At 46.5% G+C, this 48,757-nt stretch carries 52 protein-coding genes and 1 tRNA gene; 18 read left to right on the top strand and 35 right to left on the bottom strand.

The annotated features are described in order from the left end of the window. Positions 1-458: 458 nt before the first annotated feature. From FHP88_RS12105 to FHP88_RS12155, 11 genes are all read right to left on the bottom strand, one after another. Positions 459-797, bottom strand: coding sequence for an AmpG family muropeptide MFS transporter (locus FHP88_RS12105; protein ID WP_144359343.1), 339 nt, complete (start codon positions 795-797; stop codon positions 459-461). A gap of 99 nt (positions 798-896) precedes the next feature. Continuing rightward, entirely contained in the window at positions 897-1,316 is a 420-nt protein-coding gene (locus FHP88_RS12110; RefSeq protein WP_260843278.1) for a c-type cytochrome, read from the bottom strand. 69 nt (positions 1,317-1,385) lie between these two features. Next, positions 1,386-2,093, bottom strand: a complete 708-nt coding sequence (locus tag FHP88_RS12115; RefSeq protein ID WP_260843279.1) for a TVP38/TMEM64 family protein — start codon at positions 2,091-2,093, stop codon at positions 1,386-1,388. Beyond that, positions 2,093-2,446, bottom strand: coding sequence for a heavy-metal-associated domain-containing protein (locus FHP88_RS12120; RefSeq protein ID WP_144359345.1), 354 nt, complete (start codon positions 2,444-2,446; stop codon positions 2,093-2,095). The genes FHP88_RS12115 and FHP88_RS12120 overlap by 1 nt, the downstream gene beginning before the upstream one ends. 15 nt (positions 2,447-2,461) lie before the next feature. Next, on the bottom strand, positions 2,462-2,683 hold the full coding sequence (locus FHP88_RS12125) for an SHOCT domain-containing protein (RefSeq protein ID WP_144359346.1): 222 nt from the start codon (positions 2,681-2,683) through the stop codon (positions 2,462-2,464). Between the two features lie 13 nt (positions 2,684-2,696). Further along, positions 2,697-5,186: a heavy metal translocating P-type ATPase gene (locus FHP88_RS12130; RefSeq protein WP_144359347.1), complete on the bottom strand. Its 2,490-nt coding sequence runs from the start codon at positions 5,184-5,186 to the stop codon at positions 2,697-2,699. A gap of 33 nt (positions 5,187-5,219) precedes the next feature. Beyond that, complete coding sequence (locus FHP88_RS12135; RefSeq protein ID WP_144359348.1) at positions 5,220-5,636, bottom strand: MerR family DNA-binding protein; 417 nt, start codon at positions 5,634-5,636, stop codon at positions 5,220-5,222. Positions 5,637-5,663: 27 nt separating this feature from the next. Next, positions 5,664-5,978 carry a hypothetical protein gene (locus FHP88_RS12140; protein ID WP_144359349.1) on the bottom strand — a complete coding sequence of 105 codons (315 nt, stop codon included), beginning with the start codon at positions 5,976-5,978 and terminating at the stop codon, positions 5,664-5,666. A 167-nt stretch (positions 5,979-6,145) separates the two neighbouring features. Continuing rightward, positions 6,146-6,844, bottom strand: coding sequence for a copper resistance protein B (locus tag FHP88_RS12145; RefSeq protein ID WP_144359350.1), 699 nt, complete (start codon positions 6,842-6,844; stop codon positions 6,146-6,148). A gap of 12 nt (positions 6,845-6,856) precedes the next feature. Further along, positions 6,857-8,845: a copper resistance system multicopper oxidase gene (locus FHP88_RS12150; protein ID WP_144359351.1), complete on the bottom strand. Its 1,989-nt coding sequence runs from the start codon at positions 8,843-8,845 to the stop codon at positions 6,857-6,859. Between the two features lie 589 nt (positions 8,846-9,434). Then, the gene (locus FHP88_RS12155) at positions 9,435-10,505 is read right to left on the bottom strand and encodes a YncE family protein (protein ID WP_144359352.1); all 1,071 of its coding nucleotides are present in this window, start codon (positions 10,503-10,505) and stop codon (positions 9,435-9,437) included. Positions 10,506-11,015: 510 nt separating this feature from the next. On the opposite strand from FHP88_RS12155, the gene FHP88_RS12160 reads away from it, so the two are divergent. Continuing rightward, on the top strand, positions 11,016-11,396 hold the full coding sequence (locus FHP88_RS12160; protein ID WP_144359353.1) for a sel1 repeat family protein: 381 nt from the start codon (positions 11,016-11,018) through the stop codon (positions 11,394-11,396). A gap of 306 nt (positions 11,397-11,702) precedes the next feature. Here FHP88_RS12160 and FHP88_RS12165 read toward each other — a convergent pair whose 3' ends face one another. The 6 genes from FHP88_RS12165 to FHP88_RS12190 all read right to left on the bottom strand — a co-directional run bounded on the left by FHP88_RS12165 (position 11,703) and on the right by FHP88_RS12190 (position 16,125). Next, entirely contained in the window at positions 11,703-13,163 is a 1,461-nt protein-coding gene (locus tag FHP88_RS12165) for a metal ABC transporter solute-binding protein, Zn/Mn family (RefSeq protein WP_144359354.1), read from the bottom strand. A gap of 24 nt (positions 13,164-13,187) precedes the next feature. Continuing rightward, complete coding sequence (locus FHP88_RS12170; RefSeq protein WP_144359355.1) at positions 13,188-13,538, bottom strand: hypothetical protein; 351 nt, start codon at positions 13,536-13,538, stop codon at positions 13,188-13,190. Between the two features lie 117 nt (positions 13,539-13,655). Beyond that, positions 13,656-14,306: a DsbA family protein gene (locus FHP88_RS12175; protein WP_186297704.1), complete on the bottom strand. Its 651-nt coding sequence runs from the start codon at positions 14,304-14,306 to the stop codon at positions 13,656-13,658. Further along, positions 14,296-14,751, bottom strand: a complete 456-nt coding sequence (locus FHP88_RS19550) for a disulfide bond formation protein B (protein ID WP_144359357.1) — start codon at positions 14,749-14,751, stop codon at positions 14,296-14,298. Before FHP88_RS19550 ends, FHP88_RS12175 begins: the two co-directional genes overlap by 11 nt. Before the next feature lie 34 nt (positions 14,752-14,785). Continuing rightward, positions 14,786-15,454: a class I SAM-dependent methyltransferase gene (locus FHP88_RS12185; protein ID WP_144359358.1), complete on the bottom strand. Its 669-nt coding sequence runs from the start codon at positions 15,452-15,454 to the stop codon at positions 14,786-14,788. A gap of 14 nt (positions 15,455-15,468) precedes the next feature. Next, complete coding sequence (locus FHP88_RS12190) at positions 15,469-16,125, bottom strand: cation transporter (RefSeq protein ID WP_144359359.1); 657 nt, start codon at positions 16,123-16,125, stop codon at positions 15,469-15,471. An 84-nt stretch (positions 16,126-16,209) separates the two neighbouring features. Here FHP88_RS12190 and FHP88_RS12195 point away from each other — a divergent pair, with 84 nt between their 5' ends. The 5 genes from FHP88_RS12195 to FHP88_RS12215 all read left to right on the top strand — a co-directional run bounded on the left by FHP88_RS12195 (position 16,210) and on the right by FHP88_RS12215 (position 22,977). Beyond that, positions 16,210-16,644 carry a MerR family transcriptional regulator gene (locus FHP88_RS12195; RefSeq protein WP_260843280.1) on the top strand — a complete coding sequence of 145 codons (435 nt, stop codon included), beginning with the start codon at positions 16,210-16,212 and terminating at the stop codon, positions 16,642-16,644. A 416-nt stretch (positions 16,645-17,060) separates the two neighbouring features. Further along, positions 17,061-17,288, top strand: a complete 228-nt coding sequence (locus FHP88_RS12200; protein ID WP_144359360.1) for a hypothetical protein — start codon at positions 17,061-17,063, stop codon at positions 17,286-17,288. A gap of 64 nt (positions 17,289-17,352) precedes the next feature. Beyond that, a complete protein-coding gene (locus tag FHP88_RS12205; protein WP_260843281.1) occupies positions 17,353-18,615 on the top strand; it encodes a TolC family protein in 1,263 nt (420 codons plus the stop codon). A 3-nt stretch (positions 18,616-18,618) separates the two neighbouring features. After that, the gene (locus FHP88_RS12210; protein WP_260843282.1) at positions 18,619-19,773 is read left to right on the top strand and encodes an efflux RND transporter periplasmic adaptor subunit; all 1,155 of its coding nucleotides are present in this window, start codon (positions 18,619-18,621) and stop codon (positions 19,771-19,773) included. Positions 19,774-19,782: 9 nt separating this feature from the next. Continuing rightward, complete coding sequence (locus FHP88_RS12215) at positions 19,783-22,977, top strand: efflux RND transporter permease subunit (RefSeq protein ID WP_144359361.1); 3,195 nt, start codon at positions 19,783-19,785, stop codon at positions 22,975-22,977. A 1,157-nt stretch (positions 22,978-24,134) separates the two neighbouring features. Here the strand turns inward: FHP88_RS12215 and FHP88_RS12220 are convergent. After that, the gene (locus FHP88_RS12220) at positions 24,135-25,523 is read right to left on the bottom strand and encodes a sensor histidine kinase (RefSeq protein ID WP_144359362.1); all 1,389 of its coding nucleotides are present in this window, start codon (positions 25,521-25,523) and stop codon (positions 24,135-24,137) included. A 116-nt stretch (positions 25,524-25,639) separates the two neighbouring features. On the opposite strand from FHP88_RS12220, the gene FHP88_RS12225 reads away from it, so the two are divergent. Further along, on the top strand, positions 25,640-26,998 hold the full coding sequence (locus tag FHP88_RS12225; protein ID WP_144359363.1) for a sigma-54-dependent transcriptional regulator: 1,359 nt from the start codon (positions 25,640-25,642) through the stop codon (positions 26,996-26,998). A 105-nt stretch (positions 26,999-27,103) separates the two neighbouring features. On the opposite strand, the gene FHP88_RS12230 is transcribed toward FHP88_RS12225, so the two are convergent. The 12 genes from FHP88_RS12230 to FHP88_RS19470 all read right to left on the bottom strand — a co-directional run bounded on the left by FHP88_RS12230 (position 27,104) and on the right by FHP88_RS19470 (position 35,457). Continuing rightward, on the bottom strand, positions 27,104-27,439 hold the full coding sequence (locus tag FHP88_RS12230; RefSeq protein ID WP_144359364.1) for a hypothetical protein: 336 nt from the start codon (positions 27,437-27,439) through the stop codon (positions 27,104-27,106). 239 nt (positions 27,440-27,678) lie between these two features. Continuing rightward, positions 27,679-28,530: a prolipoprotein diacylglyceryl transferase gene (lgt, locus tag FHP88_RS12235; protein WP_144359365.1), complete on the bottom strand. Its 852-nt coding sequence runs from the start codon at positions 28,528-28,530 to the stop codon at positions 27,679-27,681. A gap of 242 nt (positions 28,531-28,772) precedes the next feature. Next, positions 28,773-29,522: a YHS domain-containing protein gene (locus tag FHP88_RS12240; RefSeq protein ID WP_144359366.1), complete on the bottom strand. Its 750-nt coding sequence runs from the start codon at positions 29,520-29,522 to the stop codon at positions 28,773-28,775. Further along, the gene (locus tag FHP88_RS12245; protein WP_144359367.1) at positions 29,519-30,136 is read right to left on the bottom strand and encodes a hypothetical protein; all 618 of its coding nucleotides are present in this window, start codon (positions 30,134-30,136) and stop codon (positions 29,519-29,521) included. Before FHP88_RS12245 ends, FHP88_RS12240 begins: the two co-directional genes overlap by 4 nt. Positions 30,137-30,192: 56 nt before the next feature. Next, the gene (locus FHP88_RS12250; protein ID WP_144359368.1) at positions 30,193-30,462 is read right to left on the bottom strand and encodes a DUF5676 family membrane protein; all 270 of its coding nucleotides are present in this window, start codon (positions 30,460-30,462) and stop codon (positions 30,193-30,195) included. Then, a complete protein-coding gene (locus tag FHP88_RS12255) occupies positions 30,459-30,749 on the bottom strand; it encodes a YHS domain-containing protein (protein ID WP_144359369.1) in 291 nt (96 codons plus the stop codon). Before FHP88_RS12255 ends, FHP88_RS12250 begins: the two co-directional genes overlap by 4 nt. 39 nt (positions 30,750-30,788) lie before the next feature. After that, positions 30,789-31,469 (bottom strand): methyltransferase family protein, encoded by a 681-nt coding sequence (locus FHP88_RS12260; RefSeq protein ID WP_144359370.1) that lies wholly within the window; start codon positions 31,467-31,469, stop codon positions 30,789-30,791. Positions 31,470-31,733: 264 nt separating this feature from the next. After that, positions 31,734-32,897 (bottom strand): cation:proton antiporter, encoded by a 1,164-nt coding sequence (locus FHP88_RS12265; protein WP_144359371.1) that lies wholly within the window; start codon positions 32,895-32,897, stop codon positions 31,734-31,736. A 12-nt stretch (positions 32,898-32,909) separates the two neighbouring features. Continuing rightward, positions 32,910-33,044: a YHS domain-containing protein gene (locus FHP88_RS19555; protein WP_144359372.1), complete on the bottom strand. Its 135-nt coding sequence runs from the start codon at positions 33,042-33,044 to the stop codon at positions 32,910-32,912. A gap of 443 nt (positions 33,045-33,487) precedes the next feature. Beyond that, positions 33,488-33,970 (bottom strand): cytochrome c-type biogenesis protein, encoded by a 483-nt coding sequence (locus FHP88_RS12275; protein ID WP_144359373.1) that lies wholly within the window; start codon positions 33,968-33,970, stop codon positions 33,488-33,490. Further along, positions 33,970-34,500 carry a DsbE family thiol:disulfide interchange protein gene (locus FHP88_RS12280; RefSeq protein WP_144359374.1) on the bottom strand — a complete coding sequence of 177 codons (531 nt, stop codon included), beginning with the start codon at positions 34,498-34,500 and terminating at the stop codon, positions 33,970-33,972. The genes FHP88_RS12275 and FHP88_RS12280 overlap by 1 nt, the downstream gene beginning before the upstream one ends. A gap of 300 nt (positions 34,501-34,800) precedes the next feature. Next, entirely contained in the window at positions 34,801-35,457 is a 657-nt protein-coding gene (locus FHP88_RS19470) for a Spy/CpxP family protein refolding chaperone (protein WP_144359375.1), read from the bottom strand. Between the two features lie 207 nt (positions 35,458-35,664). Here FHP88_RS19470 and FHP88_RS12290 point away from each other — a divergent pair, with 207 nt between their 5' ends. Together FHP88_RS12290 and FHP88_RS12295 are read left to right on the top strand one after the other, a co-directional pair. Beyond that, a complete protein-coding gene (locus tag FHP88_RS12290; RefSeq protein WP_144359376.1) occupies positions 35,665-36,381 on the top strand; it encodes a response regulator in 717 nt (238 codons plus the stop codon). After that, a complete protein-coding gene (locus FHP88_RS12295) occupies positions 36,378-37,799 on the top strand; it encodes an ATP-binding protein (RefSeq protein ID WP_144359377.1) in 1,422 nt (473 codons plus the stop codon). Before FHP88_RS12290 ends, FHP88_RS12295 begins: the two co-directional genes overlap by 4 nt. A gap of 218 nt (positions 37,800-38,017) precedes the next feature. Here the strand turns inward: FHP88_RS12295 and FHP88_RS19165 are convergent, their stop codons facing one another. Beyond that, the gene (locus FHP88_RS19165; protein WP_186297705.1) at positions 38,018-38,179 is read right to left on the bottom strand and encodes a hypothetical protein; all 162 of its coding nucleotides are present in this window, start codon (positions 38,177-38,179) and stop codon (positions 38,018-38,020) included. Between the two features lie 379 nt (positions 38,180-38,558). Here FHP88_RS19165 and FHP88_RS12300 point away from each other — a divergent pair, with 379 nt between their 5' ends. From FHP88_RS12300 to FHP88_RS12335, 8 genes are all read left to right on the top strand, one after another. After that, positions 38,559-39,044, top strand: a complete 486-nt coding sequence (locus FHP88_RS12300) for a c-type cytochrome (protein WP_144359378.1) — start codon at positions 38,559-38,561, stop codon at positions 39,042-39,044. 11 nt (positions 39,045-39,055) lie between these two features. Then, complete coding sequence (locus tag FHP88_RS12305) at positions 39,056-39,925, top strand: c-type cytochrome (protein WP_144359379.1); 870 nt, start codon at positions 39,056-39,058, stop codon at positions 39,923-39,925. 77 nt (positions 39,926-40,002) lie between these two features. Further along, positions 40,003-40,416 (top strand): c-type cytochrome, encoded by a 414-nt coding sequence (locus FHP88_RS12310; protein WP_144359380.1) that lies wholly within the window; start codon positions 40,003-40,005, stop codon positions 40,414-40,416. A gap of 65 nt (positions 40,417-40,481) precedes the next feature. After that, the gene (locus FHP88_RS12315) at positions 40,482-41,345 is read left to right on the top strand and encodes a DsbA family protein (protein ID WP_260843284.1); all 864 of its coding nucleotides are present in this window, start codon (positions 40,482-40,484) and stop codon (positions 41,343-41,345) included. 5 nt (positions 41,346-41,350) lie between these two features. Beyond that, positions 41,351-41,740 carry a c-type cytochrome gene (locus FHP88_RS12320; protein WP_144359381.1) on the top strand — a complete coding sequence of 130 codons (390 nt, stop codon included), beginning with the start codon at positions 41,351-41,353 and terminating at the stop codon, positions 41,738-41,740. Between the two features lie 80 nt (positions 41,741-41,820). Beyond that, entirely contained in the window at positions 41,821-42,564 is a 744-nt protein-coding gene (locus FHP88_RS12325) for a cytochrome c biogenesis CcdA family protein (RefSeq protein WP_144359382.1), read from the top strand. Between the two features lie 155 nt (positions 42,565-42,719). Beyond that, a complete protein-coding gene (locus FHP88_RS12330; RefSeq protein ID WP_260843285.1) occupies positions 42,720-43,088 on the top strand; it encodes a c-type cytochrome in 369 nt (122 codons plus the stop codon). Between the two features lie 1,524 nt (positions 43,089-44,612). Then, complete coding sequence (locus FHP88_RS12335; protein WP_144359384.1) at positions 44,613-45,317, top strand: hypothetical protein; 705 nt, start codon at positions 44,613-44,615, stop codon at positions 45,315-45,317. A gap of 103 nt (positions 45,318-45,420) precedes the next feature. Here FHP88_RS12335 and FHP88_RS12340 read toward each other — a convergent pair whose 3' ends face one another. Beyond that, positions 45,421-45,954, bottom strand: coding sequence for an HD domain-containing protein (locus FHP88_RS12340; protein ID WP_335341569.1), 534 nt, complete (start codon positions 45,952-45,954; stop codon positions 45,421-45,423). 63 nt (positions 45,955-46,017) lie between these two features. Beyond that, on the bottom strand, positions 46,018-46,443 hold the full coding sequence (locus FHP88_RS12345) for a hypothetical protein (protein ID WP_144359385.1): 426 nt from the start codon (positions 46,441-46,443) through the stop codon (positions 46,018-46,020). Between the two features lie 61 nt (positions 46,444-46,504). Here FHP88_RS12345 and FHP88_RS12350 point away from each other — a divergent pair, with 61 nt between their 5' ends. Next, entirely contained in the window at positions 46,505-46,747 is a 243-nt protein-coding gene (locus FHP88_RS12350) for a helix-turn-helix domain-containing protein (protein WP_144359386.1), read from the top strand. Between the two features lie 72 nt (positions 46,748-46,819). Here the strand turns inward: FHP88_RS12350 and FHP88_RS12355 are convergent, their stop codons facing one another. Next, positions 46,820-48,469 carry a site-specific integrase gene (locus tag FHP88_RS12355; protein WP_186297706.1) on the bottom strand — a complete coding sequence of 550 codons (1,650 nt, stop codon included), beginning with the start codon at positions 48,467-48,469 and terminating at the stop codon, positions 46,820-46,822. Positions 48,470-48,589: 120 nt separating this feature from the next. Then, positions 48,590-48,680 (bottom strand) — tRNA-Ser (locus tag FHP88_RS12360). Positions 48,681-48,757: the final 77 nt, after the last annotated feature.

Genomic DNA, 48,757 nt, shown 5'->3' on the forward strand with positions numbered 1-48,757 from the left:
CGTTACTATTGATCATGAGGGTTACCTCTTTGTGTTTCGATTGAAAGTTCGCACTTCCATCAAAACTGGTAACCCTCTCTTTTTCAAGCGAAGTGTCAGATCAAGTCTGAACTACTACATATCACTAATGTTGAAAAGCAAAAACTCTATGTATTTCTAACCGAAAGTGGCAGTTTCATAGCCGTTAACTACACAGGCAAATGAGCCTGAGCTATCAAGCATTGGGTAGCATTAAATATCTTCGATTAACCCGATGGTGGTTATGATATCTTTATCGGCCATTCAGTAATTGCACACCATCGAATCTACCTTTTAGCATTACTTGCCATGCAATTTACGATGACCTGATTATTCCCTGCAATTATTCGAAATTACCGATCTTGTTTTACCGCCATTTGACGCTTACTACAAAACCAAACTGGATTGTGTATTTGGTTAACCATAAAGCCAGGTGAAGCTTATGCCTTTAAGGTACCGGTTTGTTGAATGGGTATCGGTTGATCTTCCGCTTCTTTGTCAGATGCTTCCTCATTCTTAGCTTTCGTACTACAACAAGAACGATTGCTCTCTTCAGCTTTATTGTCCCGGTTCATCATATACATCATCCCCACCATACCTATCGGACATATAACAGCAATTAGTGTTTCAAGTGATGGAGAGCTGATACCTAAAAAACCTATTGCAACAAAACCAATAATGGGTAGTGCACAACAGGCAACCATCATCCACATGTGATTAGAATGGGCATGTCCACCCCGTTTTTTATTATCAGTCTCTTGTTTATTGGAATTCATCATATAGGCTCATATATTTTTTGTGTTAGATTTCTATATTGCTACGAGCATGTGAATGTCAAGGTATTACTCACACACCTGAGGCCGTCATTTATTACACGTTCAATAAATTCCATTCTCTTTCTGTAACCAACGAATGAACGGAATTATTTTATCGACATCTTTTCTAGTTGCGCCTTCTACTTTCGGCATATCGCCAAACGTCCAATGATGCGCCCTGACGCCTTCGCGTGCCGCCCGGTAAAAGGCATCATCAGAATGATGGGTGGGTATATAGAAAGCGTGCAATAATGGGGGACCTTGCTCTGTCCCATCGCCCCATTTTCCATGACACCCTGAACACAAGGAACGAAATTTATTCATCCCTAAACCGTATTTAAAGGGCACACGAGGCGTCTTTAAATTAAGCTTCTCCTTGCTATTGCCCATCTGATGCCCCGCCATTCCGGCATTTTGTTGGGCATTTGCAGTAAAAGATAAAGCGAGCAATGACAAGATAAGAGTAAATAATAAGTTCCGCATCGATATTCTCATAATTATTTAGTTTCAATGTAATGTGGCGTTGTGTGTAATAGGTGTAAAAACCTTTAGTTAGGTGCGCTTTAAATAAGTCATAATGGCTATGGGGAGAATAGTAACGCTCCCCACAATCAACAAAACTATCATCGCATCATTCAGATTGGCAGCAGCCATTTCCCCACCAAAATGCGTGAGCAGAAAACTTGCTGGAACAAGACCCATAACTGTCGCCAGTATAAAGCGCCATGTCTTAATTCGAGTCAATCCTGCGCCATAGCTGACTAAATCAAAGGATAAAAAGGGTATCAATCGAGAAACAAAAACCAATCCCATCAGAATGTTTTGTGAGCCTAGCCAACCCAACATGATCTTTTTTCCAAATACCCTGATGAGTAATTCCTGGCCCACTGATCGGGCGATCAAGAATGCGCCTACCGCCCCAATAGTAGCGCCAGCTACAACATAAAGCGTACCCCAGCTGTGGCCATATACAGCACCTGCTGCTAAGGCAATTGGCGCACTGGGAATAGGATTGATAATAACCGCAATGGCCATTATGGCTATAATTATCACTGGGCCAACATACCCCAGATCATTTACCCATGACTTTAGTTTGTCCGCATCTGTAATAAGCGAAAGTACTCCGCGTTCTTGTAGAAAATAATAGATTGCTACGAGTGCCAGCACAAACAGCATCAGCAAGCCAATTCGTATAGGCAAGGCGTTACTGTGGGAATTCAGCTTATCCAAACGAGCATTTATAATAGATTTATCAGTCACTATTTTGGCGACTTATTGCAACAGGCCGGAGGTGGTGCCTTAGCGTTCTCACGTGCATTGGTATCGGAATATTGGTAGATACCACCTTTAAATCGCGTCCACCAGTTATCTGCCGGCGGAAAACCCATTGCAGTTAATACCTCAACTATCTCCTGATAGTTCACCTGGCTGGCATCGTACAGAACCCATAGTTTCTGAGCATTGACTTCTACTGCAATTTCATTAACACCGGGCAACTCATTAATCACCTTTTCTACTTCGTAGTTATTCTTGATACTGCTTAGTGCGGGAACCCTAATGCGCCGAAGAACCTCCCAAGTGCCAGTAGGCTTCAATGTATGTTTAAGTTTCATCGTATCTTCCTTACGCTAGCTATTTAAATCTTTGCGCATCCGCTCAAATTCTTCTCGATCAATCTCTCCTTTTGCATAACGCTCCTTCAGAATCTCCTCTGCGGATTTCGGTTCTTTATCCTGACTACTGCTATTGCCCAGAAATGTTTTAACCATAAAAACAATGGCTATAATGACGACAACCCAAAATAACCACATAAAGCCCCATCCAAAACCAAACATGTGTCCATCGTACATTTCAGCCTCCACATTAAACACGGATTCGTTTAAGTCTTAATGCATTACTGATCACCGACACTGAGCTAAAGCTCATGGCCGCCGCCGCAATCATTGGCGAGAGTAACAACCCAAATACGGGGTACAAAACACCCGCTGCAACCGGCACACCCAATGCATTGTAGATAAAGGCAAAGAATAGGTTCTGGCGAATATTGCGCATTGTTCCCCTACTTAACCGCCTGGCCTGCACAATACCGCGAAGGTCACCCTTTACCAGGGTTATTCCTGCACTCTCCATCGCCACATCCGTACCCGTACCCATTGCAATACCGACATGCGATTGCGCTAAAGCAGGTGCATCATTAATACCATCACCGGCCATCGCCACAATGTGTCCCTCTGCCTGTAGCTTTTTAACAATTTCTGCTTTTTGATCAGGTAAAACTTCTGCCTCAACTTGATCAATTCCAAGTTTCCCAGCTACTGCCATCGCGGTAGTCCGATTGTCACCGGTTAGCATGACTACCCTTACACCCTCGTCATGCAAATCCTGAATAGCTTGAGCAGTGGATGCCTTGATAGGATCGGCTACACCAATGATTCCAGCAGCCTTGTCGTCAATGGCCACAAACATAACCGTCTGCCCATTGCCACGACCGATTTCCGCCATGTCGGGTAAATTTCCCGGATCAATTGATAGCTCGTCAAACAACTTAATATTCCCAAGCGCTACCTTGTGCCCTTTTATTGAGCCGGTCACACCTTTTCCAGTGATGGAGGCAAATTGATCGGTCGAGGACAATAGAATCCCCTGCTCTTCTGCACCACGGACAATGGCCTCCGCCAGTGGGTGTTCACTGGCCCTCTCCAGGCTGGCAGCAAAGCGCAGGACGTCACCTTCCCTAAAACCCGGTGCAGTCTGTACTGAGATCAACTTTGGCCTTCCCTCGGTCAGGGTGCCCGTCTTGTCAACAACCAGTGTGTCGACCTTCTCCATGATCTCCAGTGCTTCGGCATTCTTAATCAGCACACCCAGAGTCGCCCCCTTACCAGTACCCACCATGATGGACACCGGGGTTGCAAGACCCAGTGCGCAGGGACAAGCAATAATGAGTACAGCAACGGCATTTATAATGGCGTGTGCCAGGCGTGGTTCCGGTCCATAGAAGCCCCATACGATCAGCGTGATTACAGCAATTATTACGACGACGGGCACAAAATAACCGGCGACAATGTCCGCCAGTTTTTGAATAGGTGCCCGCGAACGCTGCGCTTCGCTGACCATGCGCACGATCTGGGCAAGCAAGGTATCGCTACCCACTTTTTCTGCACGCATCAGCAAGCTACCTGTCCCGTTTACCGTTGCGCCGATCAGAGATTCGCCTTTCATTTTTTCAATTGGAATCGGCTCACCGGTGACCATTGACTCATCCACCGCACTGTTGCCATCAATGACCACACCATCCACGGGTACCTTATCCCCAGGCCGTACGCGCAAGATGTCACCCGGCATTATGGATTCCATGGGCACATCCATCTCCGTGCCGTCTGGATAAACGATGCGCGCGGTATTGGGTGCCAAACCCAGGAGTAATTTTATCGCCTCATTGGTACGACTACGTGCTCTGAGTTCCAACACCTGACCGAGTAACACCAGGGCCGTAATCACCGCTGCGGCCTCAAAGTAGACTGGCACTGTCCCACCTTCGTGGAGCATGTTGGGTGGAAAGAGACCAGGAAACAATAAAGCAATGACGCTGTAAATCCAGGCCACAGCCACACCCAACCCTATCAGGGTAAACATGTTCAGATTCCAACTCACCACTGATTGCCATCCGCGCACGAAAAATGGCCAACCACCCCACAGCACGACCGGTGTTGCGAGTAAAAACTCAATCCACTGAACGGTTTTCATGGAAAGGCCATCCGGCAGCCAAGCAGGTATAAGATCTGCCACCATAGCCAACAGAAAGACTGGAAAGGCCAGTACAGCGCTCACCCAGAAGCGCCAGCTCATATAGTCCAGTTCTTCGTTGCGTTCTTCCACGTCGATAGTGCGAGGGTCCAAAGCCATGCCGCATTTAGGGCAACTGCCTGGATGATCCTGAATGATCTCCGGGTGCATCGGGCAGGTATATTCAGTGCGTGTTGCGGCCACGGGTTCACCCATAGGTTCAAGTGCCATGCCGCACTTTGGACATGGCCCCGGCTTGTCAGACTGAACTTCAGGATGCATTGGACAGGTATAGGTAGCGCCGCTTATAGGCTGTTTAACGCTGTCATTAGCGGCATGCTTGCCATGACATTTTTCACCCTGTTGATGCTCTTCCTCTATATGCGATTCACTGTCACTTAAATAGTGAGCAGGATCAGCGGTAAATTTCTTTAAGCAGTGTTCACTGCAGAAGTAATAATCCGCACCTTCATGATGGGTTTGATGGTCACTTTTTTCCGAAACCGTCATGCCGCAGACCAGATCGATATCTGCTGGTGAACCAGGATGCTTTGTGGGATGTGTCATCATAGTCTCCTGGCGATCTCTTTTAAGTGTAGATCAAGTGTCATCAGTTTCGATTGTTTCAATGAGATGGCAGATACTCGAACCTGTAGGCTCGCCATTGGGCATCAGTTTCCATAGCTCTAATGCCTCCTCCATACGGGCTTGCAGCTTCAGCATCTCTTCAATCTTGATGCGATTTTCCATAATCCGATGTTGGATAATCTCTCTTACATCATCACAAGGTGATTCACCCACAGCTGCATGTTGTAAAATCTGCTTGATCTCGTTTAAGGTAAACCCAAGATGTTTAGCCATGCGTATAAATCGAATGTGGATTACTTCTTGCGCAGCAAAAAGACGATAGCCATTATCTTGCTGATCGGCAGGTAAGATCAGACCAATGCGTATGTAATAACGCACCACGTGGGGAGGTGTATCACTCTGGATTGCCAGTTCATTAACGGTCAGCATCGCTCTGTCCTCCTGCCGATCTATCGGTTATTTCTTCTGCAATTCAACCAACTGCTGCAATAACTTTTCCATGTTGGCCATATGCGCCTCCATCTTTGTCATATGGGCTTGCATCATGGCATGCCGCTCTTCCATCATTTTCATCATAGGCATGTCTTTCATGTTGCCACCCATCATGGGCATTTGCCCATTGGCCATTGGCATTTGTCCATTTGCCATTGGCATGGAGGACGACGATGCTTTTGCCTCCGCCTCTTCAGGATGATGCCCAGAGTCAGCCATTACTGGAACTGAAACTGTTGCAACTAAAAGCGCCATGGACAAAGTTTTCGTCATATTCATTTTCACTACCTCGTTAACAATAGAGTATTGTTGAAATCTGTTTCTCTGCTTTAAATGTACAACCTATGTGTTACGCATAGGTCAAGTATTATTCTTTCTTGGTTTGTCGGTAATAGTTCCTCCATTTAGAGTCCAGCGCACAAAAGTGAAATGTCCTCAATGAAATATCAGAACCAGATTCGAATACCGGCAACAAGCTGTACATCACTGGCATCTTCACCTTCAGCTTTAGCATAATCAGCTGTCTGGCCAAATTTCCTCGTCCAGTTCACACCGATATACGGTGCAATCTCTCGTCGAATCTCATAACGTAATCGCAGACCTAACTCCATATCAGAAAGGCCCGAGCCAATACCTACTTCTGCATCATTTTGGCTATAGAGATTCACCGCTACTTCGGGTGATAAAATGAGCTTTTGCGTAAGCATATATTCATATTCCGCATCCACCCGAGCATTTACTTGCCCTGATTCACCAATAAACAATCCTGCATCAACCTCAAATTGATACGGGGCCAGACCTTTGAATCCAAGTGCCAGGTAGTCACGTGTTGGCTTGGGTTTAATATCGTGCCGCCATCCGACTTGGAAGTCCCAAAAAGGAGCAACGGCACGGCTATAGAGAAATTGCAGTTCTGCTTCTTCTGTATTTCCGTTGACTCGCTCCACATCCGTTTTAATCCAGAGTTTGTTGAGGTCATAGCCAATCCAGGCATCTGCCTCCAGAACCAGTGCATTGGGACCATTAGCGTTTCTGAGTTCCAATTTGTCGACCATCACTTTGTAAAGCAGCGGGTCATCTTCCCCACCGGCTAACGCCGCTGAAGAGAGACCGGCAAACATCATTACAGCTACTATGCTTTTCATTTTATTGATTCCTCAACTTACGATGACGGTGCGGAACATGCCCAACATGTGATAAAGAAGATGGCAGTGATATGCCCAGCCACCTTCCGCATCGACGGTCACGCGATAACTGATACGCGAGCCAGGTTGCACAATCACCGTATGTTTACGGGGCAAGTAATTATTGTCTCCGGTCTCCAGATCGCTCCACATACCATGAAGATGCATCGGATGATTCATCATAGTGTCATTCACAAATGTGATGCGTAGGCGTTCTCCAAGTTTCCAGCGCAACGGTTCGGCATCACTGTGCTTTACCCCATTGATAGACCACATATAGCGGCCCATATTTCCCGTCAGGTGAAGTTCCAGCTCGCGATCAGGTTCACGATGATCATAAGTGGTGCGCAAGTTGCGTAGATCGGAATAAGTTAAAACACGCCGCCCGTTATTTCGTAGACCGACGCCGGGATCATCAAGACGGTACTGTGGTCCTTCTGACCGCATATCGACATGGGGGCCATATTCAGTCGAGGCATGACTCACAGGCCCCGCAGCAAAATCAGAGAGGTTGGGTTTAAGTGGCTGTGTTCCCATCTGACCACCCCCCGTCATCTGATGCTGACCTTGCCCCATACCAGGCATCATGCTGCCGTCGGGCATCTGGTGTTGACTGTGATCCATCCCGGTCATCATCCCAGCAGCCGGCATCTGCTGCTCTTCGTGTTTCATCCCAGGCATCATTTGCCCACTGCCCATCTGATGTTGGCTGTGATCCATGCCGGGCATCATTGTTCCCGCAGGCATTTGATGCTGAGTGCCGTTCATGCTTGCCATATCATGCTCAGCACCCATCATGTTCATATTCATACCCATGTCACCATGTCCCAGGTTGGGTACGGGGTCTATCTCAGGAACATCAGCTGTCAGTGAGGTATCTGGCGTCAGGGTTCCCCGGGCAAATCCCGAACGGGCAATATCCTGAGCAAAGATGGTGTAGGCCCTATCATCCTTCGGTTCGACAATCACGTCATAGGTTTCAGCCACGCCCATACGAAATTCATCAACTGAGACCGGTTCGATATTTTGACCATCTGCCGCGACCACCGTCATTTTCAAGCCGGGAATACGGACATCAAAAAAGGTCATGGCCGACCCGTTAATAAAGCGAAGACGCACTTTTTCGCCTTTATTAAACAGTCCGATCCAGCCATCAGTCGGCGTCTGTCCATTGGTCAGAAAGGTATAGGTATGCCCCGTCACATCAGAAAGATCACGTTGGCTCATGCGCATCTGGTTCCACATCTTTCGATCGCTCCAGGTGGCAGCCAGACCCTTCTCATTAAGGTCTTTCATCAACTCTTTGTGTGTACGCTCATTAAAGTTGTAATAGTGACTAAGCTTCTTCAGTTTGGCGTATACCGCGTTTGGATCTTCATCCGTCCAGTCAGAAAGCAGCACCACATAGTCACGATCATAGGTGAAAGGATCGGGTACTTTTGGATCAATGATGATAGAGCCATATAGGCCTGTCTGTTCCTGAAAACCGGAGTGGCTGTGGTACCAGTAGGTGCCACTTTGTGTGACGGGAAATTGATAGGTGAAGGTCTCACCTGGTTTTATTCCAGTAAAGCCATTTGCAATACCGGGAACACCATCCATAGCACTCGGTAAAATAATGCCATGCCAATGGATGGAGCTGGTCTCTGGTAACAGATTGGTCACTCGCAATGTAACCCTATCGCCTTCACGCCAACGCAAGATTGGTGCTGGCAAAGAACCATTGACGGTTGTGCCAATTCTAGGTGTACCGGTAAAGTTGATGGCCTGTTGGCCAATGGTCAAATTGAAATCTGTGCCACGTAGAGTTTGTGGCCCTTGCTGTTTCAGCGCGGTAGCCAGCACAGTACTGGAACCCAATCCCAGGCCTGCGAAGGCACCTCCCATAGCCAATCCTTGTACAAATCGGCGGCGCGTCAGCGTGACGCCCCCCTTATATTGGGGGTCATTATTATCAAACATGAAGCATACTTCCTCTGCAAATCGGCGACATAGGTAAAACCGCCAACAACTATTGAACGAGTGAGTCTCGTCAGATAATTCCTGAGTATTCAGGAGTTACGATAGAGGAATCAGGATTTGGGCGGCCGAAAAAGAGAGGCCGTAGGCTGGCTTATAAAGCTTCGGCCCACTTGAAGCAGTAAGGGTTTTGATATGTAGTTTGTAGAAAAGATTGATGTCTGAGTTATTACCAGTGCGCAAGACGCACAATGTCCCGATGAGCAATTATGATTTGTGCTGCTAGTGTCAGTACTATATTCGCCAGAATTTTGGGTTAGCTGGCCATCCTCAATACCCTTATCACTCTGCAAATCCACTAACTGATGCGCATGCCCCATTGATTGGGACGACGAGGACATTTCCTCCACAGCACCTAGCACTGGGGATAGACTCAGAAGCAGTGTCAACAGAATCGCTAGAAGCTTTTTAGATAGAAAGCACATACAGGACTACAGTACGGTTCATAATTCTTACTCAATGGTGTCTGTTTGGTCGCATCTTAGTGAAATAGTTCAACTTCCACATGAACATTCACCAAGACTTAGATATTTTACCGGCTAACAACACCCATTTCGTGCCCTTCTCCACGTATCGTGATTTCACCCAGTACAGTTAGGGTTTGCTGATCAAGCACCCAAATCTTGGGGGATTTTCGACTTGAGACATAGACCTTTCCAGTACCCCGGACTGTTGTGATGTGATATGGCGCTGGGGATAATGTAAGCGACTTCATCTCACCACTCGCCAAATTGTAGGCAACCACCTTGTCATCTTTCTTACTAGACGCATAAAGCAGTCGGCCGTCATCCGACAGGTCTACCCCATGGGGGTCAGCTCCAACGGTAAAAAGAGTTTTTACCGCTGCACTATCAATATCAACTTGAGACACAGTACCACTTGATGGGTTGGCGGCGTATAGCAGGCGCTCATCTGGAGAAAGCACTAAATGCTCTGGCGTTTTTCCCGCAGGCAAATTCCGAAGTACGGTCCAGCTCTGGGTGTCTATTTCACTTATATTTCCATCACCTGCATTGCTTACGTAAATACGACTACCATCCCGCTTAGATACAATATAATTCGGTGTAACCCCGGTAGGTAATTCCTTGAGCAATTGTTTGCCTGGAATATCGACTACACTAATACTTCCTCGCCCTGGGTGAGTAAATATCGCAAAGCGACCATCAGGAGTAATCAAAGCATGATGTATGGCTCCTGGTACATCGATTTGGCGTAACAGTTGTTGAGTTTTTACATCTATTAGATAGGCAGTGCCTACCATTTCAGCTTGGCTACTCTTCTCTGGGCCCGGTTTACTTTGGTTACTGTGGTGGGCGGCATGATCCTCTTCTGACATTTCCTGCGGTTTAGGTGGAGCAGCCCCTTTGGGGCGTTCCAGTAAACTCCCAGCTAGTAGTAATTCTCCATCCATTGATACAGCTAACCCGTGACTGGCATTAATACCAGGTATCTCTGATATGACCTTATTGGTATCGGCATTGATCACGGCAATTGCATTAGCGCTACCTAGGGGAACATAGACTTCGGTGCCAGCGAAAAGGGTCAAAGGTAATAGCGTCAATAAGCCTAGGCAATAGACTTTTACACATTTTTTGTTATGCATTAACAATCTCCAGTAAAATAGTATTGGTTTTTCATCCAGTGTCGATCCATGTATAGGAGCGAAGGTAAAAACAGGAGGCTCAATCATCGTCTAAGCAACGTTATGACAAATCCAACGAGTGCAATTGCCACAATGACCCAGACGATTAAGCCAGCCCAGCTTGCCCCAGGATGGAACGGAATCCAGCCAGCTGAATAAAACCCTTCGTGCATCATCGCACTGCCCTCATTAAGATCTTGGTTTGCTATGTGCAAGTGCCGAGCCAAAAATACGAAATCGTATTATGTGATTGATTTCATTGGGATAGCTAATAGAGCAGAGGAAGCGGCAGCGGGAGTGTTCAGTTTCAATGATCAAAACATTAGATTATTTAACGAAACGTTAAACTAATGATACGTGAAGTTCGATATTATTATTAGCGAATGTTATTCAAATACAAGATTCTTTGCTTCTATACAAAACCCCATAATGCTGAAATAATAGCGCCTAATATTCAGAAGGTCGGTATATATGCGAGTACAAAACACATTACTATTGTTATTAGTTTCTTCACTTTCAAACCCATCATTCGCTGGATTTGACGAAGGAATTAAAGCCTATGACCAAGGTAACAAGCCACTTGCTTTTCAAGAATATAAAGGTGCTGCTAGAGAAGGAGATGTGCGCGCTTATGGAAAGATTGCAGGCATGTATCTTTACGGTGCTGGCGTAGAGAGAGATTACTTAGAAGCCTATGTTTGGTTTGGCCTAGCTTCACTGACTGGAGATAATAACGCTGAACGCTTTCAGAAAGCGGCTTCGTCCGCTATGACACTTGGGCAAGTAGAAAGGGCAGAGGCCATACTGAAAGAGCGTGCAAACGAACTAGGACTGCTCAATAAGATGGAGTAGTTCAGGCGGGCTGTTGAAAAACTGCCCGCTTTTCTCTGACTAGCAAATCATCTAATGCGCTTACCGCTCAGCTACCTTTGAAGGGAATTCAAAGCAACACTTGTAATTCTAATTTCCAATATAAGCGGATAAATCCTCAACGCTACTACCCACTTAAAGTTTTGCGTCAATGCCGTCAGATGGAATTGGATTGTCGAATTCGACATTTATCGATTGATGATGATACATCAATATTAATGACAACAGATCACTCGCTGGGGTGCAAGGTGTCTTAAAGTATTCCGAACCACAGTAATTCGGTGCTCACTATTTCTGTGGCAAATATTTCCTGATACCTTCTACCATCTGCTGTGCAGAGATTCCATGTGCGAACTTGGTGATAAACTCCCCATCAGGTGCCATCAGAAAAACACTAGAAGAGTGATCCATGGTGTAAAGATTAGGATCACCTCCTTCAGGCAATACTTTCTCATACTTGACTTTGAATTGCTCCGCCACACGCCCAATCATAGCTACCGTACCCGTTAGGCCAACAAGATCCTTGTTAAAGTACTCCACATAATTGCTCATGACTTTTGCATTGTCGCGTTCTGGATCTATGGTGATAAAATACGGTTTGAGGAAGGTCGCTTTATCGCCTAGCATATCCAAGGCTAAAGACATTACCTGCAATGATGTTGGACAGATGTCTGGGCAAAAGGTATAGCCAAAATAAATCAGCTGATATTTTCCTTGCAAATCTTTTTCAGTGACCAAGTTACCTTTGTGGTCAATGAGCATGAATTTACCACCAATACTAAGTGCTGCCGGTATATCTTGATTCTTAGTAATGATTTTTTCAGATTTCCCACTATATTGAAGACATTGTTTTATTGTATCCGTATTATCTTTCATTAATTCAAAATAAAGGTCAGGCCCAGGATTTAACTTTGTTCCGAAACTATCGAGTTGGCCGATATTTATACTAATACCTTCCGTTAATAATGGCAGCTCTGGCATGGGCATCCCATACTCTGTTAGCAGGCAAGTATAATATCCCTCTTTGAGCTTAACCCGGCTTAGCAGTAACTTGCTGGCCTGAATAGGGGTTTCTGGTGACTGAGTCATCACTTCCCTAATTTTAAGTGCATAAGCCTGCTCAAAATATTGGAGTGTATCATAGTAGGTCATTCCAATTCCGCTTTTCAGTCCCCGGTATCCATACTCAAGCTGCCTATCCAGTTCAGCTACTCTGGCGAGTACTTTTCCGCGGTTTCTACGATAAAGATGAGCTCTTCCTGCATCGACTTCCATTAGTATTTTGGCGAGTTCATCAACCAAAATTAGGGTATTACGGCTATCCATCCATATGTAAGGATCACGCGATAATGCTTTCTCATCCTTGGTCCAACGTGAAGGTAAAACCTTTATCTGAATATTATCAAGTAAAGTGAAAACCTGAACACCCGCCTTCCTTGCAACTTCTACAGGTTCTATCATAAATCGTTCCAGCTCTGGTCCAATCCAGATAATCACATCGGCTGCTGAAATATCAGCATTTTGCTTTTCACTTAGGAAATATCCGAATGGTATAGCATCACTATTAACAAGTAGTTCAGGCCCCTCTGTTCCGTCCATCAGTCCGGCAAGAATCGAATGGATCGGCTTGATGGTAGTAATTACTCGAAATGAGTTTTCCGCATAGATAAGAGGACTATTCAGCATGAAGATCATGCTTGCCAGTACGGCAAGATAATGAAGTGGGAAATAACTAATTCTCGTATTCAAGCCATCAAACCTTATGTTACATTTTTATTTTTGTTGGTACTTGAAAGCCCTATCCAGGGCAATGATAGCTTGATCAACGTCTATGCTAAGCCGATCTTCAGCAGGACAACTAGACTTCTGCTCGATGAATTTGAGAAATGCAGTATTTGTCTCCGTATCAAATGCCTCACCAAACTGGCGGATTTTTGGAAGCGCTGCTACCAGCGCCTTTTTCATTCGCTGAGTCTCGTTCAGATAGCGACAATTTAGTGCAATGCCATTTAGATCACCCATTTTTTTTATCACGCTGTACTGCTGCTCTGTGATCGATTCTGCATTCACTGTAAAAGTAAAAAGTAATGCCAGCAAACATGATTTATGCCATTTATATCGCATTCCGTGATTATCCTCATGAAATATAATATTATAAATAGGGTTGAAAGTATTAATTAGTCATAAGACAAAGAAAATGTTCTGAATCAAAGAAATGGTTATTGGCCGCATCTATGCTGATCAATAATTTCTACGGATCTCAGATTCAACCAGTTCTTGGAGTTGCTTATAACCAAACTTCACAAGCGGCTTGCCGTTAACAAAAAAACCCGGTGTTTTACTGACTTGGAGATTCTTGGCATCTTCAAGATCCTGCTGCACACGCTCAATAATAATACTATTTGCCATATCCTCTTTTACTTGCGCAATATTGAGTCCAACCTTGCCAATCCGCATCCATAATCTTTCAGGCTGCGGATCTCCATGTGCCGCCCATACGGGTTGTGCTGCATATGTCGCATTAAGAGTTTCCCAGAATTTACCCTGCATTTTAGCCGACTCAAGGATCTTCACAACATAATCAGATCCTTGATGTAATGGCAAATAGCGCATCACCAGCTTAATCTTACCTGGATTGGAATCCATCAGATTCTTGACAAATGGATGAAACGCTTTACAAGTCTCACAAGCAGGATCGAAAAACTCTACAATAGTAACTTTTGCTTCTGCATTGCCAATTGTTGGTGAATAATCTCGAACAAGCAAGGAAGCATTATCCAACGCCTTTTCTGCCAACTCATTATATACGTTATTATTATAGATAAAAGCTGCGACAACAAAAGTTGCAGTCAATATCCCCCCAGCCATTAGTACAACGTATTTATTTTTCATCAACGAACCTTTTTTTAAAAACATAGAGCAGCACGACGATAGCCGTGTATGAAAGTATGGAAAGCATTGGTATGGTAATGAAGCCAAGCAATTCCAAATTAGTATCAGAACAAGATACTCCCTGGCTGCAAGGCTGGAGATCTTCAGGTATATAGCCTAAATAAAGAAGATAATGGTATACCGCAAAACACCACCCAATTACTGCCAATGGAAGAGCGTACTGTATGACCTTTTTGTCGAGCGGAAAAAGTCCAATGAGGAAAATAACAACCAGTGGATACATAAATATTCGCTGATACCAACACAACACGCAAGGCGGAAACCCCATGATCTCACTAAAAAACAAACTACCGAGGGTGGCAACTGATGCTATTAGCCAGCAGAAAAATATCAGACCCCAACCGGTCTGACCCAATGAGGTATTATCTGTTGATGATGCTACCATTATTTATATGGGTACTATCAATCTGAATATATCATTAGTTTACACCTACCTTGCTAGCAAGGTCCTGTTTGGTCGCAGTATCTTCAGTAGATTTTATTGCCGTAACCGTTCTAAATTCCCCATTGAGCATGGCCGGCTTATCTTTCACAATGCGTAGACCTGCAGATTCAATCAAAGGTTCCAAGTGTCGTGTAATATCGGTAAAAAAAGCATTCGTAAACAAATTTAATAACTTTCTTGCTAAAGTAATATCCTCGCCATCGGGAACGAATTTATCAAAAATAGATATCCGCCCATTTGGCTTGAGTACCCGCGCAGCCTCTTTAATACATGCTATAGGATCAGGAGTGACAGCCAGTATGAGATGTAATACTGCCACATCAAACAGCTCTGATTCCAGATCTAAATATTCCGCATTCATTACACGTGCATCAACAGATAGTCCAAGCAAGCGGCCTCTCTGTGCGGCTCTAGTTACCATCGCGCGTGAAATATCTATAGCCACCACATCAATCCCTTTTGAAAAGTACTCAAGATCCATGCCTGTACCACATCCAATCAGAATGATGCGCTCACCTGGTATGGGTGCAATTTGAGTTATGGCCTGCTTTCTAGCTTTTCTAAGTATTTTTTCACTCAAATCGCTAAAAGGCGCATACAATGAATAGCGTAAGCGATTCCATGCAACGGTATTTACGGGCATAAATTCACCTTTTTTCAGGGTTCAGGCTTACTAGTTCCTGGATCATGGGCGTCTCCCTGTTCTATGCGTAATTCACTCAGGGCCTGTCGAATAATTAACGTAGCTGAATGTAGGAAAAGGAACGCCATCAAGAATGCAACAACCAGATCGGGCCACTGGGTCTGGGTCATGTACACGATGCCTGCTGCGACCATGACGGCTAGATTGCCAATGGCATCATTGCGACTACAAAGCCACACAGAACGTACATTGGAATCCCCATTGCGATATTTAAGCAAGAGCAGTGCACTGATGACATTAGCAGCGAAAGCCAGCAAGGCGATAGCTCCCATGATGAATTCGTTTGGTACCCCAAGTATAAATACACGGTATATGGTGGATCCCAGCACCCACAGTCCCATTACAGACAGCGTCAGCCCTTTAAACAATGCTGCTGAGGCTCGCCAATGAAGCGTGTGACCGATAGCCAGTAAAGTAAGGCTGTAGGTTAAGCTGTCACCTAAAAAATCGAGTGCATCAGCTTGTAAAGCCATTGATTGCGCGGTAATACTTGCACCTGATTCCACTAGGAACATGAATGCATTAATGGCAATAATTACCCACAAAACAATTTTATAAGATCTTGATATACCGTCGAATTTCAGATTATTACCGCACTCACATCCAGTCATATTCATCACCTAGAGTTAACATTACTCTCATTATTAGGTAAGTTTACAACCTACAATGACTGTAGGTTCAAGAGGGGCTTGTAAGTGAGTCAACAATATTCCATTGGCAAAATGGCTAAAGCAGGAAACTGTAGGGTTCAGACCATACGTTATTATGAGCAAATTGGCCTATTAGCTTTGCCAGAAAGAACAGAAGGCAATCAGCGCATCTATTATCAGGAGCATATGGATAAACTCCGCTTTATCCGCCACAGCCGTGAGTTAGGATTTTCACTGGATCAAATTAAGGAAATATTAACTTTAAGTGAGGATCCCTTTCATTCTTGCGAGGAAGTTGATCAGATCGCACATTCCCATCTGCAAGATGTGGAATCAAAAATTAAAAGACTCCAAAGTATGCGAAAAGAGCTTAAACGCATGATTACTCAATGCGCAGGTAAACAAGTTGCTGATTGCCGAATTATTGAAGTTTTGTCGAATCATACTCTTTGTATATCACAACAACATCCGAAGCCTTGAGGAACAACAATAGAGTTGGTGTTATAGATAAATTAGGCAAATAATGCACTATCCTATTGAATAGGATTATTACACTTATCTCGAGCCAAATTGGATGCAACTCTTTACTGTCGTAGTCATACAAAAGCATCTACATTATATGGACACCGTGAGTATAAAATACTGATCATATTTGATTATTAAGATATAAGCTTGCCGTGCCGACCATTGTGAATAGTAAGCATCAATATATAACTCTTGCCATTTAATTACATCCATACTAGACTCCCGCCCGGTTGTTTTTTGTTTGCAGGCGCCCCATAATTATTGGGTCAAAGTGTAGTATGTATTACCGTCTTTTTATCGTGCTTCTGATTCTATCTATCCTTGGATATGGGATGGTGCTGTCTGCTGGTACGCATAATGAGATCATTCAAATGGATCAAAGCACTCAGATAATGCCGGATGACCACTTTCCGACAAATCCCTCAGATCATCTGGTAGACGGCGGACATGGTTGTCACGGTATTTCACACATTCTTGGACTTTTCTGCCATGAAATAAAACTGCCTGTAGTCAACAACCTACTCTTTTTTGATAGCTATACTGAACGTTTCGAATTCCCCACTTATCAACCCGCTTTTCGCCCGCCAATAGCCATCTAATCTCTGTCATGCATGCTGCCTTTAATATGGCGGCACATTGTTGTAGACCGACGGAATTTAAAACATGAATATACTTTCTTACCTGCGCATAGGTATGCTTGCCTATGCGTCGACAGTGGCGCTGTGGCAGTCACCAAGCGTAGCTATGGGGCAGCCAAACACCTCAAACACAGATCAACTAATAACTATTCTTGGGCAAGCTATGATATCTAATCCCGATATCCTAGCCGCTGAAGCCGCCATAAAGATAACTCAGGCACAGCTTGAAGGTGCACGCCTACCTTTAAATAATCCTGAGTTAGAGTTCGAGACCGAACGTGCGGAGGGAAATAGCTATACCATTGGCGTTAAGCAAACGCTGGATTGGCACGACAAGCAAGGTTCGTATCTGGAAGTTGCTCAGACTAGACTGAATGCCGCACAGCAAGCTCTGATGGCGTTAAAACTTCGCAAAGCAAGCGAATTACTGGATGCCATTGGTAACATCAGCACCCAGAAGCGTATCAATGAGTTGGCTAAACGCCGTAGTGAAACATTGTCACGTTTTGTACTGTTGGCCGAAAAACGTCATTCGGTCGGGGATATTTCGATTGCTGAACTGGAATTGGCACGTCTTTCCAGAGCTGAGGCAATCATGCAGCAAGTTAAAAGTGGCGTTGATCTGATAAAAGCTAATAGTGCTTTCTTTGCTTTAAGTGGCGTGCAGCTTCCCGGTAATATTAGTTTGCCAGCTCGCCTTGAACTCAAGCAACAGCGAGCCATAGATGATGAAACCACCATCCGAAATCATCCAAACGTTCAAGCGGCTCACAATATGGCGCAAGTTGTCAGACAGAAAATTCGTCTTGTCGATCAAGAACGAAAGGCCGACCCGACTTTTGGACTGTCAACGGGGCGCACAGGAAACGAAAACTTAGTCTCCCTATCCGTCTCCATACCTTTACAGATACGCAACAATTTCCAAAACGATGTAGACGCAGCTAGAGCTGAATCACTACAGAGTGATCATGAAGCACAGGTAATGTATAGAAATAGCTTTGCCAGACTGCAGGCAGCACGGGCACGATACAAGCTGATAGACGGAACGTGGATGATGTGGATGTCCCTAGGTGAAGCCAGCCTCCAACAAAGCCTTATACTGCTAGAAAAACAATGGCAAGCCGGTGAAACAAATACGACGGATTACCTACTGCAGATGAAGCAATCCCTGGAAACAAGCATTGCAGGCGCTGAACTGCAGGGTGAGCGCTGGAGCGCATGGATCGAATGGCTAAGTGCTTCTGCATACCTCAATGACTGGCTATATGGCGCCACGAAGGAACAATAGATCATGATAAAATCACATACCCCTATTCTTTTACTTCTATGTCTTTTACTGACCAATCCTTTGCAAGCCAAAGATGGGCATGAGAAGTTAGAAGATACAAGCGTGAAGGAAGATGCCAGTGAACATGCAAGCGAGGAAGAAAGCGGCATTCGATTAAACGCCGAGCAGCGTCGTATTGCCGGTATTATAGTGGAAGAAATCACCGCAGAACCAATCGTTGTTGAAATTGAGGCACCAGGCGAAATTCTTCTTAATAGCTATGCTACTCATCAACTTACTCCACGAATTGAAGCGCAAGTAATCGAGCGCCATGCACGCCTTGGCGACAAGGTAAATAAAGGCCAGCTACTGGTCACACTATCTAGCGTCACCATGTCGGAGGCGCAAGGTCAGCTACTGGTTGCAGAAAATGAGTGGCAACGTGTCCGTAAGCTTGGCCGTGAGGTAGTATCCGCACGGCGTTACCAAGATGCACGGATTGCTGCTCAACAAGCACGAGCCAGCCTATCTGCCTACGGAATGACGCAGTCCCAAATCGACCAACTTGCCAGCAGCGATACAATTGAAAATGCCAATGGACGTTTTGGCCTGTTTGCACCACTTAGTGGCACAGTGATTCGTGATGATTTCATCACGGGCCAAATGGCACAGGTGGGTAGTCTATTGTTTGAGATTAGTGACGAAACAACCCTGTGGGTTGAGGCCAAATTAGCCCCAGGTTCGGCTAACAGTATACAAGTAGGTAATCCTGCCCAAATAATGATAGATGGCAACTGGATGCCCGGAAAGGTTATCCAGGTGCACCATACGCTCGACGAAACTACTCGAACCCTTGCCGTACGTTTGGAAGTTTCAAATCCGAACGACCGCCTTCATACCGGCCAATTTGTTACTGCAAGAATTCAGAATGGAAGATCAGAGGAAAGAGGAATGGTTTTACCGCTGAATGCTTTACTGCGTAGTGCTGATGGTGATTGGCAAGTATTCGTGGAGCATGAACCAGGAGAATTTGAGCCCAAAGAGGTAGAGATTGTTCGCCATATGGGAGGGAGGGTGCAAATTGAGGGCCTTGAGTCAGGCAGCCGCGTAGTCACCCAAGGTGCCTTCTTTGTTCAGTCCGAACTGGCTAAGTCCGGTTTTGCCGTACATAACCACTAGGAGACAGCCATGATAAATCGATTGATCGATTGGTCGGTAACCAACCGGCTATTAGTGGTGCTTGGTCTTGTAGTTCTGTTAGGCGCTGCCACTACGCTTATTCCCAAGCTAAATATGGATGCATTTCCAGATGTAACTAACGTACAAGTGCAAATCAATACCGAGGCCCAGGGCCTAGCCGCTGAAGAGGTGGAGCAACTTATAACCTATCCCATTGAGGCAGTGATGTATGCCCTACCCGATGTTCAGGAGGTGCGTTCTATCTCTAAAACTGGGTTGTCCGTCATTACCGTAGTGTTCAAAGAGGGCACGGATATATATTTTGCCAGACAGCTTGCATTTGAGCGGCTACAGGATGCTAGAGAACAGATTCCTGTCGGTGTTGGAACCCCTGAAATGGGACCAAATACCTCAGGATTGGGACAAGTATATCAGTACATCCTGAGGTCAGCCGACTCAGAAAAGTACGATGCCATTAGTCTGCGCAGCCTTAATGACTGGGTTGTAAAGTTGTTACTTCTACCTGTGGACGGCATTACAGATGTGCTCTCCTATGGCGGTGAAGTGAGGCAGTATCAAGTACAGGTAGATCCCAACAAGTTACTGGCATATGGAATCACCTTAGACGAAACAAGGGAAGCCATTGAGAACAATAACCGTAATGCAGGTGGCTGGTATCTGGATCGCGGTGCTGAACAACTGGTAATCCGCGGAGTTGGTTGGGTTCGCGCAGGTACAGATGGTTTACATGATATCGCCAACATCCCACTTAAGGATAATGATGGCACAATCGTGCGTGTAGAAAACATAGCGCAGATTAATTTTGGTGGAGAAATTCGCCAAGGCGCAGTGACTATGACTCGGCGTAATAGCGAAGGAGAACCTGAGCAACTAGGAGAAGTGGTAGCTGGCATTGTACTAAAAAGATTAGGTGCAAACACGAAAAGCACAATAGACGCAGTGAAAGACCGGCTACCAGCTATCCAGCAGGCCTTACCTAACGGGGTGACAATTGAACCATTTTACGATCAGGGTGGATTGGTCGAGCAAGCAGTGGAAACAGTTAGCCGGGCACTAATAGAAGCATTCGTGTTAATTGTGGTGGTATTGCTTCTTTTCTTACTCAATATCCGCGCAGCACTGCTGGTGTTGATCTCTGTACCTCTATCAATTGGCCTAGCGCTAACAGCAATGAGTTACTGGGGGCTCTCTGCAAATTTGATGTCCCTCGGCGGCTTGGCAATAGCCATCGGCATGATGGTAGATGGCTCAGTTGTGATGATGGAAAATATCTTTAAACATCTTTCCCATCCCGACCCCAGTCATGAAGCACATGCCAAACAAGAACTGGCACCAGGTGATGACGACCCTTACGACTCCAGTCATGATGATCATGGCATACGGCTTCGTATACAAATGGCTGCAAAAGAGGTTGGCAGGCCTGTTTTCTATGCTGTCATTATCATTGTGGTTGTATTCACGCCACTATTTGCTTTAGAAGGAGTTGAAGGTAAGCTCTTCCAGCCTATGGCAATATCCATTGTCCTTGCCATGTTAACTTCGTTACTTGTCGCCTTGGTGGTAATGCCTGCGCTTGCCAGTTATGTCTTTCGACGTGGTATTAAACATATCAATAGCCCGGTCTTTCTTCCTCTCGAATGGCTTTATCGTCACTTACTAAAAGCAGCCATGAAAGCAAAGTGGATTGTAGTGTTGATTTCCCTTGGCTTGTTTGTTGGATCATTAATGCTAGTACCACAGCTGGGCACAGAGTTTGTACCTGAGTTAGAAGAGGGAACAATCAATATCCGTACTACATTGGCACCCACTGCCAGCTTAGAGACTGCGCTGAAAGTTGCTAGTAAATTGGAACGACAATTGATGCAGTTTCCGGAAGTACTCTATGCCTCAAGCCGTGTAGGACGCCCCGAACTTGGCGGCGATCCAGAGCCTGTCTCAAACGTGGAAATCTATGTGGGATTGAAGCCCATTGGAGAATGGGTAAGTGCCAAAGATCGGTTTGAGCTACAACAAAAATTTGAGCAGGTCTTGTCAATACATCCAGGCCTACTCTTTACCTTTTCACAACCTATTGCTACACGGGTTGATGAACTTTTGTCCGGTGTTAAGGCGCAACTTGCAATTAAACTTTTTGGTCCTGATCTTGATGTGTTAGCAGATAAAGGAAAAGAGATTGAAGTCCTTACTCGTAGTATTGAGGGAACTATTGGTGTTGAAATGGAGCAGATAGCTGGTGAAGCTCAGCTAACTATCCGTCCACGACGTGATGTGCTCGCTCGCTATGGCATTTCGGTAGCGCAAGTCATGGATTTGGTATCAGATGGCATAGGTGGCAACGAAGCAGGTCAGGTAATTCAGGGTAATGAGCGTTACGATATATATGTTCGTTTGGCGAAGCCTTATCGCAAGGATATTGAGACGATAAAGCAGCTGTTACTAAAATCTCCGGGTGGAGCTTGGGTGAAATTGGGCGAGGTTGCTGATGTGGCAATTGAAGTGGGTCCCCCGCAAATTCGACGTGATGATGTGCAGCGGCGTGTGGTTATACAAGCCAACGCAAATGGACGTGACATGGGCGGATTGGTAACTGAATTGCGCGGAAGAATAGAAAAGGAAGTTGATCTTCCACCAGGCTATTCTGTGGTGTTTGGTGGTCAATTTGAAAATCAGAAACGAGCACAGCAAAGACTGATGATTGTAGTTCCACTATCCCTCGGTCTAATCTTTCTATTGCTTTACTTTGCATTTCATTCCATGGGTCAGGCACTCCTTATAATGCTTAATGTTCCACTGTCTTTGATCGGTGGTATCGCAGCGCTTTACTGGACTGGACAGTATCTTTCCGTACCGGGCTCCATAGGTTTCATAGCATTGTTTGGCGTTGCCGTTCTTAATGGAGTGGTTATGGTCAATGCAATTAATCAAAATATCACTGCTGGCGAGCCTATTTCCAACGCAATATATCATGGCGCTCTTTCACGCTTGCGCCCCGTCCTTATGACTGCTGCCATTGCAGCACTTGGACTTATACCGATGCTGCTATCAGCTGGGGTAGGTTCAGAGGTGCAACGACCTCTGGCGACGGTAGTAGTAGGCGGACTAGTATCAAGCACACTGCTGACTTTGTTCGTGCTACCTGCCCTTTATCGAGTTTTTTCGAAAGAAATTATATCGAACTCATGACCCTGATCAAACAAGCGAGGAATAAAATATGTTGGTTCGATATTTATATATGACGAAGTTTATAACAGTTGTGGCTCTTGTCATGGGGCTTACAGGATGCGCTACCTTATCTAATGATCCTTCTTCAAGTAACACATTGACTGTGGAGCACGTAGATTCCAATGCGGTGCAAATATCCAACATTACTGTGCGCCAGGAAGGGTCAGGGTTAAAAGTTAGCGGTAGTCTACGCATTCGATTCAATAAGCGGCGGATAGATCGAGGTCATCTGCATATAGAGATCTTTGGTGACAATGGCGCGCAATTATTTGAGGTATCTCGCAAGTACAGACCGAATAATACCAGTCTACGGCGGTGGGCCTTTGTCGAAACATTACCTGTACAGTTTGAGAAAGTGGTAATGGTTAGAGTGCAGCACCATCCAGTTCCACATCACACATGAGACAACACTCCAGAAATAAATTATGAGCTATTCTTCATACTATGGGAGTACGTAGAATTCGGATACTGAACCACACTAAGCTTTAAACCCTCACAGGGTTGACTGTCACGCCAATCCTGTGAGTGTTAACGTGGTCAACAATTTTATTACACCAAGTTAAGCCGATTTCTTTCTATCCGAACATTTCAGTTCAATAACTCTCAGCCGGCATTTGATAAACTACTAACCGCGAATTTGACGTGACGCAGCCAGACCGGGTTTATGCGGCGGATCTTGCCTATATATGGACGCAAGAGGGCTGGTAATACCTTACAATGGTGATCGATCTGTGTTCGCGCCGGATGGAGGGCTAGAGCATGCGTTCGTTGATGAAGGCCAGGCTGGCTCATGAGCTTTACTGATGTCCATTTGACAACGCCTGCCAGAGGCTGGATTGATCCATCACTCGGACCGTGAGTCGCAATATGACAACAAGGCTATCCTATTGAATTTGATTATTAGGTAAGTCGGGACAATATTGGAACTCACCCTGTCACAGTTGGCGATACGTTTTGAAGGGCGGTTGGATGGCCACATGGCACTATGAGACGTGGTTGCCGCAATGTTTTATCTACAGTCTCCTGCGTGGGCGAAGATCTCCGTTCTTTCTTATTTATATCTGCCTGTCCTTCGCCATTGCTTCAATAATAAGCAGTTACACAGCTTTATCGACAGTCTAAGTTAGATAATTTACCGGGAGAATTAATGTAATTATCGTGCCTCGTTCAGTATTACTTTGCAGTTTGACTGAACCTCCATGCTCTTCCATAACGCGCTTTACCAATCCTAATCCCAGTCCAGTACCCTTCGGGCGGGTCGTAAAGAATGGCTCAAAGGCCTTTTTAAGCACTATCTCATCCAACAGATCCCCCTGATTGCCAATTTCTATCTTTAAGACATTTCCTTCTCTGCCTACAGAGGCCTCAATTACCCCGCCTTGCGGGCTGGCCTCTATCGCATTTTTGACTATGTTCAGAATTACCTGATGCATTTGTGCCTGATCCACTCTCATCGCAGTACAATCTGTGCACTCTGTGTACTGAAGCGTTATGCCATATTCTTCTAACACCGGTTTTTGTTGTTCAATCACTTTTGTAACCAACTGGTTCATATCAACGGGTATTTCAGATAGTTTTACAGGCCTTACATAATCCAATGTCTCTGACAACAGATCATCCAATCGATCGACTTCCCCAAGCACCAGCGCCACTCTTCTCATCTCCCTCTCAGTAAGCGATTCAGATCCCTTCAATCCAGAGAGGGCTAACTTTATTGAGGCGAGCGGGTTCCTCATCTCATGAGTGAGTAGTGATGCGGTCTGCCCTATAGTCGCTAGTCGAGTCTTAAGCAATATATCCTCATAGGCCGCCTCTAGTTCTTGTGTTCGATCACTAACTTTAGCTTCAAGGCGTCGCTCATAGATCCTCCCAATACTGCGCATTGCAAAATACCCGAGCAGCGTGATTAAGGCATAAGTAAGAAGCAACACGGCATCAAGGTGCCAATGGAGGTCACCCATGAAATCAATCATAACGGATTGATCTTTTGCAATTCCGAGCACCCACCGATTAGGTTCAGTGGTATTTAATTTCTGTACCCAGAAAAGCGTTGGATGCTGCTGGTCTCCTAGCGCACGCCTTTTACCACTAGAAGACAGTGTCAGCGCATCTGACAAAATAGTAGTCCCCGCATGTGATAACCAGCTCTCATTGATGGGGAGCGGTGAATCAAGTTGCATACCACTGTCAAATACAATGGATCTATTTTTAATGTCTACAACAAAGACTCTAAAATCATAAATATTGTAATCCTCCAAACTACTTGTCATGTGACTCGCTAGGTCTTGCGATTTTCCCATTAATACTTGTTCAAGCTTCGGTGCCAGAGCTTTCGCAATCTCCTGATTGTGTTCTATTCCATGCTCGAGCAGCCGATCCTGTAAATAGTTGACTACATGAGCCGACCCAGAAAGCCCAATACCAGCAACAATTAAACTCATGAGTGCAAAACTCAACCAAGACACTGTTGATGGCTTCCACGAGATATTTTTATAGAATGAAATCATTGAACGATTCTACTCGAAGATGTCAAATATGAATATCCGATTAGTTCTTACTGTCAACTCTGTGGTTAATGGGAGAGAATATCAACCATGAAACAGCTTTATCTAGGTATTTAAATATGGCCAACGTTCTTATTATTGAAGATGACCAAGTTTTTAGTGAACTGCTCGTGATGCACTTGGAGGATAAGAATCACCAAACACAGACGGCCAGCACACTGAAGCAAGCCAGGGCACACCTCGCCCATACACTTCCTGACGTCATCCTATTAGACCAACAACTTCCGGATGGTTTCGGCATCGATATACTAAAAGAGATAACAAATTATAAACCACATCCACCAGTAATAATGATCACGGGCGTGAGTGATAATTCACTTGCTATAGAAGCAATGGGGTTAGGCGCACATGATTTTATCCGAAAACCAATGGATGAAATAGAACTGGATACAACGCTAATTAATGCACTTAAAACGCATCGCCTATCACGTCAAGTAACCGCGCTTACACATACGGATGACTATCAAATTAGTATTGGTCAAATAGTAGGCGATAGCCCCTCTATTTTAACTATTTGTAAAACAATTGGAAGCGTTGCTGCGACGAGCGCCCCTGTTTTGATAACGGGTGAAAGCGGGACGGGTAAGGAGGTATTAGCAAGAGCGCTCCATCATCATTCAAGGCGCCAGGGTTTATTCTTGCCTATCAACTGTTCGGCATTGTCTGAGAATTTATTAGAAAGTGAGTTGTTTGGGCATGAAAAAGGCAGTTTCACCGGCGCCGATCGTCAAAAAATAGGGAAATTTGAACAGACTATCGATGGAACACTCTTTCTTGATGAACTGGGTGACATGCCGGTACTTTTACAGGCCAAATTATTGCGAGTGCTTCAAGAAGGTAGTTATGAACGGGTTGGAGGGACTCAGACACTATTATCGAATGCACGCATTATTGCGGCAACAAACCGTGATCTAAAATCGATGATTAATGCCGGGCTTTTTCGTGAGGACCTTTTTTATCGATTGAATGTAGTCCATATACATATACCTCCCCTGCGTGAACGAATGGAAGATTTACCTCTTCTCATTAATCACCTTCTTGCCAAAATAAATCTCAAACAAAAAACATCTGTAAAGCATATTGCTGAAAGTGCTTGGCGAAGGATGAGAGATTATCAGTGGCCAGGAAATATCAGAGAGGTAGAAAACACCCTCACACGTGCAGCGGTCATGGCACGTACCGATACAATAACGGAGGATCTACTCTTATTGCCTGGAGAGCGTGAAGAAACATCTGATGATACAGACGATCTTAGTGAAGCAGGCTCTCCCCGATTGATTTCTCTCGATACACTTGAGCAAGAACATATTCAGGGTATTCTGGAATACAGCCGTTGGCATAAAGGAAAGGCCTGTGAAATATTAGGGATCTCCAGACCCGCGCTTGAACGAAAAATTAAAAAGTACAGCCTTGCTTAAGTACCAACTGCTATCCTCGCACTGCAATCGCCCTCTGTCTTTAGTATTCGCAATGTCCGACGAATTGCACAATTAATTGCAATTCGTCGGGTAAACTTAGATCTCTTATGACCCGGTATGCTTAACGTTATCGTGATACATAATATCCGTTGCTGTCTCACTGTTATCACCGTGTCGCACATCAGGCACCGTGCTAGAGTCAGCGTGCATTGCCTCCATATGCTCACTCATCTGATGGATTGCATCCGTTTCCAAACCATTTGGATCAGAATGTCCTCGAGTTGCCGCTTGGTTTCCTTTTGATCTCATCGCTGAATTTTGTTGAGTGTATTTATGTCCATACATCATGTCAGTTTCGAGTTGTGAATTCACATTATCAGCCGCAGCAATTCCAGATATCAGCATGGAAGAGAGAATCGCGCTACCTATTAATTTTTTCATGTTTATCTCCGTTGTATAGTTACTTAGTAATTAAACCAAGGTTTATCATGCTTGGTGCCTAAGTAAGTGCAACAGGTGTGCCAATAACCATGGCATCGATTAATATACTAACTTTTCAATAAGATAGGTTAATATTTCGTCAGTGCATGAAAGCAAATACTTTCGAACGAAAAATACACTTCGTTAAAAATATTATCGTTTTGTAGTTTCTATCAATATAGATAATTTTACTCATGCATCTATTCTCTACATGAGACCGCGTTTCGCCTCATGTAAGAAAGCAAAATAAGCGTAAGGCCGCCGAAGATCATGGGTGCACTCAGTAATTGGCCCATGGTAAACCAGTCGAATGCAAGATACCCAATATGGGCATCGGGCAAGCGAACAAACTCTATAATAAAGCGTATCACTCCGTACCCTGTCAGAAACAGACCAGAAACCGCCATTGCTGGACGAGGCCTTGATGAGTATAGCCATAAGATAATAAAGAGTAATATCCCTTCCAATAGTGCTTCGTATAGTTGGTTGGGATGAAGTGCCTGACTCATAAGGGTTCCCTCGGCCAGATTGAGTGTATCGAAGCACACAGATGGAAAATCTTTACAGTTAATCTGAAAACCCCACGGGAGTGATGTCGGGCCACCCCAGAGTTCACCATTAATAAAGTTTCCTATACGACCTGCACCCAGACCCAGCGGGATAAGTGGCGCAACAAAATCAGTGCATTCAAAGAATGTGCGGTTGAAGCGTTTTGCAAATAGCATGAGGGCCACCATGACACCTAACAACCCTCCATGGAAAGACATGCCGCCCTCCCAAACTCTAAAGAGACTCAGGGGATCCCGTATAAGATTATCAAAGCCATAAAAGAGGGTGTAACCGATGCGCCCGCCAAGAATAATACCCAGTGCCATATAGAACAGTAGATCGTCAATATCATCAGCCTTCCAGCCTGAATCAGGACGTGCTGCCCGCACTCGGCCCAGCCACCAGCCCCCAATAAATGCAACCATGTACATAATACCGTACCAGTGGATACTAATAGGCCCTACCGAAAGAGCAACAGGATCGATATTTGGATAGATCGGCATAATATTATTACCATAGAGGAATTAAAAAAGAGGCTTTTAGTGGCATTTGCTAGTTGAAATACAGAGAGGCATGACGCCTAACCAACCTATTCGTAATGCCCAGCTCTGGGGTCACTATCAAGTGATCAACTAAACAACTATTTCACACTATCGACTGATTACTCTTCACCATAATTTAAGGCGTACATTAACTTGCCTGCTATGGATTTATTCATCAGCTAGTACTTCTTTAAGTTATAATTTCAACATACTGATTTTCCCTCCGACAAGGGTTCTATACAGAAACAGGAAGGCCGGCGATAATGTCTTTCACTGTAGATTTTCAGCATTTCTTCTATCAGGACTTTGGGGTCAGATTCGTAGACCAGCAATGCGCCAGTATCCTTACCTATGCGCCGCACCAAGTCAGGAAGTTCGTCAGTAATACCCCCGCTGCCTTTCAACACGCCAATCAACTTACCCTCGTCATAGGCAATGGCAAATTCACCCAGGGTTCCGGAACGCCCACCTAGTATGATCACCATATCACTGGACAGGATGTTGGTGACCTCACGCCCCATCAGTCCGCTGCCGGTATAGATCAGGATGTCGAAGGCATCTGCCGGTGAGTGGTATTTATGGAGATGCTCATCGAGACTCAGGGCGGGCGAGATACCCACCGACAATCCTCCTCGTGCACGTGCACCGCTGGCGCACTCGTACGGGAGTCCGGGACAGGCACCAGTAATCAGGATCAAGCCATCATTTGCAATCGTTTCGCCCAGAATCCTGGCACGGTTGGACACCGCTTGATCAGAATCAGAGTCAGCCGAGCCCATGACTCCGACAGTCAAACGTTCAGCACGGGCATTCCCGAGGTATATTTCAGGTTTGGCAATAAACTTCTGTTTGCAGTTGTCACTGCAAAAGTACCAAGAGCGACCCTTATGCACGGCCATGGCACCGGCCCTCCGCATATCCAGTTCCATCCCGCAGACAGGATCGTTGATCATGATGGTCTCCGTTTTATAGCATCTCGACGGGCCTTCTCCAGTATCATGAACAGGCCGAGGACAGGGTGTTTAAACTGGGCATGCCGCAACACCTCCCAGTGCAGGTCAAGATATTCCGCTATAAAATCGGCGATGTGTCCCAAGGTCAGCGTTGTGTAGCCACTCTGTGGCGAAGCTCCGCCGCTGGAACCGAATGCCATTAGACGTACTCGATGTCCCGTGTGTGCGACTGCTTCGCCTGTGTTGAGCAATTGCTGGACGGTATCACCCACCTCGTGCAGAGAACAGCAACCGAACCGTGCAAGGACCGTACGCAAGACGTCCGGATTCCGTGCATTGCGATTCAGTTTCGCGCGACCTTCCTTGACCTCGCCGATCAACATATCGGCGGTATTACCGTCAATACCCAGTGCCGGGTCTGGAGCAAACAGGCTGGTGCCATCGCGTCCCGTTATCAAGCGGCCAGCGCCTGGAAATCGGAACGCAAGGATGTCGAGGTCAGTTTCAACCCGGTAGCGCTGTTTGCCATAAGACTCAATTACCGGGTACTCGGCGACCGTGAAGTACCCGTTGATCTGCAGATAGGCCTCTACCAGTGCAACGGCGTGATCCATGCATACCTCCCAGGTTCATCAGTAACCGAATGTAGTCCTCGATGCATAACGACCAATCAGTCTGCAATCTTTGTGCGTACTGCAAAGAAGTTATAGATCGGCACCCAGATCAATGCGAAGAACCAGCCATATCCCCAGGCCTCGATCAGACCAATAAAGAAGCTCTTCCAGTTCAACCACTCAAAACCAGGTAACAGTGAACGCCAGGAGGAATACATCGCATACTCAGGCAGGGCCAGATCCCACACGACGCACAGCGTGAAGGTGATAGCCAGAAACAAACTGGTTGCATGACCAACGGCAAGCAGCGGGACACCGGTCTTCATGATCCACCTCCGCTAGTTTGCAAAGACTGCTTCAGATATTTTTTAGGATCAACCTCGAATTGGTCCAGACATTTCCTGGAACAGAAGCGGTATAAAAGGCCTTCATGCATTTTTCCATAACCCTGCTTAATATCTACCTCCATCCCGCAGACAGGATCGATGTTGTTTCCCGCACTATCCTTGCCATGTTTGCCATGACCTCCGTGAGCCATGTGCGCGCCACAACCGTAACGCATCATCAGAAAGAACAGGCCACCAAATAATAAAAACGACAATAAACCTTCCATTGTTACCTCCTTACCGACTGAACGTCGGTACTCATATATCTAGCCATGTGCCCTATTTCCAGGTTTTCCCTGCGAATTTGTCGTAAAGAAGGCCTTCCATTGATTTAATGGTGGAAAAAAGGCCGGTATTCGATGCATATAATCCACATACGGCTCACCAATTTGCTTCGACATACGGCGCTCTTCAGAGCGCGCCAGGTGCACATAGGAATAAAGTAAGATAGGTGCCATCAATACGGTCAGCAGTGTCGGCCATTGCACCAGGAAGCCTGTAATGACCAGAAACAGACCGGTGTACTGTGGATGCCTCACATAGGCATAAAGGCCATCTGTGACCATGCGCCCGTGGGCATCATAAATCTGCCTCCAGCCGTTCTTAAGCAGTACGTAACCCGCCACCATCAGAATTAGGCTACTACCCATCACCAGTGCCCAAACCAGCCACGAACCCCCAAATACAACCACCCACAGGTGACCGAACTTGTGGTTAAAAGGTTGTAGGACAGGATAGGCATCCCCCAGCCAACCCGTGAGCAAGTAAATAGTCAGTGGAAAGCCGTACATCTCGCTGAACAGTGCTACCAGAAATGCGGTGGCCACTCCCAGGTTGCGCCATTCCGCGAAACCCTTTGGCGGTAGAAAACTCATGAAGAAAAACAGAAACAATCCGACGTTGAACGCCGCAATCACCCACATGCCGTAAGCATACTCCTGTGTCATGACTGCACCTCCACATCGAAACCATGAATAACTTCTTCTCTGATTATTAGCCTACAACCTGTGCGTTAGACACAGGTCAAGTTATTTATGAGTATCAAGCGGGTTGCAAACCTGGCTAGCAGAATGAGGCCCGGTTGCCTCAACAGATGTTGATACCCCGTCGGTGTGATGGGACGGTTTACATAACGTCCCTGATCCAACAGTAGCGGTAGATGATTTCAATCTACCCCTGTTCAGTACAACTGTGCTGGTCGTACGCAAGCATCACTGATCTATCCGTCGCTCATGGATATGCAGCAAGGGGGTGAGCAACAACGGGCCAACCAGCGCAGCTCCTATTGTCATCAACACCAGCGCAACCAGCATGTGATGGCTGATATGAGCCTGTTCGAAACCAAGACCGGCAATCACCAGTGCGACCTCGCCACGCGGCACCATACCCACTCCAATCATCAGTGGACGCATGAATCCGCCACTTCCCAATGCGCCAAGGAGTCCACCTAACACCTTGCCCCCGATCGCCACCACCAGAAGTGCCGCAATCAACAACGGCATCCCCTGGTCAGCCAGGACACGCCACTCAGCACGACTGCCGATTAACACAAAGAAAAATGGCACCAGCAACAGCACCATCCGCTCGACCTGTACTGCAAGCCGTTCCCGCTGCGGCTTGGACAATCCCTCACCGAGCCCCAGCCCGGCAAAGAAACCACCAACCACCAGCGAATAACCCAATTCAGCCGTCAGCCATGCAAGAACAATAATCAACAGAACGCTAACTGGCCAGATAACGGCAGAGGTCTTTCGGGCTAGGCGCTGTAGCACGGTCAGGGCAAACCACTTGCATCCAAGAAAAATGGCAGTCAATATCAGCGCAGCCAGTATTGCAGATCCCAGCAACTGGCTGGCGGCAAAGTCCTCACCCAAGATTCCATGTGCGAGCGCCAGGAGATACAGCGCCACTACATCATCGACAATGGCGGCTGCAACAACGATCCGGCCGATTGCGTGATCGATCAAACCGAATTGCTGCAGGACCTGCACACTGATACCGATACTGGTGGCCGTCATGGCCGTACCTACATAGACTGCCTCTTCATGAGATGAACCCCAGACGATTGCCAGCACATAGCCACCTGCCAGACAAAATGCCATCCCAAGCAAGGCCACCCAAAGACCGGGCCAACCAGCACTGACGAGCCGCCTCAGTCCCAGATGCAGACCCGCCACACCGAGCAACAGAACGACACCAATTTCTCCCAGCAAGTTGAGTGTCTCACCGGGATTGATCCAGCCAAGAACCGGCGGACCGATGACAATTCCGAGTAGCACCTGGCCGATGACAGCGGGCAGACCCACACGCGTAGCAATCCAGCCAACGGTTACCCCAAGCAACAGGATGAGTATGATGTCTGGCAGCGGCGACATATCGATTTCACGCTAGCCTGAATAGGTCTTGTCAGCGTATTGCTCCAGCTGCGCCGTGAATCGCTTAAGACAACGTTCTGAACAGAACATATGTTTCGCACCTCCATATTCCGAGCTGGCTACTGCGGTCCGTTCGTCCACAGGCATACAGGATCACGTAACCAGGAATGCGGATAATTTACCCGGTAGTGCCTGCCGTCGCGGTCCGAGATCCGGCTGTTCTAACAACCTGTTGGTACGAGCTGTGTCATATTTATGCTGACCACCCTCAGTCACTAATTCAAGCTGTGTGACTGACCTATGTCAACGAAGCTCTCGGCCTCGAACAGTACAACACGGCTTGTCCACATGACGCCGCAACTATTGATTTTTGTCTATCTGTTTTTCATGGGCATACTTCCGACAAACCAAAGCTTCCGTCAAATCAGATACGCTGCTCGATCTGCGTAGGGATTGGAAATAAAATGCCATTTATTTGAGTGCAATCTGCAATAGGGGCTTTGGTAGAAATAGATCGCACAGAAAATTCTTCTTCATATCTACAAACAAAATAAGGCGCTACGACAGGCGTAGATTTAATCTCAAATCTCTCAGATTAGGTTAACATTATTATCACTCTCATTATGAGCGGTCAGAAGTTTTCTGACGCGTTGATAATCCACCTCATCTGATATGTTATTCTTTTTCTTCGTTTGTGTGAGAATGATTAGAAACATCAAAGTTATTCCACCACCTAATAATAGATAAGGGCCGATCCAAAGCAGAATAGTAGTGTTTTTAAACGGTGGGCGAAAAAGCACAAAGTCACCATACCGGCGCACCATATAATTGACAACATCATCATATGTGGAACCAGATTTAACCATCTCTAATGTCTTGCGACGCATGTCTTGCGCAAGCTCTGCATTTGAATCCGCAAGATTATTATTTTGACAAACCAAGCACCGAAGCTCGTTAATCAACTTCATATAAAGCTGTTCCTTTGCAGGTTCTTCAAACTCTATTATTTCAATCGAGGCTGAACTCATTGCTGGCAAGAATAGGGTAGCTATCAGGAGAAATGACTTGAACATTATTCGGCCTCCAGCTGTTTAATAAGAGGTCGTAAATCTTTTTCCCATACGCTGTCATAGAGTGGCCCTGTATGTTTTTTGCGGATCACCCCCTTTTTATCAATCACAAAGGTTTCTGGTGCGCCGTAAACACCCCAGTCCATAATAGCGACGCTCTCAGGATCGAAACCTACAGCAATAAAGGGGTTTCCTTTGTCTTTTAGAAACTTCTTTGCAGCTTCTGCATCATCACGCCAATTGACCCCGACCATCTGCACCCCTTCCTCTGATGCAATGTAATTTAGAAATTCATGCTCTCGCCAACACTCGGGACACCAAGTCCCCCAGATATTAAGCAGCCACACCTTACCTAGCAGACTTTCCGAATTGACCATCTTGTTAGGTTCGAATAGATCAGGCAGTAATAGTTTTGGTGCTTTCTGCCCAATCAATACTGAAGGTACATCACGCGGATTGAGTGTTAATCCAATCCCAAGCAAGACAGTCATAAGAAGGAAGATACCCAGGGGAATTAAAAAACGAACTTTCATGAGAGTCCTGTAGTTAATAACACGCGTGACGATTAATCACTTTCAAAATCGAACACTGTCAATAGCAAATGAAAAATAATCACCCACTTATCATATGGATGTTACGTACTAGAGTATTCAAAATTGGGAAAGTTCAAGGCAGCGATGCACAAATTGACAATATTACTAAACATTAGATAGGCCTTATAAATTAAATATATTTCTAATTACTTAACAAGGTGTTTCTGTAGCCCGTTTTTTATATCAAAATAATTAAACCTAAATTAGGGGCAGGCAATACTGCCTGCCCCGGGACAATGATCAACCAAAGCAACCTTGGCCTAACAGTGCTTGGGCCTTCTGTTGTTGTGCAGGTGTCAGTACAGCACGCAGATTCTTCTGAGCATTACCGACTTTCTCCCGCGATTCCCACATGGCTTGACGGAGATTATTGTGTGAAGCGCCTACCCCCTCGCCCTGTGATGACCACATGGCCTGATGGCTGGCCTGACCTAGAGCTACATGACCCTGTAAGGCTGTAGCATAATTGTTCCAAGCCGCCTCCTGATCCTGGGTGATACCCAGTTCAGTCTTAACTGAATTTAGATTCTCTGTAGCATTCGCTCCCATCTGCCCCATCATTCCAGGCCCCATGGTCCCGCCTTGCATCATTCCTGGACCACCCATCATTCCACGACCCACAGGAGACTGAGTTCCAGAACCTTGCTGCATCATCCCTGGGTTTCCATATCCTCCATTCATCATGCCTGGGCCACCCATCATTCCAGAGTTACCATATCCCATGGGGTGTCCACCGCCATACCCCTGCTGCATCATAGTAGGATTGCCGTACCCACCGTTCATCATACCGGGGCCTCCCATATAACCGTTGGGACCGTGAGCGAGCAGTGCACCGGTAGCAGCAAGACCGACGCCAAGACCTGTAACAAGGACTAAAGTTTTCGTGATAGTTTTCATGTCAATCTCCTTACTCTTAAGTTAACCAAGTGAGCTATTGCGCTCTCTTGTGTGTTATTAAACCACCGCCATGTAGCACTATTGTTTCTATTTGGTCTACTTCGGTAACGAACTCTTTCATCACCTAAAAACTGTTACACTTTGATACAAAATAACGGTAGCGACCGATGCTATAACTACAGTCAGAGATACAATTGGTAATCTGTAATGGCACAAATTGATCATATATTGGTAGTGGATGATGATCCTGAGATCCGCGAACTCCTGTCCACTTTTTTAACCAAGAGTGGCTACAGGGTTTCGGGTGCCCGTGATGGTAAGCAGATGTGGCGCGAGTTTGAGCGCAATCATATTAATCTGGTAGTTCTGGATGTAATGCTCCCCGGCGATGATGGCTTGACACTCTGTCGAAACTTACGAAGCAGATCCAACGTACCCATCATTATGCTCACTGCTCGCGGTGAAGAGATGGATCGCATACTGGGTCTGGAGATGGGAGCAGATGACTACCTGCCGAAGCCGTTTAATCCTCGGGAACTACAGGCTCGGATCAAGGCTGTACTGTGGCGCGCCAGAGAGTTATTGGACAGCCGGCCAGAAACAGGTGAACGGCTACATTTCGCAGGATGGACACTGGATACCTCGGCACGCCATCTGATTGCTGAAGATAAGGTCATCGTTTCACTCAGCGGTGGTGAATATAAATTGCTGCGGCTATTTCTCGATAGTCCACTCAGGGTTCTTTCCCGTGATCAACTGATGGCGCAGATGGAAGGCCGGGACTGGACACCTGATGAGCGTGCTATCGACATCCAAATAAGTCGCCTGCGTAAAAGACTTCGGGAGGATGCCCGTGAACCTCAGTTGATTAAGACAGTCCGGGGAGAAGGTTACGTGCTTTCAGCCAAGGTTGAAAAACGATGAAGTGGCTACCCCACCCGCACAGCCTGTTTAGCCGATTAGTGTTGATCCTACTGTTTGGTTTAATTTTGGCTGAAGCGATCACTGCATTGGTACTAACCCGGGACCGGGGTGAAGCGATACAAAGAGCCGTAGGAATTCACAGTGCCCAACGTATTGCAGGCATTGTAAAGATTCTTGAGCGGATGCCCCCTGATCAGCGCCAGGAGACCGTTAAAGCCCTTGATGCACCTGGAATGCGCATCAGCTTAGCTATCCCTCCTCAAGCCGAACAGAAAAGCACATCCACTACTGACAGCGCGCTCTTTCTGGGTGTACTTCACTACTATCTTGAAGATAAGCATGCGATTCGCATCAATCTGGCAGGCAGTACCGCACGACAACATTTCAGTTCAACTGATAATTTTCCCATGCGGATGGGTAACGGTCCCGGTATGCACGACATGATGCAAAAACATATGGCTGAAGCGGGACTGATTTTACCTTCAGAGGGCACAAATCTGATTCAGGTCGCATTAAAGGATGGCCAATGGGTCAGCTTTGGCGAACAACTGCCTGAGGAGATGACCGCTTGGCCCCTTCGAGTAATTCTGGTACTGGGCCTCGTGCTCATCATACTGGGATTGGTTGCACTTCTCGCTGTCCGGTGGATCACTCGCCCACTCGCCTATCTGGCAGATTCCGCGCGTGAACTCGGTAAAGATCTACAGCGTCCACCGCTGGCTGAAGAAGGCCCGGAAGAGGTCCGGAGCACACTCCGTGCCTTTAATGCCATGCAAGATCAAATACGCCAGTTTGTTGATGAACGCTCCCGATTCCTGGCGGCAATCTCCCATGATCTCAAGACCCCGATTACGCGATTGCGATTACGCTGTGGATTGCTTGATGACAATGAATTACAGGCAAAATTCGAGCGAGATCTGAGTGATATGGAAGGCCTTGTACATGGCACACTTCAGTTCATGCGTGATGAGCCTAGAAATGAACAGAAACAAGCGCTGGACATCAACGACTTGCTGGAAACCATGCAAATTGATGGGGAGGAGACCGGCGCAAAGATCTCACTTAGAGGTCGCGCCGAGAGTGCCTTTATATGTCACCCTGTATCCCTAAAACGAATGATAGGCAATCTGGTAGACAATGCCCTCAAATATGGTGGACAAGCGGATATTAGCATTGAAGACTCCAAACGGTACCTGACTATACGTATAGCAGATAATGGGACGGGAATCCCTGAGTCTCAAATAGATCATGTATTTGAACCTTTTACACGACTTGATGAGTCACGCAGTAAAGAGACCGGCGGTACAGGACTGGGGCTCTCGATTGCCAGAAATATTGCTGTTGCACATGGTGGTAAACTGGCCTTGGAAAACCGGAAAAATGGCGGACTTCTCGCGACCATTACCTTACCTAGATAATGGTTATACCCATCTCCTCAAGATAGTTTGATAATGAATCTGAACTAATTAGCGAACTCTAGGTCTGAATTTCTCGAGAACAATGACAGCGATTCAATAGATAAACCTTTAGCCCTTGACACATCATAAAAGAAAATGAGATCGTCCGATTCATGATACCTCTGTCCCGAATGATTACCGCATACGTGCTGGCGTTAACGCTGGTCGTACTGCCGTTTTCAACCAGTTTCGGGTTTTTTATGACGGATTCTAATTTTTCCATGGTGAGTGGACACACTGACTCCGTAGAGTGCAGCGACCAAACCACCGACTCCTCGTGCAATCAGCTGTCTGATCAACAGCAGCATGCAGAGACAGATGATGAGTGTTGCAGTGATCATTGTAACTCCTTTAACGGCGCACAAATCTGCACGGATATTACACAAGCATCAGACATCCCCTTAACTGATGATTATATTGCGACCCTATCTCCCCGGGTCACAGACTTGATACCCTCACAAATATTACGCCCCCCTCTCCACGTTTCATAATCCTATAGCTATCCCTATTGACGGCCATCACTGGCTGGTGGATTGAGTTACCTCTATCCGAAATAGGAACCCCTGTATCAAGACCTATCCCAAATGGGATTGTTTAATTCTTCAATTAAACAGCATGATTTATCTATGCGCGGCTTCGATACTAAAACAATAGATTGTATGTGAGTCACTGCTGGCCAATAAAATCCAGCAAACCTTTACTCTTTTGTGGAGAAACCGTATGAAAACAACGTTTAACACGCACCTTTTTTCCAAACAGGCCCTATCGGCACTTTTCATTGTTGGCACTATTTTCACCGGGACCGTCTTTTCTCATGGCGGAGCCACAGGCGTAGTTAAAGAGCGCATGGAACTGATGAAAGAAGTAGGTGACAACATGAAACAAGTCGGTGCAATGGTTAAGGGACAAGCCCCTTTTGATTCGATGACGATCGCGAAGAATGCCAAGTCAATCAGTGATGCCGGGCCGCACATTACTAAACTATTCCCAAACGACAGTTTACATAAACCCTCTGAAGCACTTCCAGCGATCTGGGAAGAGTGGGATCAATTCTCTGCGCTCTCCGATAAATTGAGCGATGAGGCCAATAAACTTCAGGAGGTTGCCCAAGGTGGAGATAAACGGGCCATCACAATGCAATTCGCCAAGTTAGGGAAAGTCTGTTCAGGCTGCCACACCGACTATCGGAAAAAAGAAGAGAAATAAGGAGTGGTGCCATGAAGCCTTCAACGCTTAAAGCGCTAACGATATTATCTTCAATGCTTATATCCCCTATTACCTGGGCAGATAAAGATACGCCAGAGGTCTCTGACCCAGTAAAAAGTGGCGAGTATATCTTTAACATGGGTGGATGTTCCTCCTGCCATACAGCTAAAGAAGGTAAAGCACTTGCGGGCGGACTTGCCATGGAGACCCCTTTTGGGGTCTTTTATACGCCCAATATCACACCTGATAAAGAGACCGGCATTGGTGACTGGAGTGATGAAGATTTCATACGCGCCATGACCAAAGGTGAGGCGCCCGATGGCAGCCACTACTATCCTACCTTCCCCTATACGTCGTACAGCAAGATGTCACGCCATGATCTACTTGCACTCAAAGACTACCTCAATCAACAAACACCCGTCGTTTCAGAAAATAGGCCACATGATTTGTCATTCCCTTTCAATCTCCGGTCTCTGATGGGTTTCTGGAAAATGGTGAATTTCGATGAAACGCCCTTTGTACCCGATAAAGATAAATCACAAGTCTGGAATCGGGGCGCTTACATCGTAAACGGCCCAGGTCACTGTGGTGAGTGCCATTCACCGCGTAATTTAATAGGTGGTGTTAAGTCAGAAGAAGCATTAGCGGGTAATTTAGAAGGTCCTGAAGGCGAAAAAGTACCGGGTTTGACTATGGCTAAAGAGAACCGAGTCAGTCAATGGAGTGATGAAGATTTGCTGTTTTCTATTCAGATTGGCATGACCCCTGATGGCGATTTTCTTGGTGGATCAATGGGACACGTAATCGAAAATTCTACTGGCAAGCTATCACAAGAAGACCTAAAAGCGATCATCGAATATCTACGGGATTCAGAAAGTTAAACCTATGGGAAACACTGTATTCACTCGGCAGTGTTTCCACAAAGGTCTTTGTTTTAAATTTTCGATAGGACACACACATGCTTAAGTTTTGCATAGCCATCATCTCATTGCTTGTTAGTACAGGACTGCTGGCTGCTACGGGAGAACGATCTGATCCAGAATCTGTACTCGCTGGAAAGAAGCTCTACGTGCAATATTGCCAGGCCTGCCATCAAAAAGATGGCGTAGGTGAAAAACCCATACCTGCCTTTTTAGCACAACCGGGTTATCTCACGGCCATGCCACTGAATGAGACCTCGCATGCCTGGCATCATACCGATGAGCAGATCATTCATACCATCATGAACGGTCTTAAACGAACAAAGAGAATGCCCGCATGGCAAGGCGTGATAAATGAACAACAAGCTGGCCAGCTACTGGCTTATCTGAAGAGCCTTTGGAGTGATCGCATTCTAGGTTGCCAAGGACCCAAGCACATGAGTTGCATGTAAACGCTTTTGGATAATGAGTTAACCACTCAACATTAGATCTCATCTTACACGCAAGGAAAAAGTCAATGACTCATTCACATATGATGCATTACCTGAAGCACTACCTATCCGCATTTATGGTCATAATCTTCATGACTATTTTTCAATCTGCCCACGCAGAATCGAATTTATCAGCGCCTGATCGAGAGGCCATCGCTAAAGAAGTAAGATCAGAACTCAATCGCCTCATCAATCAGGAAGGCATTTTAGATAAGGCGATTGAACGCGGCATCATTAATTTCGTAAACAAGCAGCAGGCATTAGCACAAAAGCAACAACAGTCTGCAGGTTCACTTAAGGCTAAAAATGTCCGCGTTGTTTCGACCAGCAATGATCACATTCGCGGAAATCCAGAGGCTACTATTAGTCTTGTTGAATACTCTGACTTTGAATGTCCGTTCTGTAAGCGCTTCCATCCATCGGCTGCACAACTTATCGAAAACAACAAAGGCGAAGTCAATTGGGTGTATCGACATTTCCCTTTAGATTTCCATAATCCAGGTGCTCAGAAACAGGCCGAAGCTTCAGAGTGTGCGACCAAACTAGGAGGCAATGAAGCGTTCTGGCGTTATTCCGATCTTATCTATGCCCGTACAACCTCAAACGGCAATGGCTTTCCTATCGTTAATCTTGTGCCACTTGCAGTAGAAATAGGTCTGAATGAATCACAATTCAAGCAATGCCTTGATAGTGGAGAAATGCGTGAACGCGTTCAGCAGGACTATGAGAATGGCGTCAAGTCAGGTATCACCGGGACACCCGGTAACATCTTCATCAATAACAAAACCAGACAAGTCATCGCTGCATCTGGCGCACTCCCTGTTGAACGTCTACAGCGAATCGTTGATGGGTTACTAAAAAGTGATACACCTCAATCTGAAGCGAAATAGTGCCTATGAAAAAGTATCTACTCTTCGGCTTCATTCTTATCTTAACGGGTTGTGAAGCACCTGACCCTGAAGCACGACGCGCTGCACTTCATTTACCTCCGCCAGGATTTATAGGTAATCCAGTCCAGGGCAGTGGTCTCTATGTTTCAAACTGCTCATCATGTCACGGCAACAATGGCAGGGGTACTGAACAGGGTCCGCCACTCATTGATCAGGTCTACCGCCCTGCTCACCATGCGGATTTTGCCGTGCATATGGCTGTACGTGACGGTGTAAGACAACATCACTGGGGATATGGGGATATGCCCGCTGTACCTCATATCACGCCAGAAGAGACAGCCCATATCATCGCTTATATACGACAAGAGCAGTCAAAGGCTGGCATCACCAACTGATTTACCCCACATGTATCAGAGGAACATTTACAACATGTCTATTCTTCATTGCAACATCACCACCATGACAGGGTGGTGGCATGTTTGAACTCTCAGGCATCAGCATCATCTCTGCATTTGGAGCAGGGCTTGTCTCGTTTCTCTCTCCTTGCGTCTTACCGCTCGTCCCTGGATACCTTTCTTATATAGGCGGACAGTCCCTCGATGAGATCAAGAATTATGGACCAACCTCAAAAGAGACGTTAGTCATTCTCGGCTTGAGCCTCTCATTTGTACTGGGATTTTCAACTGTCTTTATAGCCTTTGGCGCCAGCGCCACAGCATTGGGACAAATTCTTCTCAGCTACAAATACGAAGCCAATATTATTGGTGGGGTCATTATCATTATATTCGGCTTATTCATGACCGGATTGCTTAAGTTTAATATGTTGCAACGCGATATACGGGTACACAGTGAGCTTCCCGGGGGAAAGGCACTCTCTTCCTACTTGCTTGGCCTTGCTTTCGCTTTTGGTTGGACGCCATGCATCGGCCCTATTCTTGGTGCCATTCTTACAGTCAGCGCTACATCTGGAGTAGCCAGCAATGGCATCGGACTATTGGCCATATACTCACTCGGATTAGGTGTTCCTTTTGTAGTCGCTGCACTCTTTACGGACCAATTCCTCCATCATGCAAAAAAGTTCAGAAAGCATGGCCCTCTTATCCATCGCGTCGCTGGCATTATTCTCATCATTATGGGTATCGCCATGATAACCGGGTATCTAAGTCGCTTCTCATTTTGGCTACTTAAGACGATCCCCTGGTTTGGTAGCGTAGGGTAATGATGTTTTTCCCGCACAAGAAATCAGCATTGACAGCCCGCTTATAGGCTAACCCGAAAAAGTATTTAATTATTTTCACAGAGTGTATCGATATGAGAACAACTGAAATCGTACAAATTGCCGTTATAGGTTTAGCATTGGTTGGAGGCACTGCCGTGATAGCCTCAAAAATCATGGGACCCAGTGAAAAAGAGGTATCCGTTGCAGTCACGATACCGGAACTCTCACCCACCGCAGTAAAAGGAGAGACATATTATGATAAGAGTTGTATCTCTTGCCATGGCGATAATGCCAGTGGTACTAAAACTGGTCCACCGCTTATTCATGATGTCTACAACCCAGGACATCATGGAGATGAAGCGTTTTATCGCGCAGCAACGCTAGGCGTCAAACAGCACCATTGGCCCTATGGTAATATGCCTCCCAGACCTGAATTGTCCAAGAAAGAAATTTCTTACATCATCGCTTATGTACGTGAACTACAAGAGGCGAATGGTATTGTCTATAAACCACACCGCATGTAGAGTTGCTTTCTTTATTACACTAGGGCCTGTTAACACTATTTGCGGAAAAATACGCGAATAGTGTTAACAGGCCCTAGAACAGCACCATTGCTGAGATGCACCCCCGCAATACGAAACTGACTTAAGATGAGGATACCAAACAATTCATCCCACTTTATCTCTGCCTACAATCCGCCAACACAGTTCCTTGTCGGTTAAGGAATTCAAGTTCAAAAGTGCTATTGCGGCTTAGGTAGAGAAGACGCCCACACAAAGTGTGGGCGCCAGATATGGGCTGGCCAGACCCATGAATCAATGGCCAAATAAACAAAATCAGTATCCTCCTTTGCTACAAAAAGCATTCAAAAAAAGTCGCCGGAAACCACTCCGACCAGCGACGCATTTCCCGGCACCACCCGCAGGATACGTCGCTCTTTACTCACCATTTGAGGCTCCCGCCTCAGTCACATTTCGCATGTACTTAGTGCTTTCGACATTGGGATACCACTCCCAATTGACCATCGTCTCACCCATGACTTCGACTGAATCGCCAATGAGTTTTATCGTCTAATCACACCGCTCCCAGCCTTGGAACTCACCCCGTACCACCGGGGTTCACAGTTCTGTAGGCCTTCCCGCGTTAGACTTAAATGTCGATTGATTAGCCTGCGCCTCATATTCATATCGTGATGTTTTCCATCTCACCGTTCGGTTTTCGGGGGACCGAGATTCCAAAGCATCTCCCTTACCGTTATGAATACTTCCAGCTTCAGTCATCTGCTCACTAAAGGAGCAAACACTGGCATCATCGTTCTGACCTGACAGCATCCTCTTCGGACGCCGTTACTGGCTTAAGCTATGCATCGATCCACCCAGGTTACCCCGGTTGGTACCAGTCGTTCCAGATTTCTCCTTACGACCTCATATTGGTTTCCCAATATGCGTGAAGCCCACCAGTCAGGTTTGAGTTAGACCCTCTCGAGCCTCCCTCAATGGGGATTTTCACCCCTTCATTTAAGACAGGAATCCTCCGGTTTCAGCGCATTGGCCTCCCCCTTTGGTCCGTTTCCGCGTCGCCCAATCTTCAGTTTCAATGACAAATTGGGTCGAACGGGACATTGCAGCCCCGAGCGCCCGTTGCAGCGCAGCGAGCCCCATTACGGGCACTCCGCTACGGCACATGCTCGGCTGAGGTAGGTACTCTCAACCTGATCGGATTGGTGATCCGATCCTGGCTTTTCGGCCATGTGACAACGGTGATGGAGGCTTGGTAGGCCCCCACAAATGGTGATGAGCCAGGCCTCCAGGAATGTTTGTTTGTGCAACAAATATTCACTGTTGTCCTACCTCGTATAGCGACTGTGGGTGCATATATACCCCCTCACTCGGAATCTCTAGTAGTTTTCAGTGAATTTCTCTTTGAGAAATTCACTTCAAGCTTCTGCATCAGTCACTTAGCCGTGCCTGATGATTTTGAAATTTCGGATTCGATTAATCTGCCATTGCGTTACCTATACCAAGCATGTCTGTCATTTCGGAGTTGCCATGTTTGATCCCCCTGTACATACCCACAAGACCGTCGTGATGCAGCGCATACTGGATGCTGCCAGTCGAGGCTACTGTTATCACACCTCGGGTACGTTGCCGTTGCACAAGGCCGGCAATCTGGCTGGCAAGTTTGCAGAGCACTATCAGGTGCACCACAACGCCAATCAACGCGCCTATGCCAAGCGCCTTGGTAGAGCCAGTACGCGCCTCTTTCTTTACCAACGTTCAAATCAGGATTTGATGTGGTGGCTATTGGCGACACATGGAAGTGGCCAGGTGCACCAATTGGAACACCTGGATCACCTGCTGGACCAACGCAGGCGTTTGCGCTTAGAAGATGACTACGAAGTCGTGCGAGTTACACGAAGAAGGGAGCATGGTGGTGGCACGGTATGGACCTGGCGCATGACGCACATTTGCTACGCACAGTGGCAGGAACGCGTGAACCAGGTGTGTCGCGGCAATGACGCGCTAAAGGCCACCCAGATGTTAGGTTCGCTGTATCGCACTCCTGGCTTCTCAGGTGTACGCCGCCAGGTCGGAAAGTTGACTGCTTTAGCACGCAGGAAGTGGCGTCGGTACCATGGCGACCTGTCGCAGTTCCAGTTGCCACCTAAGTTGCCTTATCTTGAGCGACTACCTGACACTACGGTTGCCCTGTCTGTTCTCCAGCAAGTTAACCACCTACACATGCCAACTTGAAATTACTCTGATCCATCGCCTGCAACGTTTCGCACGGTTGCACGTTCGCCCCTGGATAATCGATCTTCTAATCGCTCTGCATACGCATGACACCCGCCCCATGCTATGGCCTTTCTCGGTACTGTTTGTCAAATATCGCTTCAAGCACGAGCCACTCGCCCCTCAGCCCATCAATCACGCGCTTGCACCAATCGCTGTACTCCTGGCATCGCTGGAGCGACCAGTCAGGTGGTGGCGTTTTTATGACATCACGCAAGTTGCTGATCTTATCCGCCAGCTTCACCGCTCTGGCTTGAGTGCTTAAATACGGCGCATGGGCAACCTGGGCATCTTTGCGGTCTTGTTTGGGCAGACTCTTATCATCGGTAACTTCAAGAACAATTTTTGTCACACGCTCTCCGAAAGCAGCAGTAAGCTCCTCGGGAGTGGTCTCCGTATCTTCGATGGTGTCATGTAGTATTGCTGCGCAGAGTATTTCAACATCGGTAACCCCGCACTCGCTGGCTAGGATATCGGCCAAGGCGACCGGATGGTTGATATACGGTGTTGCACCCGCATCCTTGCGTCGCTGGTCTTTGTGCTTATGGGCGGCGAATGCCACTGCCTTAATGAGCACTTCTATATCGGGTTTAGGCATACTGCGACTCACATTCTCCAAACTCATACGGATAAGGCGAGAACATCTCTGATTAGGTGTGAACTAGAATTTGAAAAGCACGCTTTCTCTGTACTCGCCGTTTTCCGTCGTTGTTGGTGGATAGCGGTATGAATTTCCGTTCTTCATTTTGAAAACCACGTATTCCATTCCTGTTTCAAGATGTACCGATTGAGCGATTTCATTTACGGTTTCCATGGCCCAGTACCCACTACCGTTCATATGGTCCGGCGTAACAAGACCTACTTCTTTGATGGTCAGGTGCGGATTGGACGCCAGGCCATTCAGTTCCTCCATGCCGCCAATCATAAACATCCTTAACTGAACATCTCCATTTTTATTGGTCAACACCGTGGCCACATGAAGCCAAAACCGGTTCAGGTCATTGATAATGCAGTCCCAGGCATGCCATCCATCCGAGCAAATACCCGGGTGAATAGGCACTTCGTCTTTTGTATGGGTAAGAAACATCGTCGTAAACCCTTGTACCTGAATTGGGTACAATCTATCACGTCCCTAAAATGGGTACAAGATGCGGAAATCAATCACCTCACCCGAATACAAGGTACTACTTGCTTGGCTGCGAAAGTCACGGGAAGCGCATGGCCTGTCCATGCGCGATCTGGCCCTGCGGATCGATGAACCCCATTCGTTTATCGGAAAAATAGAGACTGGTGAGCGCCGCCTGGATGTGGCTGAGTACGTCGAATACTGTAGAGCTTTGCAGGTCGATCCTTTTGAAGGGATCGACCTGCTCCGCAAAGGTATTTTATAGCCTTCAAATCCAGCTCGACTCCAACCGATCGATTGACAAATCGTCTAGCGACATAAGACACCTATTAAGGCGTCACTGCCTTTTTTCGCGGTGATCAGCGATTAGCAGTTTATACGAAGGAATCACCAGGTCCGGGTAGTCGATCTTCTTCATCGCCAGGTCAAGCACACGCAGAGAGTGACCCAGGCCGTAATGGCCGCCCATGCTGTCATCCTTATGACCCATCAGCCGGTTGGCGACCATGACATCAATCTCAGCCTCCCGCATGGCATCTTTGAAGGTATGCCGGAAGCTATGGAAGGTCTTAAGCTTGCTTCCAACACCGATCCTGCGCCGGTAGCGAGACCACCATTTGGAAAAATTACCGGTAATATCACCTTTGCAATCCGCCTTGAGTAGCGGAAACAGACGGGTGTGTTTCTCTGCCTTTATCGCTGCAAGATAATCCAAAAAACCAGTCTGAATTAGTTGCGGATGCAGGGGGATATTGCGCCGTGCGCTGGGAGATTTAAGTCGCTTCGGATGACTTTGCTTAAGGACGTCATTCTCAATAATGTCGGTAATATCCAGATACCAGATTCCCTTCTCTCGTTTCACATCGGTTACGTAAAGTTGGCCCAGTTCTTCAAGTCTCGCGCCGGTAAAGAGTGATAGCAGCGGTAACCAATAGGCAGCTGCCCCGCCCCCGCCACGCTTCATGCCGCTTTGCTGAAACACCGTTGATGCAAAGAGAGTTTTCAAGTCATCATGTGAAAGTGGCAATCGCCTAACTTTGTAGACATCCAGCCCCGGCACTTCAATTTCCGAGAACGGATTGCCGGACAGTTTTAGTCGTTTCTTGGCAGCGTTGAAGATAGACCGCAGGAAACCGATGTTTTTGGCAATGGTATGCGGATCGTGTTCGCCCTGTTTCAGCAGATTATCGATATACGCGTAAACGCACTCTTCACTATAGTCTGAAACCACCTTAGTGCCGGCAAATGAGATGAAGCCTTCAAGGGCAGCCCAGTAAGCCGCAACGGTTTTTTGCGGACGGTTGGCACGCCGGTCTTTCCACAACTCGAAGCAATCCTTGAGCGTTTTGCCTCTTATACTCCCCGCGCGTCCCTGTGGTACCAGACTCTCAGTTTTCTTGCCAATGCGAATATGGGGGGCTGGTGGTGTCGCCACTACTTCACCGTGATCCCGTTGCATCACAGCCAGATGGGTATCAATGACGGCTTCCAAAAACGTCCATGCAAGCTTGCGTTGGTCTTCAGGATCACCGCAAAACTCTACACCGATAAGCGCGAGAAACTGGCTTAAGGCAGGCTGTATTCGCTCCAGACGACCTTTCGCAAGTATCTCTCGAAGAGATTCGATTGTCTGGGCATGATCAGCCTGACGCTGCTCATACTCATCATCAGTGAATCCTTGTATCCGGTACCAGACATCCCCTTCAAGACACTGATATCGCCAGAGATCACAAATACCCCCGACGGTAGCTTCGTCCAGAACTGTGAGTTGTTGGTTCGCTGGTTTGATCGGTTTCTGAATCGTCTCGAATTCAGCATCCAACTTGGCTGAAGCTTGGCGCACAAGTCTACTAGCTTCCTGTCGGTCTTTGGTACGCAGGGAGTAAACAATCTCTTTTTTGCCGAAATGAGCCTGGAGCGGCTTTGGGATCATGGCTCGAAAGTAGTAGGTTGAGCCACGCTTTGAAAGGCGGGTTTGTGTATACATACTTGGCGCTGACTCCATAGTCATGCCCTCGCTGATCGTAATGGTTAATCGTAACAATCAGGTATGTATAGCTACTGAAACGGCGCTAACTAAGCGCCGTTTCAGGTTTTTTTCTAAATATGGCGGAGAGCGAGGGATTCGAACCCTCGATACGCTATTAACGTATATACCCTTAGCAGGGGCACGCCTTCAGCCACTCGGCCAGCTCTCCTAATTTGTTCCCGCGTTTTAATGATCCTTACGGATCATGCAGGGGCACGCGTTATTCGGTGCTTCGCACCTCACCCC

The sequence above is a fragment of the Sedimenticola selenatireducens genome, assembly GCF_007625115.1.
Classification (GTDB): Bacteria; Pseudomonadota; Gammaproteobacteria; order Chromatiales; family Chromatiaceae; genus Sedimenticola; species Sedimenticola selenatireducens_A.

What these genes read in the sequence shown, in the direction of transcription:
- FHP88_RS12240 (WP_144359366.1), bottom strand. Translation starts at nt 29,522, where the DNA reads ATGATCAACGATCCTGTCTGCGGGATGGAACTGGATATGCGGAGGGCC.
- FHP88_RS12225 (WP_144359363.1), top strand. Translation starts at nt 25,640, where the DNA reads ATGGCCAACGTTCTTATTATTGAAGATGACCAAGTTTTTAGTGAACTG.
- FHP88_RS12290 (WP_144359376.1), top strand. Translation starts at nt 35,665, where the DNA reads ATGGCACAAATTGATCATATATTGGTAGTGGATGATGATCCTGAGATC.
- FHP88_RS12135 (WP_144359348.1), bottom strand. Translation starts at nt 5,636, where the DNA reads ATGCTGACCGTTAATGAACTGGCAATCCAGAGTGATACACCTCCCCAC.
- FHP88_RS12220 (WP_144359362.1), bottom strand. Translation starts at nt 25,523, where the DNA reads ATGATTTCATTCTATAAAAATATCTCGTGGAAGCCATCAACAGTGTCT.
- FHP88_RS12125 (WP_144359346.1), bottom strand. Translation starts at nt 2,683, where the DNA reads ATGTACGATGGACACATGTTTGGTTTTGGATGGGGCTTTATGTGGTTA.
- FHP88_RS12300 (WP_144359378.1), top strand. Translation starts at nt 38,559, where the DNA reads ATGAAAACAACGTTTAACACGCACCTTTTTTCCAAACAGGCCCTATCG.
- FHP88_RS12145 (WP_144359350.1), bottom strand. Translation starts at nt 6,844, where the DNA reads ATGAAAAGCATAGTAGCTGTAATGATGTTTGCCGGTCTCTCTTCAGCG.
- FHP88_RS12255 (WP_144359369.1), bottom strand. Translation starts at nt 30,749, where the DNA reads ATGGAAGGTTTATTGTCGTTTTTATTATTTGGTGGCCTGTTCTTTCTG.
- FHP88_RS12325 (WP_144359382.1), top strand. Translation starts at nt 41,821, where the DNA reads ATGTTTGAACTCTCAGGCATCAGCATCATCTCTGCATTTGGAGCAGGG.
- FHP88_RS12245 (WP_144359367.1), bottom strand. Translation starts at nt 30,136, where the DNA reads ATGGATCACGCCGTTGCACTGGTAGAGGCCTATCTGCAGATCAACGGG.
- FHP88_RS12260 (WP_144359370.1), bottom strand. Translation starts at nt 31,469, where the DNA reads ATGACACAGGAGTATGCTTACGGCATGTGGGTGATTGCGGCGTTCAAC.
- FHP88_RS12305 (WP_144359379.1), top strand. Translation starts at nt 39,056, where the DNA reads ATGAAGCCTTCAACGCTTAAAGCGCTAACGATATTATCTTCAATGCTT.
- FHP88_RS19470 (WP_144359375.1), bottom strand. Translation starts at nt 35,457, where the DNA reads ATGAAAACTATCACGAAAACTTTAGTCCTTGTTACAGGTCTTGGCGTC.
- FHP88_RS12230 (WP_144359364.1), bottom strand. Translation starts at nt 27,439, where the DNA reads ATGAAAAAATTAATAGGTAGCGCGATTCTCTCTTCCATGCTGATATCT.
- FHP88_RS12200 (WP_144359360.1), top strand. Translation starts at nt 17,061, where the DNA reads ATGGATCAAAGCACTCAGATAATGCCGGATGACCACTTTCCGACAAAT.
- FHP88_RS19555 (WP_144359372.1), bottom strand. Translation starts at nt 33,044, where the DNA reads ATGCCTGTGGACGAACGGACCGCAGTAGCCAGCTCGGAATATGGAGGT.
- FHP88_RS12345 (WP_144359385.1), bottom strand. Translation starts at nt 46,443, where the DNA reads ATGTTTCTTACCCATACAAAAGACGAAGTGCCTATTCACCCGGGTATT.
- FHP88_RS12185 (WP_144359358.1), bottom strand. Translation starts at nt 15,454, where the DNA reads ATGCCCGTAAATACCGTTGCATGGAATCGCTTACGCTATTCATTGTAT.
- FHP88_RS12310 (WP_144359380.1), top strand. Translation starts at nt 40,003, where the DNA reads ATGCTTAAGTTTTGCATAGCCATCATCTCATTGCTTGTTAGTACAGGA.
- FHP88_RS12295 (WP_144359377.1), top strand. Translation starts at nt 36,378, where the DNA reads ATGAAGTGGCTACCCCACCCGCACAGCCTGTTTAGCCGATTAGTGTTG.
- FHP88_RS12275 (WP_144359373.1), bottom strand. Translation starts at nt 33,970, where the DNA reads ATGTTCAAGTCATTTCTCCTGATAGCTACCCTATTCTTGCCAGCAATG.
- FHP88_RS12350 (WP_144359386.1), top strand. Translation starts at nt 46,505, where the DNA reads ATGCGGAAATCAATCACCTCACCCGAATACAAGGTACTACTTGCTTGG.
- FHP88_RS12105 (WP_144359343.1), bottom strand. Translation starts at nt 797, where the DNA reads ATGATGAATTCCAATAAACAAGAGACTGATAATAAAAAACGGGGTGGA.
- FHP88_RS12355 (WP_186297706.1), bottom strand. Translation starts at nt 48,469, where the DNA reads ATGTATACACAAACCCGCCTTTCAAAGCGTGGCTCAACCTACTACTTT.
- FHP88_RS12320 (WP_144359381.1), top strand. Translation starts at nt 41,351, where the DNA reads ATGAAAAAGTATCTACTCTTCGGCTTCATTCTTATCTTAACGGGTTGT.
- FHP88_RS12210 (WP_260843282.1), top strand. Translation starts at nt 18,619, where the DNA reads ATGATAAAATCACATACCCCTATTCTTTTACTTCTATGTCTTTTACTG.
- FHP88_RS12120 (WP_144359345.1), bottom strand. Translation starts at nt 2,446, where the DNA reads ATGAAACTTAAACATACATTGAAGCCTACTGGCACTTGGGAGGTTCTT.
- FHP88_RS12170 (WP_144359355.1), bottom strand. Translation starts at nt 13,538, where the DNA reads ATGCGATATAAATGGCATAAATCATGTTTGCTGGCATTACTTTTTACT.
- FHP88_RS12190 (WP_144359359.1), bottom strand. Translation starts at nt 16,125, where the DNA reads ATGACTGGATGTGAGTGCGGTAATAATCTGAAATTCGACGGTATATCA.
- FHP88_RS12340 (WP_335341569.1), bottom strand. Translation starts at nt 45,954, where the DNA reads ATGCCTAAACCCGATATAGAAGTGCTCATTAAGGCAGTGGCATTCGCC.
- FHP88_RS12160 (WP_144359353.1), top strand. Translation starts at nt 11,016, where the DNA reads ATGCGAGTACAAAACACATTACTATTGTTATTAGTTTCTTCACTTTCA.
- FHP88_RS12130 (WP_144359347.1), bottom strand. Translation starts at nt 5,186, where the DNA reads ATGACACATCCCACAAAGCATCCTGGTTCACCAGCAGATATCGATCTG.
- FHP88_RS19550 (WP_144359357.1), bottom strand. Translation starts at nt 14,751, where the DNA reads ATGGTAGCATCATCAACAGATAATACCTCATTGGGTCAGACCGGTTGG.
- FHP88_RS12205 (WP_260843281.1), top strand. Translation starts at nt 17,353, where the DNA reads ATGAATATACTTTCTTACCTGCGCATAGGTATGCTTGCCTATGCGTCG.
- FHP88_RS12150 (WP_144359351.1), bottom strand. Translation starts at nt 8,845, where the DNA reads ATGTTTGATAATAATGACCCCCAATATAAGGGGGGCGTCACGCTGACG.
- FHP88_RS12280 (WP_144359374.1), bottom strand. Translation starts at nt 34,500, where the DNA reads ATGAAAGTTCGTTTTTTAATTCCCCTGGGTATCTTCCTTCTTATGACT.
- FHP88_RS12140 (WP_144359349.1), bottom strand. Translation starts at nt 5,978, where the DNA reads ATGAATATGACGAAAACTTTGTCCATGGCGCTTTTAGTTGCAACAGTT.
- FHP88_RS12250 (WP_144359368.1), bottom strand. Translation starts at nt 30,462, where the DNA reads ATGAAGACCGGTGTCCCGCTGCTTGCCGTTGGTCATGCAACCAGTTTG.
- FHP88_RS12155 (WP_144359352.1), bottom strand. Translation starts at nt 10,505, where the DNA reads ATGCATAACAAAAAATGTGTAAAAGTCTATTGCCTAGGCTTATTGACG.
- lgt (WP_144359365.1), bottom strand. Translation starts at nt 28,530, where the DNA reads ATGCCGATCTATCCAAATATCGATCCTGTTGCTCTTTCGGTAGGGCCT.
- FHP88_RS12175 (WP_186297704.1), bottom strand. Translation starts at nt 14,306, where the DNA reads ATGAAAAATAAATACGTTGTACTAATGGCTGGGGGGATATTGACTGCA.
- FHP88_RS12110 (WP_260843278.1), bottom strand. Translation starts at nt 1,316, where the DNA reads ATGCGGAACTTATTATTTACTCTTATCTTGTCATTGCTCGCTTTATCT.
- FHP88_RS12215 (WP_144359361.1), top strand. Translation starts at nt 19,783, where the DNA reads ATGATAAATCGATTGATCGATTGGTCGGTAACCAACCGGCTATTAGTG.
- FHP88_RS12265 (WP_144359371.1), bottom strand. Translation starts at nt 32,897, where the DNA reads ATGTCGCCGCTGCCAGACATCATACTCATCCTGTTGCTTGGGGTAACC.
- FHP88_RS12335 (WP_144359384.1), top strand. Translation starts at nt 44,613, where the DNA reads ATGTTTGATCCCCCTGTACATACCCACAAGACCGTCGTGATGCAGCGC.
- FHP88_RS12315 (WP_260843284.1), top strand. Translation starts at nt 40,482, where the DNA reads ATGACTCATTCACATATGATGCATTACCTGAAGCACTACCTATCCGCA.
- FHP88_RS19165 (WP_186297705.1), bottom strand. Translation starts at nt 38,179, where the DNA reads ATGATCACTGCAACACTCATCATCTGTCTCTGCATGCTGCTGTTGATC.